At 44.6% G+C, this 57,125-nt stretch carries 59 protein-coding genes, 1 tRNA gene and 4 pseudogenes (2 of these 64 running past the window's edge); 49 read left to right on the top strand and 15 right to left on the bottom strand.

Going from position 1 to position 57,125, the window contains the following annotated elements:
- The 3 genes from NQ550_RS20945 to NQ550_RS20935 all read left to right on the top strand — a co-directional run.
- A protein-coding gene (locus tag NQ550_RS20945; protein WP_008705352.1) for a TerD family protein crosses the window boundary here: on the top strand, positions 1–164 show its end. It extends 445 nt beyond the left edge of the window; the window shows 164 of its 609 coding nt (coding positions 446–609); the start codon falls outside the window, past its left edge; it ends in the stop codon at positions 162–164.
- A gap of 104 nt (positions 165–268) precedes the next feature.
- Positions 269–2,905, top strand: a complete 2,637-nt coding sequence (locus NQ550_RS20940) for a cation-translocating P-type ATPase (RefSeq protein WP_025578296.1) — start codon at positions 269–271, stop codon at positions 2,903–2,905.
- A 77-nt stretch (positions 2,906–2,982) separates the two neighbouring features.
- Positions 2,983–3,768 carry an HAD hydrolase family protein gene (locus NQ550_RS20935; protein ID WP_025578298.1) on the top strand — a complete coding sequence of 262 codons (786 nt, stop codon included), beginning with the start codon at positions 2,983–2,985 and terminating at the stop codon, positions 3,766–3,768.
- Positions 3,769–3,821: 53 nt separating this feature from the next.
- Here the strand turns inward: NQ550_RS20935 and NQ550_RS22690 are convergent.
- Positions 3,822–3,947 (bottom strand): annotated as a pseudogene (locus NQ550_RS22690) (AIM24 family protein); the annotation flags it as partial.
- Positions 3,948–3,956: 9 nt separating this feature from the next.
- Positions 3,957–5,717: a DUF885 domain-containing protein gene (locus NQ550_RS20925; RefSeq protein WP_029676915.1), complete on the bottom strand. Its 1,761-nt coding sequence runs from the start codon at positions 5,715–5,717 to the stop codon at positions 3,957–3,959.
- 280 nt (positions 5,718–5,997) lie between these two features.
- Here NQ550_RS20925 and NQ550_RS20920 point away from each other — a divergent pair, with 280 nt between their 5' ends.
- On the top strand, positions 5,998–6,711 hold the full coding sequence (locus NQ550_RS20920) for a C40 family peptidase (RefSeq protein ID WP_025578300.1): 714 nt from the start codon (positions 5,998–6,000) through the stop codon (positions 6,709–6,711).
- Between the two features lie 688 nt (positions 6,712–7,399).
- On the opposite strand, the gene NQ550_RS20915 is transcribed toward NQ550_RS20920, so the two are convergent.
- The 8 genes from NQ550_RS20915 to NQ550_RS20880 form a co-directional block, all read right to left on the bottom strand.
- On the bottom strand, positions 7,400–8,017 hold the full coding sequence (locus NQ550_RS20915; protein WP_008705345.1) for a V-type ATP synthase subunit D: 618 nt from the start codon (positions 8,015–8,017) through the stop codon (positions 7,400–7,402).
- Positions 8,018–8,035: 18 nt separating this feature from the next.
- The gene (locus NQ550_RS20910) at positions 8,036–9,418 is read right to left on the bottom strand and encodes a V-type ATP synthase subunit B (RefSeq protein WP_008705343.1); all 1,383 of its coding nucleotides are present in this window, start codon (positions 9,416–9,418) and stop codon (positions 8,036–8,038) included.
- A 62-nt stretch (positions 9,419–9,480) separates the two neighbouring features.
- Positions 9,481–11,253 carry a V-type ATP synthase subunit A gene (locus tag NQ550_RS20905; protein ID WP_025578302.1) on the bottom strand — a complete coding sequence of 591 codons (1,773 nt, stop codon included), beginning with the start codon at positions 11,251–11,253 and terminating at the stop codon, positions 9,481–9,483.
- Complete coding sequence (locus NQ550_RS20900; protein WP_025578303.1) at positions 11,246–11,833, bottom strand: V-type ATP synthase subunit E; 588 nt, start codon at positions 11,831–11,833, stop codon at positions 11,246–11,248. The genes NQ550_RS20905 and NQ550_RS20900 overlap by 8 nt, the downstream gene beginning before the upstream one ends.
- Positions 11,834–11,913: 80 nt before the next feature.
- Complete coding sequence (locus NQ550_RS20895; RefSeq protein WP_008705340.1) at positions 11,914–12,222, bottom strand: V-type ATP synthase subunit F; 309 nt, start codon at positions 12,220–12,222, stop codon at positions 11,914–11,916.
- Between the two features lies 1 nt (position 12,223).
- Positions 12,224–12,655 carry an ATP synthase subunit C gene (locus NQ550_RS20890; protein ID WP_008705339.1) on the bottom strand — a complete coding sequence of 144 codons (432 nt, stop codon included), beginning with the start codon at positions 12,653–12,655 and terminating at the stop codon, positions 12,224–12,226.
- 144 nt (positions 12,656–12,799) lie between these two features.
- Positions 12,800–14,740 carry a V-type ATP synthase subunit I gene (locus tag NQ550_RS20885; RefSeq protein ID WP_025578305.1) on the bottom strand — a complete coding sequence of 647 codons (1,941 nt, stop codon included), beginning with the start codon at positions 14,738–14,740 and terminating at the stop codon, positions 12,800–12,802.
- A 67-nt stretch (positions 14,741–14,807) separates the two neighbouring features.
- The gene (locus NQ550_RS20880) at positions 14,808–15,851 is read right to left on the bottom strand and encodes a V0D/AC39 family V-type ATPase subunit (RefSeq protein WP_025578306.1); all 1,044 of its coding nucleotides are present in this window, start codon (positions 15,849–15,851) and stop codon (positions 14,808–14,810) included.
- Between the two features lie 207 nt (positions 15,852–16,058).
- Between NQ550_RS20880 and NQ550_RS22990 the strand changes: the two genes are divergently transcribed.
- Positions 16,059–16,124, top strand: a complete 66-nt coding sequence (locus NQ550_RS22990; protein ID WP_416386867.1) for a DUF6783 domain-containing protein — start codon at positions 16,059–16,061, stop codon at positions 16,122–16,124.
- A gap of 9 nt (positions 16,125–16,133) precedes the next feature.
- Here NQ550_RS22990 and NQ550_RS20875 read toward each other — a convergent pair whose 3' ends face one another.
- Positions 16,134–16,445, bottom strand: a complete 312-nt coding sequence (locus tag NQ550_RS20875) for a hypothetical protein (RefSeq protein WP_025578307.1) — start codon at positions 16,443–16,445, stop codon at positions 16,134–16,136.
- A 306-nt stretch (positions 16,446–16,751) separates the two neighbouring features.
- On the opposite strand from NQ550_RS20875, the gene trmB reads away from it, so the two are divergent.
- The 5 genes from trmB (at position 16,752) to guaA (ending at position 24,801) form a co-directional block, all read left to right on the top strand.
- Positions 16,752–17,417, top strand: a complete 666-nt coding sequence (trmB, locus tag NQ550_RS20870; protein ID WP_025578309.1) for a tRNA (guanosine(46)-N7)-methyltransferase TrmB — start codon at positions 16,752–16,754, stop codon at positions 17,415–17,417.
- Between the two features lie 425 nt (positions 17,418–17,842).
- Positions 17,843–17,915, top strand: a tRNA-Lys gene (locus NQ550_RS20865).
- 530 nt (positions 17,916–18,445) lie between these two features.
- Complete coding sequence (locus tag NQ550_RS20860; protein WP_025578311.1) at positions 18,446–19,846, top strand: phospholipase D-like domain-containing protein; 1,401 nt, start codon at positions 18,446–18,448, stop codon at positions 19,844–19,846.
- Positions 19,847–20,066: 220 nt separating this feature from the next.
- Complete coding sequence (locus tag NQ550_RS20855) at positions 20,067–22,460, top strand: glycoside hydrolase family 31 protein (RefSeq protein WP_025578313.1); 2,394 nt, start codon at positions 20,067–20,069, stop codon at positions 22,458–22,460.
- Between the two features lie 763 nt (positions 22,461–23,223).
- A complete protein-coding gene (guaA, locus tag NQ550_RS20850) occupies positions 23,224–24,801 on the top strand; it encodes a glutamine-hydrolyzing GMP synthase (RefSeq protein WP_025580401.1) in 1,578 nt (525 codons plus the stop codon).
- Positions 24,802–25,026: 225 nt separating this feature from the next.
- On the opposite strand, the gene NQ550_RS20845 is transcribed toward guaA, so the two are convergent.
- A complete protein-coding gene (locus NQ550_RS20845; protein WP_025580399.1) occupies positions 25,027–25,560 on the bottom strand; it encodes a helix-turn-helix domain-containing protein in 534 nt (177 codons plus the stop codon).
- A 181-nt stretch (positions 25,561–25,741) separates the two neighbouring features.
- Here NQ550_RS20845 and NQ550_RS20840 point away from each other — a divergent pair, with 181 nt between their 5' ends.
- From NQ550_RS20840 to NQ550_RS20790, 11 genes are all read left to right on the top strand, one after another.
- Complete coding sequence (locus NQ550_RS20840; protein ID WP_025580398.1) at positions 25,742–25,930, top strand: transcriptional regulator; 189 nt, start codon at positions 25,742–25,744, stop codon at positions 25,928–25,930.
- Positions 25,930–27,021: a site-specific integrase gene (locus NQ550_RS20835; RefSeq protein ID WP_025580396.1), complete on the top strand. Its 1,092-nt coding sequence runs from the start codon at positions 25,930–25,932 to the stop codon at positions 27,019–27,021. The genes NQ550_RS20840 and NQ550_RS20835 overlap by 1 nt, the downstream gene beginning before the upstream one ends.
- Complete coding sequence (locus NQ550_RS20830) at positions 27,011–27,346, top strand: plasmid mobilization protein (RefSeq protein ID WP_025580394.1); 336 nt, start codon at positions 27,011–27,013, stop codon at positions 27,344–27,346. The genes NQ550_RS20835 and NQ550_RS20830 overlap by 11 nt, the downstream gene beginning before the upstream one ends.
- Positions 27,336–28,478: a helicase RepA family protein gene (locus tag NQ550_RS20825; RefSeq protein WP_025580393.1), complete on the top strand. Its 1,143-nt coding sequence runs from the start codon at positions 27,336–27,338 to the stop codon at positions 28,476–28,478. Before NQ550_RS20830 ends, NQ550_RS20825 begins: the two co-directional genes overlap by 11 nt.
- Before the next feature lie 97 nt (positions 28,479–28,575).
- Complete coding sequence (locus NQ550_RS20820) at positions 28,576–28,809, top strand: hypothetical protein (protein WP_025580391.1); 234 nt, start codon at positions 28,576–28,578, stop codon at positions 28,807–28,809.
- Between the two features lie 76 nt (positions 28,810–28,885).
- Positions 28,886–29,125, top strand: coding sequence for a hypothetical protein (locus NQ550_RS20815; RefSeq protein WP_025580389.1), 240 nt, complete (start codon positions 28,886–28,888; stop codon positions 29,123–29,125).
- A 208-nt stretch (positions 29,126–29,333) separates the two neighbouring features.
- On the top strand, positions 29,334–30,764 hold the full coding sequence (locus tag NQ550_RS20810) for a MobA/MobL family protein (protein WP_025580387.1): 1,431 nt from the start codon (positions 29,334–29,336) through the stop codon (positions 30,762–30,764).
- A 17-nt stretch (positions 30,765–30,781) separates the two neighbouring features.
- Positions 30,782–31,156 (top strand): TnpV protein, encoded by a 375-nt coding sequence (locus NQ550_RS20805; RefSeq protein WP_025580386.1) that lies wholly within the window; start codon positions 30,782–30,784, stop codon positions 31,154–31,156.
- Positions 31,157–31,266: 110 nt separating this feature from the next.
- A complete protein-coding gene (locus NQ550_RS20800; RefSeq protein WP_025580385.1) occupies positions 31,267–31,641 on the top strand; it encodes a hypothetical protein in 375 nt (124 codons plus the stop codon).
- A gap of 24 nt (positions 31,642–31,665) precedes the next feature.
- Positions 31,666–31,860: a hypothetical protein gene (locus tag NQ550_RS20795; RefSeq protein WP_025580384.1), complete on the top strand. Its 195-nt coding sequence runs from the start codon at positions 31,666–31,668 to the stop codon at positions 31,858–31,860.
- Between the two features lie 35 nt (positions 31,861–31,895).
- Positions 31,896–32,363, top strand: coding sequence for a GNAT family N-acetyltransferase (locus NQ550_RS20790; protein ID WP_025580383.1), 468 nt, complete (start codon positions 31,896–31,898; stop codon positions 32,361–32,363).
- A gap of 366 nt (positions 32,364–32,729) precedes the next feature.
- Here NQ550_RS20790 and NQ550_RS20785 read toward each other — a convergent pair.
- A pseudogene (locus NQ550_RS20785) lies at positions 32,730–32,969 on the bottom strand (site-specific integrase); the annotation flags it as partial.
- A gap of 256 nt (positions 32,970–33,225) precedes the next feature.
- Between NQ550_RS20785 and NQ550_RS20780 the strand changes: the two are divergent.
- The 18 genes and pseudogenes from NQ550_RS20780 to NQ550_RS20695 all read left to right on the top strand — a co-directional run bounded on the left by NQ550_RS20780 (position 33,226) and on the right by NQ550_RS20695 (position 48,825).
- Positions 33,226–33,747, top strand: coding sequence for a DUF5720 family protein (locus tag NQ550_RS20780; protein WP_025580380.1), 522 nt, complete (start codon positions 33,226–33,228; stop codon positions 33,745–33,747).
- Between the two features lie 29 nt (positions 33,748–33,776).
- Entirely contained in the window at positions 33,777–34,649 is an 873-nt protein-coding gene (locus NQ550_RS20775; protein ID WP_025580379.1) for a DUF6017 domain-containing protein, read from the top strand.
- Between the two features lie 77 nt (positions 34,650–34,726).
- Positions 34,727–35,707, top strand: coding sequence for a DUF3991 domain-containing protein (locus NQ550_RS20770; RefSeq protein ID WP_025580377.1), 981 nt, complete (start codon positions 34,727–34,729; stop codon positions 35,705–35,707).
- Between the two features lie 13 nt (positions 35,708–35,720).
- Complete coding sequence (locus tag NQ550_RS20765) at positions 35,721–35,945, top strand: hypothetical protein (RefSeq protein ID WP_025580375.1); 225 nt, start codon at positions 35,721–35,723, stop codon at positions 35,943–35,945.
- A gap of 32 nt (positions 35,946–35,977) precedes the next feature.
- On the top strand, positions 35,978–36,259 hold the full coding sequence (locus tag NQ550_RS20760) for a helix-turn-helix domain-containing protein (RefSeq protein ID WP_005361060.1): 282 nt from the start codon (positions 35,978–35,980) through the stop codon (positions 36,257–36,259).
- Positions 36,260–36,262: 3 nt separating this feature from the next.
- Positions 36,263–37,033, top strand: a complete 771-nt coding sequence (locus NQ550_RS20755) for a DUF6674 family protein (RefSeq protein WP_025580373.1) — start codon at positions 36,263–36,265, stop codon at positions 37,031–37,033.
- Between the two features lie 31 nt (positions 37,034–37,064).
- The gene (locus NQ550_RS20750; RefSeq protein WP_025580371.1) at positions 37,065–37,967 is read left to right on the top strand and encodes a hypothetical protein; all 903 of its coding nucleotides are present in this window, start codon (positions 37,065–37,067) and stop codon (positions 37,965–37,967) included.
- 126 nt (positions 37,968–38,093) lie between these two features.
- Entirely contained in the window at positions 38,094–40,022 is a 1,929-nt protein-coding gene (locus tag NQ550_RS20745) for an LPD1 domain-containing protein (protein WP_242833653.1), read from the top strand.
- An 18-nt stretch (positions 40,023–40,040) separates the two neighbouring features.
- Complete coding sequence (locus NQ550_RS20740) at positions 40,041–40,871, top strand: hypothetical protein (protein WP_025580367.1); 831 nt, start codon at positions 40,041–40,043, stop codon at positions 40,869–40,871.
- Positions 40,868–41,284, top strand: coding sequence for a DUF3846 domain-containing protein (locus tag NQ550_RS20735; RefSeq protein WP_005361068.1), 417 nt, complete (start codon positions 40,868–40,870; stop codon positions 41,282–41,284). Before NQ550_RS20740 ends, NQ550_RS20735 begins: the two co-directional genes overlap by 4 nt.
- A gap of 23 nt (positions 41,285–41,307) precedes the next feature.
- Positions 41,308–42,117 (top strand): hypothetical protein, encoded by an 810-nt coding sequence (locus NQ550_RS20730; protein WP_227135380.1) that lies wholly within the window; start codon positions 41,308–41,310, stop codon positions 42,115–42,117.
- 51 nt (positions 42,118–42,168) lie between these two features.
- Positions 42,169–42,639, top strand: a complete 471-nt coding sequence (locus NQ550_RS20725) for a PcfB family protein (protein WP_025580365.1) — start codon at positions 42,169–42,171, stop codon at positions 42,637–42,639.
- Positions 42,636–43,121 (top strand): annotated as a pseudogene (locus tag NQ550_RS20720) (VirD4-like conjugal transfer protein, CD1115 family); the annotation flags it as partial. The gene NQ550_RS20725 and the pseudogene NQ550_RS20720, both read left to right, overlap by 4 nt.
- A 580-nt stretch (positions 43,122–43,701) precedes the next feature.
- The gene (locus tag NQ550_RS20715; RefSeq protein ID WP_025581316.1) at positions 43,702–45,519 is read left to right on the top strand and encodes a reverse transcriptase/maturase family protein; all 1,818 of its coding nucleotides are present in this window, start codon (positions 43,702–43,704) and stop codon (positions 45,517–45,519) included.
- Positions 45,520–45,624: 105 nt separating this feature from the next.
- Positions 45,625–46,158 (top strand): annotated as a pseudogene (locus tag NQ550_RS20710) (type IV secretory system conjugative DNA transfer family protein); the annotation flags it as partial.
- Positions 46,159–46,248: 90 nt separating this feature from the next.
- Positions 46,249–48,129 carry a recombinase family protein gene (locus NQ550_RS20705; protein WP_226815791.1) on the top strand — a complete coding sequence of 627 codons (1,881 nt, stop codon included), beginning with the start codon at positions 46,249–46,251 and terminating at the stop codon, positions 48,127–48,129.
- A 26-nt stretch (positions 48,130–48,155) separates the two neighbouring features.
- Positions 48,156–48,509, top strand: a complete 354-nt coding sequence (locus tag NQ550_RS20700) for a TnpV protein (protein ID WP_025577986.1) — start codon at positions 48,156–48,158, stop codon at positions 48,507–48,509.
- Positions 48,510–48,525: 16 nt separating this feature from the next.
- Positions 48,526–48,825 carry a hypothetical protein gene (locus NQ550_RS20695; RefSeq protein WP_002596315.1) on the top strand — a complete coding sequence of 100 codons (300 nt, stop codon included), beginning with the start codon at positions 48,526–48,528 and terminating at the stop codon, positions 48,823–48,825.
- A gap of 27 nt (positions 48,826–48,852) precedes the next feature.
- On the opposite strand, the gene NQ550_RS20690 is transcribed toward NQ550_RS20695, so the two are convergent.
- Positions 48,853–49,221 (bottom strand): helix-turn-helix transcriptional regulator, encoded by a 369-nt coding sequence (locus NQ550_RS20690; protein ID WP_005933665.1) that lies wholly within the window; start codon positions 49,219–49,221, stop codon positions 48,853–48,855.
- Between the two features lie 235 nt (positions 49,222–49,456).
- Between NQ550_RS20690 and NQ550_RS20685 the strand changes: the two genes are divergently transcribed.
- The 10 genes from NQ550_RS20685 to mobQ all read left to right on the top strand — a co-directional run bounded on the left by NQ550_RS20685 (position 49,457) and on the right by mobQ (position 56,831).
- Positions 49,457–50,005, top strand: coding sequence for an RNA polymerase sigma factor (locus NQ550_RS20685; RefSeq protein WP_025577983.1), 549 nt, complete (start codon positions 49,457–49,459; stop codon positions 50,003–50,005).
- Positions 50,002–50,775 (top strand): hypothetical protein, encoded by a 774-nt coding sequence (locus NQ550_RS20680; protein ID WP_016300379.1) that lies wholly within the window; start codon positions 50,002–50,004, stop codon positions 50,773–50,775. Before NQ550_RS20685 ends, NQ550_RS20680 begins: the two co-directional genes overlap by 4 nt.
- A complete protein-coding gene (locus NQ550_RS20675) occupies positions 50,760–51,635 on the top strand; it encodes an ABC transporter ATP-binding protein (RefSeq protein WP_025577980.1) in 876 nt (291 codons plus the stop codon). The genes NQ550_RS20680 and NQ550_RS20675 overlap by 16 nt, the downstream gene beginning before the upstream one ends.
- On the top strand, positions 51,628–52,734 hold the full coding sequence (locus tag NQ550_RS20670; protein WP_025577979.1) for a hypothetical protein: 1,107 nt from the start codon (positions 51,628–51,630) through the stop codon (positions 52,732–52,734). Before NQ550_RS20675 ends, NQ550_RS20670 begins: the two co-directional genes overlap by 8 nt.
- A gap of 5 nt (positions 52,735–52,739) precedes the next feature.
- On the top strand, positions 52,740–52,913 hold the full coding sequence (locus NQ550_RS20665; RefSeq protein WP_081026450.1) for a cysteine-rich KTR domain-containing protein: 174 nt from the start codon (positions 52,740–52,742) through the stop codon (positions 52,911–52,913).
- 524 nt (positions 52,914–53,437) lie between these two features.
- Positions 53,438–53,851, top strand: coding sequence for an RNA polymerase sigma factor (locus NQ550_RS20660; RefSeq protein WP_025577978.1), 414 nt, complete (start codon positions 53,438–53,440; stop codon positions 53,849–53,851).
- A gap of 103 nt (positions 53,852–53,954) precedes the next feature.
- Complete coding sequence (locus NQ550_RS20655; RefSeq protein ID WP_025577976.1) at positions 53,955–54,407, top strand: hypothetical protein; 453 nt, start codon at positions 53,955–53,957, stop codon at positions 54,405–54,407.
- A gap of 10 nt (positions 54,408–54,417) precedes the next feature.
- Positions 54,418–54,879, top strand: a complete 462-nt coding sequence (locus tag NQ550_RS20650) for an RNA polymerase sigma factor (RefSeq protein WP_009296689.1) — start codon at positions 54,418–54,420, stop codon at positions 54,877–54,879.
- Between the two features lie 28 nt (positions 54,880–54,907).
- Positions 54,908–55,198 carry a DUF3847 domain-containing protein gene (locus NQ550_RS20645; protein WP_025577972.1) on the top strand — a complete coding sequence of 97 codons (291 nt, stop codon included), beginning with the start codon at positions 54,908–54,910 and terminating at the stop codon, positions 55,196–55,198.
- Between the two features lie 187 nt (positions 55,199–55,385).
- Positions 55,386–56,831: a MobQ family relaxase gene (mobQ, locus tag NQ550_RS20640; RefSeq protein WP_025577970.1), complete on the top strand. Its 1,446-nt coding sequence runs from the start codon at positions 55,386–55,388 to the stop codon at positions 56,829–56,831.
- A 107-nt stretch (positions 56,832–56,938) separates the two neighbouring features.
- Here the strand turns inward: mobQ and NQ550_RS20635 are convergent, their stop codons facing one another.
- Positions 56,939–57,125, bottom strand: partial view of a type II toxin-antitoxin system YafQ family toxin gene (locus NQ550_RS20635; protein ID WP_002596328.1) — the 3' portion only. It continues 104 nt past the right edge of the window; the window shows 187 of its 291 coding nt (coding positions 105–291); the start codon falls outside the window, past its right edge — the gene reads right to left on this strand; the stop codon is at positions 56,939–56,941.

Below are 57,125 nucleotides of genomic sequence, written 5' to 3'. Positions count from 1 at the left end.
ACAATAAAGAAATGTGTAAATATAATTTAACTGAGAATTATTCAGGTATGACTGCGATGATTTTTGGGGAAATATACAGGTATAACGGTGAATGGAAATTCAACGCCGTAGGAAATGGCACAACAGATCCCGGACTTGGGGAACTCTGCCAGAGATTTGTGTGAAAATAAAAAGAGGAGCTGTTATGGTTCCTCTTTTTATATAAAATCCGGTAACTGTCTGTCCATGATTGAACAGTTGCAAAACCCGAAAGAGGAGGTTGATTATTATGAATGAAATAAACAAAGAGGAGCGAATGCAGGGCCTGTCCGGACAGCAGGTCAGCGAGAGCAAGGCGAAGTACGGCACCAATGAGCTGGCGAAGAAAGAGACTGAATCACTCTGGTCCATGTTCATCGGCGCATTTGATGACATCTGGATCAAGGTATTATGTGCGGCTCTGGCTCTTAAAGTTATCCTGGCTGTGCTGGGAATCTTTGTCCCTGCATTATCCGGCGGAAATGATGTTGTGGAGATCATCAGTATTGTGATCGCAATCGCACTTGCTACCGGTTTCAGTACCCTGTCAGAGTACAGAAATACTTCAAGAAGTGAGGCGCTTCAGGAAGAATACAGCAAGACCTATGCCAAAGTTGTAAGAGACGGAAAGCTGGTCAATATTCTTACCAGTGAAATCGTTAAAGGTGATACGATCCTTATCCAGGCAGGAGATAAGGTTCCGGCAGATGGTCTGTTATTTGAAGGTAAGATCAAAGTATCTCAGGCGGCATTAAACGGTGAATCAAGAGATGAGAACAAAGCAGCAGTAACCAATATGGACGAGGCAGAATCTACGGATTACTCCTCACATGGAAAAGTCTTTATGGGTTCTGTTGTGACTTCAGGCGAAGGTTACATGATCGCAACTGTTATCGGAGACAGTTCTGAATTAGGAAAGATAAACAAAGCTCTGACAGATACCTCCGAGGAAGAAGAGCGAAAAGATACTTCCAGCCTGAAGCTGGAGGGTGTGGCAGCAGGTATCGGTAAACTGGGTGTGTCAGCTGCAGCGATCGCAGGTATCCTTCATGTTGTCCTGACTCTGATCAGGGCAGATCAGGCAATCACTGTTGTTTCCGTTCTCCTTGTAATAGCGGAAGCAGTTATGCTTATGGCTTCTATCGTGATCATGGCAGTTCCGGAGGGACTCCCGATGATGAACAGTCTGGTTCAGTCAATGAATACAGAGTCCATGTATAAAAAGAATATCCTTGTCAGCCACAAGGCGGCATTTTCAGATTCTGCTTATATGAACGTGCTGTTCAGTGATAAAACCGGAACGATCACACAGGGTAACCTGTCACTGGTAGAATTTATCACAGGTAACGGTGAGATTGTGGATTCCATTCAGAGCAGGGAGTTTATAGAAGCTATCACTCTGAATAACCTTGCAAAGATTTCCTCAGAGGGAAAGGCAATCGGAAGTAACAACATGGACAGAGCACTGCTCTCTTATGCCATTGATCATGGTTATAATGATTATGACAATGATCCGGAGAAGGTAGAAGAGATCAGCGGATTTGATTCCGAGAAGAAATGTGCCACTGTAAAACTGAAAAACGGACTTGTTTACTGGAAGGGTGCTACAGAGAATATCATTGATAAAGTAACACATTACATGCTTCCGGACGGGGAAGAAAGAGAGTTTACAAAGGCAGATAAAGATAAAGTAGAAGAACAGATGCATGCACAGGCAAAGAGAACCATGAAGCTTCTCTCTGTAGCGAAAATCAGCGATGGAAAGACTGTTCTTATGGCAGTTCTGTGTCTGCGTGATAATGTCAGAACAGATGCGGTTGAGACTGTTCAGATTCTCAATGATGCAGGAATCCAGGTAGTTATGGTTACCGGTGATGCAGAGGAAACTGCAGTAGCCATTGCAAAAGAGGCAGGTATTCTTGCAGATGAGAAGAAGGATGTGGTTCTTACCCATGAAGAAATGGAGAAATTATCAGATGAAGAGCTGAAGAAAGTTCTCCCGAACCTGAGAGTGGTAAGCCGCGCGAAACCGCTTGATAAGAAAAGACTGGTATCTCTTTCACAGCAGATTGATAATGTCTGTGGTATGACCGGTGACGGTGTGAACGATGCTCCCGCATTAAAACAGGCAGACATTGGTTTTGCAATGGGAGATGGTACAGCAGTTGCACAGGAGGCAGGAGATGTTGTTATCCTTAATAACAGTTTGACTTCCATTAAAGACTGTGTGCTTAACAGCAGGACTATGGCGAAATCTGTTGGAAAATTCCTCATTTTCCAGCTTACTGTAAATATCAGTACTCTGTTAATGAATATCATTGCACCGATCCTGGGATGGACAGAGCCGTTTTCCATTGTCCAGATCCTTTGGATCAACCTGATCATGGATACACTGGCTGCCATGGCGTTTGGTGGAGAACCTATTCTTGACAGATATATGAAAGATCAGCCGGCAAAGAGAACAGATAATATTCTGACTCCGTACATCAAGTCAGCGATCGGAGTAAGTGCAATATTTATTACCCTTGGTTCTATCCTGATACTTGAGAATATCGGCGGCATTACCAGTTGGGTAATCCCTGCGGGCTGTGCAGATCCGGAGCTTTATGAGAAAACATTTATGTTTGCGTTCTTCATTTATGCGATTATCTTTAACAGTCTGAATACCAGATCTGAGAAGTTTAATCTGTTTGAGCATATCGGGGAGAATAAGAACTTCGTACTGGTAATGGGAGCAATCTTTGTTCTTCAGACCATTATCATTGAAATCGGCGGAAAAGTATTTAACACAACTCTGCTTGAGCCAAAGGCATTACTGGTATCCATGGTACTTGCAGTACTTATTATACCGGTAGATCTTATCAGAAAAGCAATCATGAGCAGGTAAACAATACGTATGAAATAATAATTATGGGGCTGTCGCAGGTAATAACAGTGTGGCAGTCCCATTTTTGGAGGAAGCGAATGAATGGCATTTTATGCGCGGACATGGACAATACCATAATATATTCGTATAAGCGCAATATCGGTGAAAATAAATTAAATGTTGAGTTATATAATGGAAGAGAAATCTCGTTTATTTCTGAAAAAACGCATGATCTGTTGAAAAAAGTAAGTGAGAAGATGACTATCATACCAACATCCACAAGGACGGAAGAACAGTATAAACGTATTGATCTGGATATAGGAATCGTACCCTATGCCCTTGTCTGTAATGGAGGAGTACTGCTGGTAAATGGTAAGCGTGACAGAGAGTGGTATCTGGAGTCGCTGCAAATAATCCGGAATAGCAGACCGGAAATGGAAAAAGCGCAGCAGATTCTTGCCGGGGATTCCAGACGAAAGTTTGAGCTGAGATTTCTAGATGAGCTTTTTATTTTTACAAAATGTGAAAAGCCAGAGGAAGTGGTTGAAGATCTGCAGGCAAAACTGGCTACGAAGCTGGTGGACGTATTTCATAATGGAGAGAAGGTATATGTTGTTCCTGTAAATCTGAGTAAGGGAATGGCCGTGAGAAGACTTCGAAAGAGGTTGCAGCCTGCATATATCATAGCAGCCGGAGACAGCGAATTCGATGTTTCCATGGTGGAAGAAAGCGACCTGGGATTAGTTCCGGCCGGATTTAAAAAGATTTACGGTAATGGTAGCGACAGATTCAAAGAGACAGTGATGGAAATGGAGGCAGGAAGACTGTTTTCGGAAACATTACTTGAGAAATGTTTGGTTTTATATTTTAAAGAGCCGGACTGACTGCAATTCTATAAAATATTGCAGTCAGTCCGGCTCTTTGTTATATCAGGCTGTTAATCCATACTGACGCGGATTCCGCTCTGACGTTCAGATGGCTGAATGATAACCGTAACATTATCTCCTCCATGCCACTCAAACTGATAAGACTCTCCGGAAGTCTGGCCGATGAAAGTTTTCCAGTAATTCGTTTATTTCATGTATTTTTCCAGAACCGGAAACTGTACAGGTCCGATGTCCAGAATCCGGCGGTGAAATTCTTTCAGGTCGAAATCATCTCCAAGTCTTTTCTGACAGACTGTTTTCAAGTCAAGGAAATTCAGATATCCCCAATAGTATTTCAGATAGTTACCGGGAGTTTCCACAATATACTGATAGATTTCGGCAGCAGTGGAAGCATTGTTGATGCCAAATGCTTTCAGAAAGACAGCAGTGCGGGCTGCATCCCAGCCCCTGTAATGAATGCCGATATCGATCAGGGAGTAAATGCACAGATTCATACTCCTGTTTAACCAGGCAAGCCGGACGGCATTTTTGGCAGAATCCGGATCATTCATAAGGGAGGCGGCATATTCATAGCCGTATGATTCCACGTAGGTTGCCCAGCCTTCCACGTAGCCGGAGGAGGTGACCAGATATCTGATGTCAGAGGGATTGTTTTCGGCAAAAGAAACTGTCTGATAAAGGTGACCGGGAAATCCTTCATGTGCCAGTGTGCCGAAAAGCTCCAGAGAAGAGGTACGTCCGGAATCGTTGATATAGATTACGTTGGGGGTTCGGGTATCCACAGGCGGTGTGAGGTAAAAAGCAGGACTTAAAAATTTTTTCATGGAAGGATGAACGGTGCGGAGTTCGTAAGTGGCATCTTTCAGTTCTGGGAAATCTTTTTTCATCAATTCCGGAAGCTTCTCCAGCATCTGAGTCGGTGTCAGCGTAAGTTCACCGGAACATTGATTCAGCCTGTCAATCAGGGAGGAATTCTGTTTCAGCAGGGAAGATATCTCCCGATAGTCGGACAAAAGCTGAGCTGACAGCCTTTTTTCAATTTGTCCGACAGGTACATAGGTTCCTGTCTGGCTTTGCAGCAGGTAGAGGTAATATTCACGCCCACCCTCAAAAAATGCCAGGCCCCGGCTACTTTTGCCTGTACCGCGAAGACTTTCCAGACTGTCTGCCAGTTCCTGATAAGCAGGGATCACTTCGGTTAAGATCAGTTTATGATGATATGTACAGAGTTTTTTCTGATCTTCGCTGCTAAATGCAGGGTTGGAGAAAGCTTTCAGTTTCTGCGCGAAAATATCATCCATGTAGTTGGAATCAGGATTCGCGACAAAAGAATGACATTGTTTCAGGATACGGTCCAGAGTTGTGTCACTCATGAAAAGCCCTGACTGGGATTTCTGCTTTTCCAGTTTTATAATACTTTGAAAATATGGCCTGACGGTACTCAGAAGTTTCAGATAATCAGAGATATCTTCTTTTGTCCGGAAAGTATATTCCGCCAGAAGAATGGGAAGTTGTGCCTGCACACCCAGGCCTGGTCCCAGCGGCTCATCCAGGGCGCTGTTTTTTCCAAGGGAGGCTCTGGTGTGAAAATAGAGAAGAAGCATATCACAGGTAAGCCGGTTTTCTTCGGAGAGCCTGGAATAGGCAAAGGATTTCAGCTCTTTCTCATATTCCTGACAGAGACTGGTGGTCTTAGCCGGGTCAGAAAGTGCAGTTCCAAGAGTTGCCTCGGGCTTTCTGATACCTTTTTTTTCAGGGTGTGCAAGAGTGTAGTGAAGGGTGAGGGTATTGCTGCATACTTCGGACCGGAATAATTTTTCCGTAAAGGTCTGAAAACGGGAGTTTTCAGAAACAAAGTGGTCGGAGAGAACACCCATGCTGATGCCAATGGCAAAGACCAGACACAGGCTGAGGATTCTTTTAGGGATATTTTTATAAATACGCATATCCACCTCGGAATCTGCTTTTTACTATCTTATTGAAGGAAGGCATGAAGTATGCTTTCGGTAACATCATTACTGTTCACACACCATTATCCCGCGAGGTGTTTTGGCATAAATATGCCAAAATCCAGAGATATACAAGCCAAAATTCATTCCAAATGCGCGTCACACTTTTTTTATTTGACAAAATTGGGATGTTATGTTAACATACACAAATGTGTAACAAAACGTAATAAAAATGTAATAATTTTACAGCGATGTATAACAGGAGTTGATTAGTAAAATGAATAATAAGATAAAGACAATTTTGATGGCAGCAATTATGAGCTCTGTGGTTCTGACACAGGGGGTATGTGTAAGCGCAGCACAGTTTGATGATGGCGCATCAGCGTTTTCTGATGGAACAGGAAGTGTAAGTGCTCTGGCAAGTACACTGGCGAAGCAGACAGAGGAACAGACACAGGAGTTTGTTGCGAAAGAAGAGGAAGCAGCTCAGATTCGTGAAGAACGAAGAGTAGAGAAAGCGGAAAAGGCTTCTGAGAAGGCAGAGCAGGAAAAAACAGCCGTGCTGGAGAGTATTCAGCAGACAGTTGAGGATACAAAGAAAAAAATTGCCGAAGAAGCAGAAGCGAAACGTCTGGCAAAGAGACAGGAAGTGGTAAACTTTGCGCTGCAGTTTGAAGGAAATCCTTATGTTTATGGCGGAACAAGTCTTACAAACGGTGCAGACTGCTCAGGATTTGTAATGTCTGTATTTGCCAATTTCGGTTACAGTCTTCCACGTGTGGCTGCAGCGCAGTGTGAGGCCTCCACAAAGAAAGATATCAGCCAGCTTGAGCCGGGAGATCTGGTATTCTACGGAAGCGGATATATTGATCATGTGGCACTTTATATCGGAGATGGAAAGATTATCCATGCCAGCAATGCTGCTACAGGAATCAAGATTTCCGATTACGATTATGAGCAGCCGGCAGCTGTAGGTACGTTCATGGAATAGCTGTAACGCCTGAAATTATATGATTCGACAAATTGCACAAAGAATGTCGAGAGGTGGGAAAAGTGGATAAAGTCATACACACTCTATCCACATACCCGGTTATTGAAAAATCCCGTAAATTAAAGTTATACACAAAGTTATCCACATTATCCACATTTTATGTGTGTGGAATACTCGATTTACATAAGGAAAAAAGAAACAGATGTTTTGTGTAAAATGATAAATCGACATTTTTGGACGAAAAAATCCACAAATCTATTGACTTTTTTATATTCTAAAAAACATATAATATTGTACAAAAAAGACAAAATATAACAATATATATATAAATAATCAGAATATTCAAAAAGATATTCTACTAAAAAATACAACAACAATGAAAAAAAGAATACATTTGACAGAAACGGGAAATTTCCACATAGGAGAGACAGATGTGGATGAGAAATGCACAAAATGAATTCGGGTGGGGATAACTTTTCACAGATATTATCCACATAGCATGAAGTCCTGTGTCAGATATCTTTGCCGTGCGTCAGCACGCCTGCAGATATCTTCCTTGTCTTTCGCACTCTGCTGAACTGTCTTAAATGTATTATTTACGAGGATTGCTATAGATATCTTTATCATACGTCAGATAAAATCAGCCGGATGAATAGTAAATATTCATCCGGCTGATTTCTGATATATACTATTTTTGTTTCATCCGTTTGATGACTTTCAGACGAGTAAATTCCTCACGTTCTTTCTCCTCCAGTGCATTCTGGATATCTTTGGTCAGTGCCTCGTACTTCGGAATAGTGATATTCTTCAGAGCATTGGCACGTTTCTGAGTTTTCTTGATATTGGCTGCAAGGCGGATGGCTGCATTTTCCACCATGGACAGGCGGATGGACAGCTCTTTTACCTTTTCAAAGGCAGCCTTGGCTTCGTCCAGAGACATCTTTGTGCTGTAGTAGGCATAGGTGGGAGTGTTAGTGGTTTTGTCATATTCCACCAGAGGAATTTCCGTACCCATAACACTTCGGGTTTTAATGCGTATAGAGTTCTCGACAGGAACCGTACACGCGATCTGCTGGACAAAGGCGATACCAATCTCCATATTTGCTTTCTGCAATGCTGTATAGGCAGTGCGGAAAGTCACATCAATCTGTGTCTGGATATCCTTTGCCTGATCGATCAGCTCCATCATTTCACGAATCAGGATGTTACGCTTTTTGTCCATCAGTTCATAGCCCTGACGGGAAAGCTTCAGTGAGTTCTTTGCAAGTATCAGGTTTCCCTTGGTGGGAAAGGTATTCGGATCCATGTAATCACCTCGCTTCTTTTAGCGTACTGTTTCGTGATAGTACTTGTCGAGGATCTTCGTATCAATTCGGTCGAGCTCTTCTTTCGGAAGAAGTCCCAGAAGCTCCCAGCCCTTATCCAGGGTTTCGGTGATGCTTCGGTTCTCGGTTTCGGACTGGCCGACAAATTCACTCTCAAAGGCTTTACCAAATACCAGATAGCGTTTATCCAGCGGGGAAAGCTCATCCTCACCGATAACGGAAGCAAGGGCTCTGGCATCTCCAACCTTTGCATAGCAGGAGAAAAGCTGATTTGCCACATCCTGATGGTCTGCTCTTGTATAGCCTTCACCGATACCGTCCTTCATCAGACGGGAAAGAGATGGCAGTACGTTAATAGGCGGATAGATTGCCTGTCCATGAAGCTGTCTGTCCAGAACGATCTGACCTTCGGTGATATAACCGGTAAGGTCAGGGATCGGGTGAGTGATATCATCGTTTGGCATGGTCAGGATCGGGATCTGGGTTACGGAACCCGGTTTGCCTTTTACGATACCTGCACGTTCGTACAGGGTTGCAAGCTCGCTGTACAGATAACCCGGATAACCTTTACGGGACGGAATTTCACCTTTGGAGGAGGAAACCTCTCGCATGGCCTCGCAGAAGGATGTGATGTCTGTCAGGATGACCAGGATGTGCATTCCTTTTTCAAAAGCAAGATACTCTGCGGCAGTGAGGGCGATCTTCGGTGTAAGAAGACGTTCAACAACCGGATCATTTGCAAGATTCAGGAACATAACTACATGGTCTGCAGCACCGCTTTCCTCGAAGGTACGGCGGAAAAATTCCGCTACGTCATATTTGACACCCATTGCCGCGAAAACAATGGCAAAATCTTCATCAGAGTCCTCTCCCAGAGAAGCCTGCTGTACGATCTGTGCAGCCAGCTTGTCGTGTGGAAGACCATTTCCGGAAAAGATCGGAAGCTTCTGTCCTCGAATCAGGGTGGTCAGTCCGTCGATTGCGGAAATACCGGTGTTGATATAGTTTCGGGGATATTCACGTGCTACCGGGTTCAGCGGCAGACCATTGATGTTTAATTTTACATCCGGGGTGATGTCCCCCAGACCGTCGATGGGCTGTCCGATACCGTTAAAGGTTCGTCCGAGGATTTCCGGGGAAAGCCCGATTTCCATGGGACGTCCGGTCAGCCGGGTATGGGTGTTGCCTAAGGACATACCGTCTGTTCCTTCAAAAACTTGGATAACAGCCTTGTCCTCATAAATCTCAATAATACGGCCGATCTTGCGAGTCCCGTCATCCATGTGAAATTCTACGATTTCCTCATAGGAGGCATTCTTGACGCCTTCCAGGACCACCAGAGGTCCGTTTATTTCGCTTAAGCCTAAATATTCAATTGCCATAAACTTCTCCTCTCTGTTACGACTCATAACCGGTTATGGCTATGAATGTAACTGTTCCGGCATCAGCCGTTTTTTTCCATTATATTATCATAGAAAGTATCAATGTCCTGCTTGTATTGGTCGAATTTATCAAGCTGATTATTTGCCACATCATATTTAATGGAAATAATTTTTTCAAAAATGTTGTTCCCCTCTTTCAGTACGGAAACCGGCATTCCACGGTTGATGAGTGCACGGCATTTTTCATAAAGATAGAGGATCGTTTCCATCATTTTAAACTGTTTTTCCATTGGTACGCAGGTGTCTTCTGCGTGAAAAGCGTTCTGCTGGAGGAAGCCCAGACGGATGACTCTGGCAATTTCCAGCGTCAGTTTCTGGTCATCCGGAAGAACGTCGCTTCCGATCAGCTTGACAATCTCCATCAGGGAGCTCTCCTGATTCAGGATTGCCATGAGCTGATTTCTGTCTGCTACAAATTTCGGGGAAACATGCTCTCTGTACCATGGAGTCAGGTCTTCCAGATATTCACTGTAGCTGGTGAGCCAGTGGATTGCCGGGAAGTGACGGGCATAGGCAAGGGATTTGTCCAGTCCCCAGAAACAGCGGACGAAGCGCTTGGTATTCTGTGTGACAGGCTCTGAGAAATCACCACCTTGTGGAGAAACTGCTCCGATAATGGAGACAGAGCCTTCGGTTCCGTTTAAGTTCTGCATCATTCCTGCACGTTCATAGAATGCGGACAGCTTGGATGCCAGATATGCAGGGAAACCTTCCTCTGCAGGCATTTCCTCCAGACGGCCGGACAGTTCTCGAAGAGCTTCTGCCCAACGGGAAGTGGAGTCTGCCATGATAGCTACGTCGTAACCCATGTCCCGGTAATATTCCGCAAGAGTTACACCTGTATAAATAGAAGCTTCACGCGCCGCAACCGGCATGTTAGAAGTATTGGCAATCAATGTGGTTCTGTCCATCATCAGGTTTCCGGATTTCGGGTCGATCAGTTTACTGAAATCTTCCAGAACCTGAGTCATCTCGTTTCCACGTTCTCCGCATCCAATGTAGATGATAATGTCTGCGTCAGACCATTTTGCAATCTGATGCTGAGTCATGGTCTTACCTGTACCGAAACCTCCCGGAACAGCGGCTGTACCGCCCTTTGCGATAGGGAAAAGAGTGTCCAGGATACGCTGGCCTGTGACAAGCGGGACGCTTGCAGGGAAACGTTTGTGGGTTGGTCTCGGGATACGGATCGGCCATTTCTGTGCAAGTGCCAAATCTTTGGTGGTTCCGTCTGCGAACTGAATGGTTACGATCGGTTCCAGAATGGTGTATGCTCCGTCAGATGCCGCGTGAATAACTGTGGCTTCTGTAAGATTCGGAGGAACCATGGATTTATGGAGAATGGAGTCTGTTTCCTGAGTTTCTGCGATAACAGAGCCGGGACCTACAACATCTCCTTCTTTTACTGTGATGTGAGTGTTCCATCTCTTTTCTGTGTCAAGGGAATCAACGCTGACACCTCGTGAAATATATTTGCCTGAGGCTTTGGCAATCTCTTCCAGAGGACGCTGGATACCATCAAAAATATTGTGGATGATTCCAGGTCCCAAAAGTACAGAAATGGCATCTCCGGTTCCTGTAACTGTATCGCCTGGTTTCAGTCCTGTAGTCTCCTCGAAAACCTGTACGGTGGTCATGCCTTTCTTCAGGCCGATGATCTCACCTACCAGATGTTCCGGACCTACATAAACCATCTCGGAAATCTTAAATCCGCTGTCGCCCTTCAGATAAATGACGGGGCCGTTGACACCGTAGATAATACCTGTATTACTCATGTTCTGGTCCTCCGTCAAACTTGAATTCTTTGTATGCTGCCTCAAAATTTCCTGCAAAAGAGTGATCGATCAGGATGTTTTTCTGAGGAATCGTAGCGCGGATACCGCCAAGAAAAGAGTCCTTTGCAAGCTGGATAGCAGTACCTGTTGTATGCTGAAGTTTCTCTGCAAGAGATCTGTCCTCCGGAGAGAGATAGATGGTAATCTCATCATTTCCCGCGAAATCCAGAGCTTCTTTGATCTTAGCAGTTAAATAGTTCTCATACTCCGGAGTTTTGGTAAAGGATTCCAGAAGTCCTTTTACTTCGGAGAAAATTTTCTCTTTTAATTCGTTTTGTTTTCTGGTCCAGTCACGCTTGATCGTGAGCTGTTCTGCGGAGAGAGCCTTGTTTATTTCACGTCGGGCGCTGGCAGTTTCCGCTTTGATCTGTGTCTGGGCGTTTTCTTCACTGAGAGTTTTGTGTTCTTCTGCCATTTTCTCCAGAGCCGCTTTATGCTCATCGAGAATGGCGGCAGCTTTTTCGTGGGCTTCCTCTACAGTGATATCATAAAAATGGCTGAGTTTTTCATCAATTGTCATGTTAACACCTGCCTGTAATATTTAGATTGTAACTGTTCACTCCGTTCACAGTAACATTAGATTTACTATTGGTAACTGTTTTACAGTTTTAAACCAATAGCTTCATTCACATATGAAGTGATAAAATCCGGTTTGCGGCCAGTACCGTGCCTGTCGGGAATTTCAATGATCAGAGGGGTCTTGTGATGAAGCTTTACATCATCTATAATTTCGGGAAACTCCCGGCCGAATTTCTCGGTCAGGAGTATGATTCCGATTTCTTTATTGGAGATAGCTTTCTGCAAAGCATCTTTTAATTCATCATGTGTGTGTACGACCACGCCCTCCACACCTGCCAGTCTCATCCCTGTGTAGGTATCGATATTGTCGCTGATCAAAAACATCTGCATCTTATAACTGTCCCAGGATCATGAAGGAGATGATCAGTCCATAAAGGGCAACACCTTCTGCAAGACCTACGAAAATAAGGGATTTACCAAGGATACTCTGATCCTCGCTGATAGCACCTAATGCTGCGCTTGCCGCACTGGCAACGGCAATACCACCACCGATACAGGAAAGTCCGGTTACAAGAGCTGCTGCGATATAACCCATACCTGTTGCAAGTGTGCCTTCAGAGCCTGCAGCGGCCTGTACGGAAGAAGCACCTGTGAACATAACTGCAATGGCGATAAGCATGGTTCCAAAGAAGAAGAATGCGTTTACACCGAGAGCTGTTTTGTAACGTCCGCGGTTTTTTTCACCGATGAGATAGTAGCCAAATGGAAGAATGATGCTGAGTACCAGTGCGATTGCTAAAATGATCTGTGCGATTGTTGTCATAATTAAATCTCCTCTTAGTTCTTGATTTTGCTGTTCATATATATCATATTTATTCGGCTTCGAATATCTGGCTGACCGACAGATATGGGTTTCCCGAGGATGATATATAAATGAAAATAGTATAATTTCTGATGATCTTTCTGTCTATTTTACAGAGCGGAACGGCTCAAATTTACGTCCTGTACCTTTGTAGAAGCGGCTGAACATTTCATAATATTCCAGACGAAGCACCTGGATACCGACGATCAGGCCCTCCATACCACATACAAAAAGGTTTCCCAGAACTACTACTATCCAGTTCAGGTTTCCGCTTTCTGCGCCTGCAAGCATGAGAACGACTTCCATCATCGCTGCATGGCTGACTGCGAAAGCTCCGATACGGACGAAAGAAAGGGTATTGGAGAAGTAGCTTAACAGGACTTCAAACATTTCAAAAAGTCCCTGTACAACGAACATTCCCTTCTCTTTTGGCATAACTTCTGATTTCTTCTCAATGAGGGCTGTAAGTGGCTCTTTCAGGAAGATTAGGATCAATGGTACGCCGAACATGATAAACAGTACGATTCCGCCGGGAAGTGTTTTGCCATTCAGTATAAGTGCAATGGAGACAACTGCAGAGCCGTAGAATACCAGACCAGCCACTGAGTTTGTATCAAACCAGATGTGTTCTACATCTCCGGCTTTCCAGGCATTCAGGATGTTAAATACCATACATAAAAGGATCAGGCACATACCAAAACCAATGGCAACAATAAATACTGTATTCAGCTTTCCGATAAACGGAACTGACATCATATTGTTCATCGGGCGAAGCCACAGGGCAGGTATCACATCTTCGAATCCGAAGATACTTCCGAACATAAATCCGAAGATTGTGGAGAACACACCTGCACAACTGATAATGCCTGCCAGTGTGATATGTTTGAATTTATAAAGCAGGAAACCACCGATAAAGAGCAGCAATCCCTGCCCCACATCACCGAACATTGCACCGAAAATAAAGGAATAAGTCAGTGCCACAAACCATGTTGGATCCATCTCGTTATAGGCCGGAAGACCATACATTTTGATGTACATTTCAAATGGTTTAAACAGTTTCGGGTTCTTCAGTTTGGTAGGTGGCTGCTGGTGGATGCCTGGCTTCAGATGTTCGTCCTCTTCACCGTCAATAATGCAGAAAATGCGGCTGTCGTCTTTGATATCATTCTGGAAAGAATGGGCATCTTTCTCTGTCATCCATCCACATAAGATATAGAAAACGTCCTTATCCCCATGTGTACATGCTGCAAGTCTGCGCACATCAAAGTTACCGGAAAGCTGTGCGATAGCATTGCGTGATGCAACGATATCTTTCTGATTTCTAAGAAGAAAATCTGCTTTTTTCTGATCGGCAGATGCCAGATCAGCAGCAGCTCTGTTGCGTGTTTCAGTCAGTTGTTCGAAAGCTTCTTTTGCTGTTCCCTCATACGTATCTGGCATATAAATACGCTCGAAGTGCATGGAAGAATAGACGGCTTTTACTTTCTGGGCTTCGTGCTCCGGGACAAAATACAGACCCCAGACATACTGGTCATCTTCATCACATTTAATGAAAATTGTGTCCAGATTTTCGTAAATATACTTTTCAAATTTCTGGTAATATTCCTTCTCAATCCTTCCGAAACGGAAGTGGATGAACTGGAATTTCAGGATTGAGGAAATATTGTAATTAATATTTCTGAACGGGCGGATCACTCGCAGAGATTCATCCAGAGCTGCAAGCTGACTCTCCAGATCAGCACGTTTATTGCTTAGTTCCTGATAATCAGACTGAATCCGGCGGATTGTATTTAAAGCCTGTTCAGTATCCATGGGTTTGGCAGAAATCTTCTCCGGATCTGCCAGTTCATCATAGAAACTGTTGGCAGTAGAGAGTGCTTCCTTATATGGATTGATTTCCATAAACGGAGAAAGACTCTCTACTGCGGTCAGCTCGGAAAGGGCATTTTCCAGATGAATTTCGTACTTGGAAAGATAGGTGTTTACCACTCTGTCAATATCGGCCTTAGGACCAGTAATGCTCAGGAACTTCATTTTCTCAATCATAAATTCACCTCCTGGTTAATGTTCTTTAAACTGCGAAGCAGTTATTCAGTTATGCGCCATATAGAAATCAACTGTTGCAAATATAACGCATGGCTTCATCTTGCTGCACACCGTAACGTACGCATTCAATGGCGATAGTCAGGCGGTTTACTTCGTGTTCCTTGTTATACAGATAAGAATAGATCACTGCTACAGAATATGGATTTCTGTGGGATTCCTTCTCAAGGATCGAGCGGTGGATGTGGTTGTAGAATTCTTCCAGATTGGCTACGGTAAGCTGTTCATATTTGTTGCCGTACCATGTTTTCTGGAAAATTCTTCGACCTTCTTCGTATGAAGGTGCTTCCACCAAAGCTGTGATCTCTTCTTTCTTTAACTTATAATTTACAGGGATCAGCAGGGCATAAATACTTGCCGGATCCATGTTGTAATACCTTTTGGAACGCTGGATAAACTGCAGGTTCAGCATATCAAATTTCTCGCCGTAAGTGCAGGTAATCTCTTCCAGATCTTTACCTTTAAACAGCTTCTTACGGATGTTCCAGATCTGGGTAAAATAGTACAGATCCAGTGCCATACCATAGTCGAAGAGAAGTGCTGTTTCATGCTCCTGGATCTTCGAAAGCGGGATATAAAATTCGTTTCCTTTGAGACAGGAGATCAGTTCCTCCATGGTGGAACAGGTAGTGATCCGGTCTACATCAATATTGGAATGCAGACGGAAAAATTCACGGTACGGAGAAACATCTACAGGATCCGTGTCGCGGTGATCGAAAATATTTGTCATGACTTCCTTCAGTACACGGATTTCATATCGCTTGGAATACAGATCCAGAAATTTACGCTGCTCCGGGTTGGCAAAGTGATAAATTCTGGAGAAATTCTGGAATATGGATTTCTTCAGAAGCTTCTCAATCTGGCCACGGTGCAGGGTATTTTCATCCAGTGCATCCCACCTGGAAGAGTATTCCGGCATTCGCTTCAGATAGGCGGCTACCTGCGTGACATCGGAGAGTTGGAGGATTTCCTCGAACTGATCCATGGTAGTAAGCCTGCTCTGCATTGCGCGGATTTTCGTGGAAAGTCCGCTGTAGGAGAGTACGCCTCCCATTGTTTTTCACTTCCTTTCCTGATGTCATCTAGTACATCGTTTTCGAAATAACTATACCACTCACTTGTCTGCAAATCCGAGTGCACAGGTCTAAAAGCCTCAGCGTAGCCCGCTACGCCTGCGTTTTTAGACCTGCACACTCGAATCCGCATCCTACGCGATTGGTATAGTTATTTACGAAACGATGTACTAGAGTGTGTCTGAAAAATCATTCCCACAAATTGTGACGCACATCTTGCAGAAAGCCTTTTTCAGACACGCTCTAGCATTTGAGACAGATCTTTACATAGCCAGTATTTTCTCAAACAATTCTCTGGAAAGTTGTGAGTGCTGCTGTTCGTAATGAGCATCCAGTGAAGAAAAGGTAGCGTTTGTATCTGCACGTAACTGTGCCAGGCGGGAATCTTTTTCTTCTTCCAGTTGCTGACGGATCCGTTGAATCTGTTCTGTTGTCCGGGATTCCAGCTGTCTGTCATAATTTTTACATTTCTGTTCTGCCTCTTCAGAAAGCTGTTGCTTTTGCCGGTCGCAGTCTTCCATGATGCGTTGGGCTGTAAGTTCGATTTCAGATAATTTGTTAAGTATCTGCTCCATCTTCAACCTCCTTGATTGTCGAAATTTTACAAAAAATTCAGATTTACTATGCGAAAAATAGTAATATCTGTTAGATATCATACACCCTTTTATTAAAAAAAACCATCTAAATTTTTTTCTGAAAGGAAAAAATTGTTATTTTTTAGACAAGTTAAAGAAATCTCCTGCGAATATCTGTCCGGGATGTAATTGACGTTAGGAGTATGGTATGGTAGTTTATTGGTGGCAGGAAATTGCACGCACATCTTGCGTAAAGCATTTTTCAAACACGCTCTGGAGATATAAGAAAAGGAACAGGAGATTTTTATGAGATTAAGAAATATTCCGGGAGCTCAGGATGCAATTCTGGAGAGCCCTTATGTGGTGCAGGAACCACAGACAAAGAAAGGACACTGGGGGGAGGTTTTTGTGAAAAAGCAGCCTCTTCATATTGAAGTAGGGATGGGAAAAGGAAGATTTCTTATGGATCTGGCCCGGCTGCATCCGGATATCAATTATATAGGAATCGAGATGTATGACAGCGTTCTTCTTCGCGCATTGCAGAAGAGAGAAGAACTGGAGGAGAATGGAGAGGTTTATTCTAATTTATTTTTTATGAGAGTGGATGCCAGACTTCTGCCGGAAATCTTTGAGAAAGGTGAAGTAGATAAGATTTACTTGAATTTTTCTGATCCATGGCCAAAAGCCCGCCATGCAAAACGTCGCCTGACATCCAGAGAATTTCTGGCACGTTACGACCAGATTCTGGTTCAGGATGGAAAAGTGGAATTCAAGACAGATAATAAGAAACTGTTTGAATTTTCCCTGGAAGAAGTGGAGGAAGCCGGATGGAATCTGGAAGCTTCTACCTTTGATCTGCATCATAATGAAGAGATGGTACAGGGAAATGTTATGACAGAATATGAAGAGAAATTTTCTTCTATGGGAAATCCAATCTGTAAGATGGTGATTTCCAGAGAGTGTCACAGATAAAAAAGCAGAGCAATCATCTGGTTTATGGCAATTCCGTAGTGAAGAGGATTGCGATTATTCATTTGATTATCTATTGTAGCTGGCAGTGCATATTATAGTATAAGAAAATTTCGGGGCGCTTCGCGCCCCGAAGGAGTCAGCCAGTGAAACGAAAAAGTTCTTTCCATAATAAGATGCTACAATTCCGCTATGAACACAAAAACTTTGATAATACCTTCAGCCGCCTGCGGAAATCCGCAGAAGAGGTCAATAAAACACTTAACAAAATGTCCCAAAACGACGAAAAAAAGGAAAAATAAATGAAATAGAAAAAAAATCTGATTTTTTTTGAAAAAACCTATTGACATTTAAACGACTATTATATATAATATCACTTGCGTTGAGGGTGATGCAAAACTTCAACACAAAGAAAAACAAAAGAATATGCGCTTTTAGCTCAGTTGGTAGAGCACCTGACTCTTAATCAGGGTGTCCAGGGTTCGAACCCCTGAAGGCGCACTAAGAACACTGTTTTTGCGGACAATGCGATTGCCGCGGGGACGGTGTTTTTTATGTTTTACGGGAAAGTGAAAAATAAAGGTGTCTGGGAAATAGAGAGAAATGAAGTATTTACGCCCCTGCGGAGAAAGTTCCACAAGGGCGTAAAAGTATTTTATGCTGCTGATAGCACTTGAAGAACACAGGGTCAAGCTGGTAAATATCTTCATGCAGAAGGGAAGACTGCTGCGCAAGATGCAGATAAACTCTCTTTATAATCAGTCATCACACTTTATACAAACCATCCTGATAACATTGAAATCCCTTCCTGTTGGAAAGAGTTGATGATATTGAATTTTTATAAGTCGGAAACATATAAGACATTGCAAAAAAAAGAAAAGGGTTTGTGAAAAGATTTTAACGCTTTTCGTATCAAAAGATGCACTATAGCTTCTGATTATGTTATACTCTATACTCAGTGTATTGTCGAAAGAAGAGGAATAAGTCAAATATCTGGGTTCCGGTCTGGTTAAAGGAGGTTGTGGTATCGAATGAAAAAAATACTAAAAAGAACAGGCAAAGTATTTTGCCTTTTCCTGCTGATCGTGGTGCTGGTAAATATACTTTCACCTCTTTTTTGCAGGAAACCGGACGAAACATATGTGGAAAGTCTGAGAAAGACAGAATTTACATCAGAGACAGCAGGCGTAGAAAGGATTTGCTGCATTGACGATAATGAAGAGGCACTTTTGTGGAGGCTTCGTATGATTGGCACTGCGAAGGAGAGCATTGTACTGTCTACCTTTGACTTACGCGCGGATGATAATGGCACTAAAATTCTTGCCGCATTGAATTGCGCTGCGGCAAGAGGTGTGAAGATTCAGTTATTGATCGATGGAATTTATCAGCAACTGTTTCTGGCTGGAAGCAGCGATTTCCAGGCTCTGGCATCATATGAGAATGTGGAAGTGGGAGTTTACAATCCGGTGACACCGGTCAATCTGTTTAAGGTGAATTATCGCATGCATGATAAATATCTGATCGTGGATGAGAAAATGTATCTGCTGGGCGGACGCAACAGCAATGATATCTTTCTGGGGAATCAGACAAAAGGCATTAATGAAGACAGAGATATCCTGGTGTATGATACATCAGAAGGACAGGGAGAGTCTCTGAACCAGCTTGAGGATTATTTCCATAAAATATGGAAGGAAAGCTGTGTGAGCATTAAAAAAGGCAAACAATCTTCCAGATATACGGATGCATACCGGCACATGGAAGAAATTTACATATCTCTGCTGAAAAGGTACAATGATATAGAAACCTACAGTGCATGGGAAAAGGATACGATAGAAGCAAACAAGATCACTCTGATCAATAATGGAATTGAGGCGGGACGAAAAACACCGCAGGTTCTCCAGACAATTCAGTATCTTACTGAAAATGCAGATCATGTAATAATACAGACTCCTTATGTGATCTGTAATGGTTACATGTATGATGTATTGCAGGGGATTTCAGATCATGCAAAGCTTCAGATCGTGCTGAATGCAGTGGAAAAAGGCTCTAATCCATGGGGCTGTACAGATTATCTTAATCAGAAAAAGAAAATTCTGGAAACAGGGGCAGATGTGTATGAACTGATGAATGATTATCCGGTTCATACAAAAGCTGTGCTGATAAATGACCGTCTGTCAGTAGTAGGTTCCTATAATCTGGATATGCGAAGTACTTATCTGGATACGGAACTGATGCTGGTAATTGACAGCGAAAAACTGAGTCAGCAGATTCACGAAACAGAATCAGATTATATGGAAAAAAGCAAAGAGGTACTTGCAAACGGTCAGGAAACCGAAGGCGCAAAGTACCAGGGGAAAGTGTTGAATCGGAAAAAGAAGTTATACTACGGTGTGCTCAGGATTATCATTCGTCCTCTTCGGCAGCTGCTTTAGAGTGTGTTTGGAAAATCATTCCCAAAATCTCCTGCAAATTGTGACGCACATCTTGCGTAAAGCATTTTTCAGACACGTTCTAGAAAATAATATCACAAGTATATGTCATATAAATGTTCAGTAGCTGAAAAAAAGCGTTGTCAATCAGACTACAGAAGATTAAAATAGACATAAAAGCAGCTGTTACAACTGTTGTTGATGTAAAGGAGGAAAAACTTTTATGGACTTAAAGAAATTTGTGCTGGAAGGTAATCCTGTATGCAGAAAGGAAGCTGTGATCGTGGGCGATCATTTCAGGATTACAATGTTGACAACTGCCTTGATTCGTTTTGAGTACAGCGAAGACGGAGGATTTGAGGACAGAGCAACACAGATGGTATGCAATCGTGATTTCCCGGTGCCGGAATTCAGGGTGAGCGATGGCGGTGAGGAATTACATATTTACACCAAAGACCTGGAAATCCACTATGACAGACAGAAATTTTCTCCAAGCGGTCTGATGATACGTGTAGCGGGTGGAAAAGCCAGCGAGCGCGTGTGGCATTATGGTGATGAACCAAAAGATCTGCTGGGAACAGCCAGAACCCTGGATGAAGCAGACGGTGAGATTCCGCTGAGTCATGGAATTATGTCCAGAAACGGTTTTTCAGTGCTGGATGATTCCCATACAATGGCTATGGGCGAAGATGGAATGGTAGAGCCACGTCAGGGAAACAGAGCAGACTTTTATTTCTTTGGATATGGTCACAGATATGTGGAATGTCTGCAGGATTTTTACAGATTATGTGGAAAAACACCTCTGCTTCCAAGATATACGTTCGGAAACTGGTGGAGCAGATATCACAAATACACAGAGACAGAGTACAAAGAACTGGTAGAGCGTTTTGAGAAAGAAGAAGTGCCGTTTTCTGTTGCAGTTGTAGATATGGACTGGCATCTGGTAGAGGATGTACCTCCTGTATATGGAAGCGGATGGACAGGATATACCTGGAATAAGAAGTTTTTCCCCAATCCGCCTGAATTTATGGACTGGCTGCACAAACATGGATATAAGATCACACTGAACGTACATCCGGCAGATGGAGTGCGTGCTTATGAAGAAGCCTATCCGAGAGTTGCAGAGAAGATGGGAATTGATCCTGCAAGTAAGGAACCGGTACTTTTTGATATGACAGATCCGAAATTCATTGAGACATATTTTGAGGAACTGCATCATCCGATGGAAGAAGAGGGAGTAGACTTCTGGTGGCTTGACTGGCAGCAGGGAACTGTAACCAAGGTTCCGGGACTGGATCCGCTCTGGATGCTGAACCACTATCACTATCTGGACAGCAAGTGGAAAGGAAAACGTGCGCTGACTTTCTCAAGATATGCAGGTCCAGGAAGCCACAGATACCCGGTTGGTTTTTCCGGTGATACGTTCATTACCTGGGAGAGTCTGAAATTCCAGCCATATTTCACAGCAAATGCCAGCAACATCGGTTTTGGATGGTGGAGTCATGATATCGGTGGACATATGTTTGGATACAGAGACGACGAGCTCACTGCAAGGTGGGTACAGCTTGGAGTCTTTTCACCAATGAATCGTCTGCACAGCACAGATAACCCGTTTAATGGAAAAGAACCGTGGAAATACAACCAGATTGTAGAAACAGTAATGAAGAATTTCCTGAAACTGCGTCATAAGCTAGTTCCGTATCTTTACACCATGAACCGTCGTGCAAGCAGAGCGGGACTGCCGCTGGTACAGCCGATGTATTATCTGGAGCCGGAGCGTGAGGAAACCTATGAAGTACCGAACAACTATTATTTCGGCACAGAGATGATGGTATCTCCAATCACAGATAAGCTGGATCCGGTAACAGGACTTGCAGGCGCAAAGACATGGATTCCGCAGGGAATCTGGTATGATTTCTTTAACGGAAGAGCATATAAGGGCGGCAGAAAAGTGGATCTCTGGAGAGATATTTATGAGATGCCGGTACTTGTGCGTGAAGGCAGCATCATTCCACTGAAGGACATGGAAGGATATGATAATTCCATTGAGAATCCTGAGAAACTGGAAGTACTTGTATATCCTGGAGAATCAGGAGAATTTGTACTCTGGGAAGACGGTGGGGACACACCGGAAGACCTGGATGAGAATTGGGTATCCACCAGAATGACGAAGACTGCAGATGAGAATGGAACAGTATTTATTGTAGAAGCTGCACAGGGAAATACAGCAGTGATCCCGCAGAAACGTTCCTGGAAGATCCGCTTCTGCAACATTCAGGACAAACCGCAGGAGGTTACTGTAAACGGACAGGTATATAAGGATGCAGAGTTCGCAGAGGATAAGAAGCTTCATGGAACAATAGTGATCCTCAAGGATGTGCCGGCAGATGCACAGGTGAAGGTTACTTTTGCGGCAGATGCAGCTGTTTATCAGAGAGACTATGCAGAAGAGGTCTATGAGATTCTGGAAAAAGCACAGATTACCTATGCACAGAAGACAGACGTTTATAAAGTAGTGAAAGAGCTGGGTACAGAGGCAGTGCCAGTTCTGGTATCCATGAATTTGAATCCGTCATTGCTTGGGGTACTGATGGAAATTCTTACAATGGGAATTTAACCGAATCAAGCTAGTGTGCCAACAAGTTGATCTCTCGAACAATCTTGTGTCTAAATTTCTTATTTCCGCGTTGTCGTCGGTCGCCGTAGCCACCGCTACGCCTCCTTCCTCCGCCTTGAAATAAGAAAATTTATCCTGCAAGATTGTTTCAAGAATCAACTTGTCGGCACACTAGTTCTCTGCGGTAACACAAAAATCCCGCTCACAGTTGTGTCTTACTGTGAGCGGGATTTCACATTTTAAAAGAAGGAGTGCCGGATCTTGCGATCCGGCAAGTATGAAAAAGAAAAAGTTTTATTATAAATAAAGCGTTTGCTTTATTTGCTTATTAATATACAGGGAAAATGTGTGCAAAATGTGATGGACTGTTGAAGAAATTGTGATTAAATTCTAAAAAACTTATAAAAAAAGAAAAAGACCTGAAAAGGTCTGTAAAAAGAAGGAGGGCCGGACCTTACGGCCCGGCATAAGTATGAAAAAGAAAAAAGTTAAAAATCTATGTGAAAAAGCATTTGCAACCTGTTTGTAAAGCATTTGCTTTATTTGCTTATTAATATACAGGGAATTTGTGAGCAAAATGTGATGGACTGTTGAAAAAAACGTGATTAAATTCTAAAAAACTTATAAACTGGCAGGAAGAAAACACAAGGTGGAAAACTGAAAATAAGCATTGTAAAAATCCGAACTGTAATTTATAATAAAATTCAATGGTAACGGTTCAATATCTTTACAGTTACAAATAATGAGAAACAAGGAGGAAAACATGAAAAGAGAAACAGTCGTCGTACTGGATTTCGGTGGTCAGTACAATCAGCTGGTTGCCAGACGTGTAAGAGAATGTAACGTATACTGCGAAATCTATTCATACAAGACCGATCTTGAGAAAATCAAGGCAATGAATCCTAAGGGAATCATCCTTACCGGTGGTCCGAACAGCTGCTATGAGGCAGATTCACCTACATGCAATAAAGAATTATTTGAGCTTGGTATTCCTGTTCTGGGACTTTGCTATGGCGCACAGCTTATGATGCATGTTCTGGGCGGAAAAGTTGAGAAAGCAGATGTGAGCGAATATGGAAAGACAGAGGTTCTGGTAGATAAGACAGATTCCAAAATCTTCAAAGACGTATCTGATAAAACAATCTGCTGGATGAGCCACACAGATTACATTTCCCAGGTTGCACCAGGATTTGAGATTTCTGCTCATACAGCAGACTGTCCGGTAGCAACTGCACAGAATGAGGAGAAGAAGCTGTATGCGATCCAGTTCCATCCGGAAGTGCTTCATACAGTAGAAGGAAAGAAGATGCTTTCCAACTTCGTACTTGGTGTATGCGGATGTGCCGGAGACTGGAAAATGGATGCCTTTGTTGAGCACACTATCAGAGAAATCCGCGAGAAGGTCGGAGATGGAAAAGTTCTCCTTGCCCTGTCAGGTGGTGTTGACTCTTCCGTTGCAGCAGGACTTCTTTCCAGAGCAATCGGAAAGCAGCTTACCTGTGTATTTGTAGACCATGGTCTTCTTCGTAAAGATGAGGGAGATGAGGTTGAGGGTGTATTCGGACCAAACGGTCAGTTTGACCTGAACTTTATCCGCGTTAATGCACAGCAGAGATACTATGACAAGCTGGCAGGTGTTACAGAGCCTGAAGCAAAACGTAAGATCATCGGTGAAGAATTTATTCGTATTTTTGAAGAAGAGGCCAAGAAGATTGGTGCGGTAGATTTCCTGGCACAGGGAACTATTTATCCGGACGTTGTAGAGAGTGGTCTGGGCGGAGAGTCCGCAGTGATCAAATCTCACCACAATGTAGGCGGACTTCCGGATTTCGTTGATTTCAAGGAAATCATTGAACCGCTCCGCGACCTTTTCAAGGATGAGGTTCGTAAAGCAGGTCTGGAGCTTGGAATTCCGGAGAGACTGGTATTCCGTCAGCCATTCCCGGGACCTGGACTTGGAATCCGTATTATCGGTGAAGTTACAGCAGAGAAGGTTCGTATTGTACAGGATGCAGATTTCATTTATCGTGAAGAGGTAGACAATGCTGCAGCTGAGTATAAGAAAGAACATGGTGAAGATCCTTCATGGATGCCGAACCAGTACTTTGCAGCACTGACTAATATGCGAAGTGTAGGCGTTATGGGTGACTTCAGAACTTATGATTACGCTGTAGCGCTCCGCGCAGTGAAGACCATCGACTTCATGACAGCCGAATCTGCTGAGATTCCGTATGCAGTACTGAATAAGGTTATGAACCGCATTATTAACGAAGTTAAGGGCGTTAACCGCGTATTCTATGACCTGACCAGCAAGCCACCGGGTACGATTGAGTTTGAATAAGTTGGAGTATCGTAAAAAGCCAGTGTTTATGCGGGTTTGCGGCACTTTCAAAAGTCTTTTGATAACAAATTGATAACAGTTGCATAAGAGCCATTATTCTTGTAATCTAGTGGTTTTAGGGTTAGAGAATGATTAACAGGCGGTTGTGCAACAAATAAATCCATATTATAAACTAAGCCCTTAGCTGTGGGTATGAAACTCATGGCTAAGGGCTTTTTGTCGTCTTTATTTATCTGGTTTGAGTTGCTCTTGGAACATTTCAACTAAAGCGTCACTAAGTTCCTGTGATGGCACTTTCGCCCATCTCTGTGTGGTATCGAACTTTGGATAGTGGTAACGCCAGTTATCGTATTCTTCCTTACTGATTTCTTCGGAAGATAACTTGTCCGCCTGTTCTTTCCAAGCATAGAGCATTTTCAGTAGTTCGTGGGCGTCTTTCCCTTTGTCCTTGTTGACTTTCAGACAGACCTCTCCGTCTGCTCCGCTGACAGTCAGCCCATATAAATCTTCAAGGGTAAACAAAGTGTGCATTAGTCCGATATAGCTGTCAATGTCGGGTACATCGAGGGCATGAGGGGAAACATCAAGTGCCTGTGCCAATGCAGCAGTAAGTTCCGCTTTCGGTTTTCTTGTTCCCGTTTCATATTGTGCTAAACGCACATCGGCACTTCGTTCAGGAAAGCCGACAATCGTACCAAGATATTTTTGTGTCATTCCACGCAGAATGCGGAAAAAATGTATTCTCTCTCCAATCGCCATAATCATCGCTCCTTGTATATGTAGTGTAATTAGTATAGCAGATATGTTTAGGCGAAGTCAAGATAATACAAAACAAAAAAGTTTAATATTTTTCTCAAAACCACTTGACACAAACAAATATGCTTAGTATAATAAGTTCAAAATTAAACAAATAAGTTTAGATAAAAAGGGAGGACAATATATGGATAACAAATTTATTCGTGCCGAAGAAGTGGCACAGGAACTAAGCGTATCAAAGCCTTATGCCTATAAGTTAATCCGACAGTTGAATGAGGAACTGAAAGCCAAAGGTTTTATTACGATTACAGGGCGTGTGAACCGCCAGTATTTTTATGAAAGGCTCTACGGAGCAGGAAAGGAGGAAAAGTAATGCCGGTATTTAAGAATGAGGACAATGGAACATGGTATGTGATGGCAAGGTATGTGAACTGGAAAGGCGAGCGTAAGCAGAAATGCAAACGTGGTTTTGCCACCAAGAAAGAAGCTCAGGAATGGGAGAGAATGTTTCAGTTACAGAATGCGTCTGACCTTGATATGAGCTTTGAAGCCTTTACCGAACTGTATATCCGGGATGTGAAAACCCGTCTGAAGGAGAACACATGGCTGACAAAGGAGCATATCATCCGCACGAAGATACTTCCGTATTTTGGAAAGTTAAGAATCAGCGAGATTTCCACAAAGGAGATTATCACATGGCAGAATGAACTGCTTACCTATCGGGATGAGAAGAAAAAGCCATACTCACAGACGTATCTAAAAACGCTGCATAATCAACTGTCAGCCATATTTAATCATGCGGTACGTTATTATGAGTTGCGTTCCAATCCTGCCGCAAAGGTGGGAAATATGGGAAGTGAGGAACACAAGGAAATGCTGTTCTGGACAAAAGAAGAATACAAGAAGTTCTCTTTTGAGATGATGGACAAGCCAGTTTCCTTTTATGCCTTTGAAATGCTTTACTGGTGCGGTATCCGAGAAGGGGAACTGCTTGCACTGACCGCAGCGGATTTCGATTTTGAGAAAGAAACGGTCAGAATCAATAAATCCTATCAGCGGCTACACGGAGAAGATGTGATTACCACACCGAAAACAAAGAAAAGCAATCGTATTATCAAAATGCCGAAGTTTCTTTGTGAGGAAATGCAGGAATATCTGGGTATGATTTACGGATTGAAGAAGAAAGACCGTATTTTTACAGTCACAAAGAGTTATCTCCATCACGAGATGGACAGAGGGGCAGAAGCCGCAGGTGTAAAGCGTATCCGCATTCACGATCTCAGGCACAGCCACATCAGTCTGCTCATTGATATGGGATTTTCGGCGGTGGCGATTGCAGACCGTGTGGGGCATGAAAGCATTGACATCACCTACCAGTACGCTCATCTGTTCCCGTCAAAACAGACGGAAATGGCAGATAGATTAGATGATTTAGGGAAAGGAGAGATTGCAAATGCCAGCTAAGAACAGGGATAACAAAAACCGTTGGAGAAACATCACAGTAGGATTTCGGGTATCTCCCGAAGAAAATGAACGCATCAACAAGGCGGTTGCCTTATCGGGGCTGCCCAAACAGGAATACTGTTACCGCCGCTGTCTGAATCAGGATGTGGTGGTACAGGGCAATCCGAGAGTGTATAAGGCACTCAAACTGGAACTTGCCGCTGTCCTTACAGAGTTAAAAAGGATTGAAGCGGGGAACAGCGTGGATGAGGAACTGATGAATGTAATTGAATTGATTGCCATTATTCTTGGCGGTCTGAAAGGAGAGGATGAGAATGAAGAATAACAAAGAAAAGACTGCCTTTAATCCATCTATTGGCGCAGATGAAAGGCAGCCAATTCAAAAAATCGCTGAAAATAGTATATCCGAGTATGAGGAAAATATCAAGAGTTTTGAGGAAATGCAGAGAGAAATGCAGTTGAGTTTAGACCCCTTCTATCTCAAAGCAGTTTCCATGAATGAACTGTTTGACACCCAGTACCAGAGCAAGCCGCCGTTGATTGACGGTCTGCTCTACCCCGGCACTTATATTTTTGCAGGTTCACCCAAACTGGGAAAGAGTTTCCTGATGGCACAGCTTGCCTATCACGTCAGCACAGGCACGCCGCTTTGGAATTATACTACCCGAAAAGGAACGGTACTGTATCTCGCCCTTGAAGATGATTACCGCCGCTTACAGGAACGTCTGTATCGGATGTTTGGAACGGAGAGTGCTGACAATCTTTTCTTTTCTGTTTCTGCCAGCCAGCTGGGGAAAGGACTGGATGAACAGCTTGCAAGGTTTGTAGCGGAACACGCAGACACAAGGTTGATTATCATTGATACGCTCCAAAAGGTGCGGGAAGTTGGCGGAGATAATTACAGCTATGCAAATGATTATCAGATTATGGCAAGACTGAAAAGTTTTGCAGATGCCCACGGTCTTTGTATCCTGCTCGTACACCACACAAGGAAACAGACGGCGGATGATAAGTTTGATATGATTTCGGGAACAAGCGGACTGCTCGGTGCGGCGGATGGGGCGTTTCTCCTTCAGAAAGAAAAACGGACAGGCAATGCCGCAACTTTAGAAGTATCGGGCAGGGATCAGCAAGACCAAAAGCTATACCTTATCCGCAACACAGAAACCTTATTGTGGGAACTACAAAGGGCAGAAACCGAATTGTGGAAAGAACCGCCGGAGCCTTTACTGGATGAGATTGCCGAACTTGTTATGAAGGATAAATCCTTTTGGGAAGGCTCGGCAACGGAACTGGTTTCGCTGATAAAGGTAGAAATTCAGCCCCATGTCATCACACGAAAACTGAATGTTCTTTCAGGGAGGTTGTATGCGGAGCATGGCATTTATTATAAGAGCAACCGCACCCATGATGGAAGAAAAATACGGTTTTGGAAAGATGATACGGAAACAGCGTGACAGTTGGTGACGGTTGTGACGGTATTTTTGACAGCGGGGGCGGTATTAAAATAACCGTCACAACTGTCACATACCGTCACGGAGAGGATGGGATACGATGAGAAATGTGCAAATATCACAGGAATTATTTATGCAGCTACTCCGTTTTCACTTGATGGAAGATGAGAGTTGCGAGAAAGAAATTAAGAAGGAGTTGGAGAAAAAGTTGGACAGGATGGTCATGCGTGACCTTTTTGGAAAATCAAAAACTGCACCGACAGAGGAAGAACGGGAACGGGCAAGAAAAGAATATCTGGACAGACGAGGAGTGTTGGAGAGTTTCTGTTGGTAATTCTTCCTTGATGATAAGGACAGGGGTGTGGCACACCCCTGTAAATAACAGACAAGGCAGGAAAGGAGTATTGCGGATGTTAAAGCAGCCGGAAAGAGAAAGCAGAAATGTGAATGATTTATTTTATGAGATGGAGGGCAGACAGATACAAAAAATGAACAAGGTACTGGCAAGAGTGGAACTGACAAAAGCAGAGGAAAAAACTCTGATTTGGCTTGCCGGATGGGAAGAAAGTACCGTAGATCATCTGCTGTCAGTCATAGAAAAAGCAGCCCGGATACGGGCAGAGAAAAAGGGCGGATACGCCCATATATGAAATCGCAAGTCTGAGTAGTAATCAGATTATGTAATACAAAAATAGCCCTCGGCGTTTGAGAGCGAAATACACCCATCGCACAAAATTAAAGTTTTATGCTCTGTATATTTCGCCCTGCCGGGAGCAAACCGCCGACAGGCGGATAGGTTCGTAAACAGGTGCCTATGCACCTACTCACAATAAAGTCGGCGAGAGCCGGGGAAGGAGGATGCTTATAGGCAGACATTCATTTATCAGACAAAGCAAGCTGTCCGATGTGGCAGGAAGGATTGATTATATCTCCAATCCGAAACGGCAGGAATATCTCTATGCGACCTATCAGACAGAAGGGGCAACACCGGAGTTTTGGAAAAATCTTGCAAGAGAAAATCAGGTGGATTTTAAGGCGAGTGGTTCAGCAGGGAAATGTATTGAAGGGCGTGAGTTTATCATTGCACTTCCTGAAAGTTTTGTTCAGTACAGGGCAGATGATGTGGTAAGGCTTTTTACGGAGAGTTTTCATAAAAGATATGGGGTGGAGTGCAGTGCTGCCCTTCATCACAACAAGGCAAAGACGAATTATCATATTCATCTGGTATTCAGTGAACGGAAAATGTTGGAACAGACCGAAGTAAAGATAGCTACCCGAAATATGTTTTATGATGAGCAGGGGAAGCATAGACGCACAAAGAAGGAGGTTTTAGACGAGCTGGGCAATCTTCGGGCGGGATGCAGTATTATCTCCAAAGGGGAAGTTTATGAAAGCCATATCTTCACGAAAAAGGATGAATGGTTTAAGAACAAAGCCTTTACCAAAGAAGTCAAGGAACTGTTTACCGATACGATCAACCGATATGTAAAAGAGGAATCAGAAAAACTATCCGTATTCCAACAAGGCGGCGTATATCTGGCAACCAAGAAAATAGGAAAGAACAATCCGAAAGCAGAGGAGATAAAGGCAGACAATGCGGCAAGGCAGGAATGGAATCGGACAGTTGATGTGGCATTAGTCGAAGGTGTTCCAGAAGAAAATATTTTGAAGATCAAGCAGGAAAAAATCACAGATGAAACGTTACAATCTATCAGGACACACGGTTGGCTGCCGGATATGTTCCGTCAGATTATCCGAGGTGCGAAAGATTTTTTACAGGAAGTAATTTTCAAATTTAAACTGCCACCAAGACCTGTGCCAAAGATTGATTTGCAAGAGTGGAAAGATATGCAGAAGGTCATGTATGAATTGCAGAGACAGTCAATAGAGATAAAACGCACACAGCAGGATATTTCTTCTTTGAAAAAACAACTGTCAGAGCTGCGAGGATTATTTAAAGGCAAAGAGCGAAAATCTCTGGAAGGGCGAATTGAACTGTTAGAGGATTTGGAAAAGCGTTTGCACAAGAGTTTGGAACAGATAGTAAAACGGGAAGGTTATCCGAATGTGCAAGCCTTTCAGAAGGTTTATAACAAGGCAGAAGAATTGATTATAGAATACAACGAAGAACTAAGGGTATGGAAAAATCAGACGGAACAGAAGAAAGAGAAACCGTTAGAACAGCCGAAAAAAGCGAGCGTACTGGAAAAGCTACACCGCTATCAGCAGGAAGGCAGACAGCAACCAAAACGGTCAGTTAAGAAAAAAACTATGGATAGAGAACGATAAGAAAGGTGGAACAGATAATGAAGAAAACAATATTTGAAGAAATGGGCGGCACTTATATCAGACATGGGGATTATCTTATCCCCTGTCTTACCTTGCCGGAAGAAGAACAGAGATTTATCGGCGTATGGGGACAAAGACATTTACGTTATCTGAAAGAATATCGCAGGGGTGTATATCTGAATATGCTTACAAGTGGAAGGTTGAATGATTATTTGGCTGATATAGAAGAACAGGCACAGAAACGCTTTGAAAGGATTGTAGAGCAGATGAAACAGGCACAGGGGATTACAGAACAGTTAAAAGCAGAAAATCAGATGGAATGGGTAGCGAGAATGAACAATATACAAGTGTGTGCAAGGGAGATTGTGAATAAAGAAATGATTTATCAATAAGTGGGATGGTGGAATGCAAGTTTGAAAAGGGCTTGCTTTTTGCTTTACAATGTGGGTGGCTGATGTATAATTATGATAAAGAGATAAACTAGAAGTTACGGAGGTGTCTTATGAAACGAGAATTAGGAATTGCCAGATGTGGTCTTGCGTGTTGCTTATGCACAGAAAATGCTGATTGTAATGGATGTGGCTCAAACGGTTGTCCAGATAATGATGTTTGTGAGAATAAAAAATGTTCGATTGCAAAAGGACTGACACATTGTTATAAGTGTGAAGAAAATTGCAAGAAAGGGTTATTAGGCAAAATCAAACCCTACGCATTTACTTTATTTGCTAAAAAATATGGAGAAGAAAAGCTTTTGGACTGTTTAGAGAGAAATGAGAGAAATGGAGTTGTGTATCATCGAAATGGCATAAACGGAGATTATGATGATTTTGATGATGTAGAGCAGTTAATGAATTTTATCTTGACGGGAGTGAGATAACTTACAGTTTTGGAGGTAAGAAAAATGAAAAATTATAGAGTGATATCTAAAGTAATATTGACTATTTGTTTATGTGGAATTGTTTTAGCGGTTATAAATGGTTTTACAGGCATTATCAATAATTCTATCCAAATAAGCGGAACGATAATTTGCATTTCTGCATTTGTTGTTGCAAGTGTTACAATTATTTTATTAGAAAATGGAAGAATAAAAAAGTAATAGATAAAAGCTGAATTCGTAGGAGAGAATACGATATGAATTTAACATACAAGAGAGCAACGCTTGAAGATATAGATATATTGACAGAAACAAGAATAGAGGTATTAAGAGCAGCTAATAAACTTTCTGCTGATACTGACATGAGTGAAGTTGAAAGACAATCTTATAATTATTATCAAAAAGCTCTTTGTGACAGCTCTCATATTGCATATTTGGTTTTTGATGAAAATCGTTTTGTAGGGGCTGGTGGTGTTAGTTTTTTTCAAGTAATGCCGACTTACCACAATCCAAGTGGAAACAAGGCTTATATCATGAATATGTATACTAATCCTGAATATAGAAGACTGGGAATTGCTTATAAAACATTAGATATGCTGATTAGAGATACTAAAAGCAAGGGTATTACAGCTATTTCATTAGAAGCAACTGATATGGGGCGACCATTGTATGAAAAGTATGGATTTGTAAAAATGAATGATGAAATGGAATTACCAGAGAGATAAATCCCAGTTTTATAGAGGAGAAGAGGCATAATGAAAGATAAAAGTATTTTAATTAGTGAGAGGATTTACTGTTGATTTTCTAAGCAAAACCGCTTATAATTTGAGGCGGAATATATTGCTATTATCCACAGTTGCAGAGCAAGTGTTATCAATACCGATAACAAAATGATAACATTAGTTCATATAGGCAGGATAATATGGATAAATCAAATAATCAAAAGAAACAGGAACACGACAACAAATAATCTCTAAACAAAATTGATTAGTAATTGTCGAGTGGGAATAGTTGGAGCAGAGCTTCAAAGCCTTTATTTTCAAGGGTTTTGAGGCTCTTTTCTTTTAGAATTGCATTTTGATTGCATTTTTTTATTCAACTGCTCTGTGATAGATTGCTGTATGCTGATTGCTGGTGTAATCGGCAACACTGGTTGTTGCCGGAGTATAGGTGAGAACACCAGTTAATTTTTTGGCAACTTCTACGTTGGTGTTGGGATATAAATGTCCGTAGGTTCCCAACGTGGTCTGTATCTTTTCATGTCCCAGACGTTCTTTAATCAATAAAGGATTTTCTCCCATACTGATGAGCAGGGAAGCATGGGAATGCCGTTACGGTATAATAACGACAAACAGAAAAAGCCTTTATTTTCAAGGGGTTTGAGCATTTGTCGTCTTTTATTCAATTCCTTTTCCAAGTTGAAAATTGACGAAAACTATAAAGAAAAAAGGAGGCTGTTTTATTAACGACAAAATTTAATAGTGCCAGCGGTCCGGCTTTATGTCTGACCGCTGATTGCCGTGGGCGTTTCACTTTTAAGGTGGGCGCCCTTTTTTCATACCTATTTTCAAGAGAAAGGAGATCCCCATGGAATTAAACGAAATGGAAAAAAAGCTGCTCTTTCAGGTGGAGGGCAATTATCAGACAAAGATCCTGAATGAACTTTATATGACCGTGCGGTATTCAAATAATTCCGAGCAGCGGGAGGCGGCAGAAGGTCTTATGGCAAAACTTCGTGTTCTGTCAAATGCAGAGTGCATGGACTTGGTAAAAGATATTCAGAAGAATTACCGTCTGCCCTATCCAGCCCGGACGATTGGAGAAAAGATCGCCGAGGCCAGACAGCAATCAGGTGCAGAAAAATTGAAGGGGCATGACATCATGGCGCTTGAACGCTTTGACCCGGAGGTAAGGCACATGATCGTTTTTGATGTATTGTCTTACGATTCCCCTGTTGGCGACAAAGGCGATAAGATGCGCTTGTTCCTTACAGATGCCGGCTATCAGAAATTTTTAGAGAGCCAGGAAAGGGGCGAAGTGAAACTGAAAAACCATGCGAAGGTCTCTGGCGGTCATCTCCATTATGACCACAGGGATCATGCCTTGTAACGGAATAGTCGAAGAAAGGAGGCGATACAATGGCAGTATTCCGTGTAGAGAAAACAAAGGACTTTACGATAATGAGCAATCACCATCTGCGCAATACGGAGTTGTCCTTAAAGGCAAAGGGGCTTTTATCACTTATGTTGTCGCTGCCGGAAGATTGGGATTATACCACGAAGGGACTCGCCCATATCTGCAAGGACGGTGTGGATTCTATCACTACTGCCCTGAAGGAACTGGAGCGGCATGGTTATCTCACCAGACAGCGCCTCCGCTATGATAACGGGCAGTTGGGAGACATTGAATATACAATCCATGAGCAGCCTGTAAGTACCGAAAACACAGGGTTTTCACCTAAACGGGAAAATCCAAGACAGGTAAAACCTGAACAGGCAAAACCTAAACAGGCGGAACCTGAACAGGAAAATCCGGCACAATTAAATACTAATCCATTAAAAACAAAAAAATCAAAAAAAGATAAATCAATAACTTATCCATCAATCTATCCGGCAGAGCCGGAAGCGGCAAGCCGCACGGATGGGATGGATCGGATAGAGCTGATAGAAGCCTATCGTGAAATCATCAAAGAAAATATCGAATATGACTTACTGGTCTTACGGTATGGCAGGGAACGTCTGGACGAAGCCCTTGAACTTATGCTTGAAGTGATTTTGTCGAAACGCCCTTACATTCGCATTGCCGGAGATGATTTTCCGCGGGAGATCGTCAAGAGCCGGTTCCTGAAGATCAATTCCGGCCACTTAGAGTATGTCTTTGACTGTATCAACAAGAACACTACGAAGGTCGGAAATATCAAAGCATATCTGCTGGCGGCGCTGTATAATGCCCCGGCTACAATGGACAGCTATTACCGTGCCGAGGTCAATCACGACCTGTACGGCTGTTAGGCACCTTTGGGTGTCTTTTTTCATTCCATCACAGGAAGGAGGCAAAGCACGATGAAAAGAATCACTGTGCCGGTACAATGCCCGGCGTAACCAAAGAACAGATTCAGGCAGCGCGGGAAGCTGATCTGTTTACTTACCTGCAGTTCCATGAACCCGGCGTGCTGAAACGGGATGGACCTAATTTCCGGCATAAGGAGCATGACAGTCTGGTATATGTGACCGGGAAAAGGTACTGGTACTGGAACAGCCGTGGACGGAGTATCAATGCGCTGGACTACCTGATCCAGATTCGGGGATATGGTCTTGTGGATGCGGTTCATGCTCTGGTAGGTGGCGAAATCCGACATACACCGGCTTACCGAAGTACGGCAGAAATACAGGTATCAAAAGAACCAGAAAAGAAAGCATTCTCTCTCCCCTGGGCCAGACGTTGCGCGACCGCTGCGGTCTCCTATTTGCAGAAACGGGGGATCAGCTCAGAAGTCATTCGCCAGTGTTTACAAGCCGGGATTTTTTACGAAGCCCGGTATCATGGAGAACCGGTTTGTGTGTTTGTAGGGAAAGATGATTCCGGGAAAGCGAAGTTCGCCTGTATGCGCAGTACCAGTGGCAATCTCAAAAAGGATGTCTATGGCAGCGACAAAGGATATAACTTTTGTTATCCCCCGCAAAGTCCGGGCAGCCGGCATGTGGCAGTCTTTGAAGCTCCTATTGATGCGCTTTCTCATGCAACGCTTCAAGAGATGGAGGGATGGAAATGGAATGGTTATCGCTTGTCTTTGGGAGGTACTTCCCATGTGGCGCTGACTTCTTTCCTGGAACGCCACCCGGAGATACGGCGTGTTACCCTTTATATGGATCACGACCTTGCCGGATTTGTCAATGCCCGGAAAATCAAGACCATGCTCCACGAGGATAAACGTTTCCGTCATATCCGGGTAAGTGTCAACCCTCCCCGGATGGGAAAAGATTACAATGAAAAATTGCTGCAGGTTCGGGAACAACTGCAAACCAGCCAGCACCAACGCCGCCCAAAAGAGGCGGCTGTTTCAATTTAGGGAGGATTTCAACATGAATGGATCTCAACAGATCTGCTTTACAGACAGCGCCGGAAAAACGCTGTTTCCCATTCCTGACAATGGTTTACTCTGCCTGTTCTATGGAAACGGGGACAGGCACTTTGCTGTTTGCCATCGTCTGGATGACACCCATGCAGAAATTGACGGGGTAAATTATTCGCTGCCGGACTTTGCCAAAAGGATGAAACACAACCAGATCAGCTTCTCCCCGGCATAAGGCTGGAAAACAAATAACAGGAGGATTTGAAAATGAAAAAAATTGAAAATACCGCTTTGCAGATGATTGCCGAGGCTTCCCGGTGTCCAGACTACGGCCCCGATATGGTTAAATCGCTGATGAAAAAGCTGGACATGAACGAAAAGGGCTTTGCGCTTTTGATGAATGTTGCCCCATCCACAGTGCGTCTTTGGACCAGCGGAGCTGCACAGCCCTGCGGCACAGCAAAACGCCTCATGCAGATTTATGAAACCGGTCCGGAGATTGTTGGCAAGATTGCCGGAGGGCAGCTACCGGCAGATGGGAGGGATTGATGAATGACGGAGACAGATAGCCAGCCGATTGCGGAAAATGAGCAGGTCAAAGAACTGCTTGCTCTCCTAAAAGACAACAACACACCGGGATATGAAGAATTTTCCAAGCTGATCGGGCATGTGACCGGGATGGAGCAGCGTCTTTTGGAGGCAACCGAGGAATTAAAGGCAGTGCGTCAGGAAATGAAGGGATTACAGAACCATTCCCTGAAAGATACTCTCCAAAAGAGCTGTAAAGCTATGGAGATGAATATTTCCGTTATGCGTCACCGTCTTTCCGAACTCAAAGGCCAGATCATAAACGGGTGCAGGAATATCCTTGCCGATTTCAGGGAACGAGGTACTGTTGCTTTGAATGGGATCACACAGTTTTTACATGTCAGACCAGCGTTGGAATCCATTCAAAATGCAGCAGAAAAAAGTATGCAGGCCAGCAACAGGGCTGTTGCCAGAATTGACGCTTTCAGTACGGAATACCACGAAATGGGGCGGCATCTCAAAAATATGGGCCGTACCCTTCAAGGAAAACCTGCGGAGACAGACGCAAAAGAAAATGGGAAGATTGCCAAAGTGTTCAAAGGTGCTTTCAAAGTGGAGGGCGCCCTTATATCCTCCATTAACCGTAATACGGAGTGGGCACTTAATACCCTTGCCCGATTGGAACAGACTGCGGAAAGGCGCCCTTCTGTTTTGGAAGCAATGCGGGAACAGGCAGCAAAAACGGAACCGGCAAAAAAGCAGCCAGCACCTTCCCATGATAAGGAAAGCCGGTAATTGTCAGGTTCACATGAAAGGAGGAATTTGATTGAATCAGGAACCACTACCGCAGATTTATTTGATCCGCGATACAGACTTATCCGTCTTTGCGTATGAGATCCATATTTTTGCCGGAGATTTTCTTAGGGAATGCGAATTTAATATGCGTTCTCTGGCGACAAATACCGGGGCTGATTCCATTACTATCATGGGGAAAAATCACATGTGGCTTTCCGACGCCTTGTTTGCTTATTGTTCTACGGCAGACCTTCATCAAATGATCTTAACAACGGAGTTCATCGGAGCGAGGGCTTTCCTGTTTCATACGGATCGGAGCGAGGGCGGTCACTTGTACGGGGATGTTCTGATGATGGATTTAGACACGCTGCGGCAGGATATAAAAAGAAATATCCTCTATCCTTGCGGCGTCAATATCGAACGCAAAGATGGTTCAGCGGCCACGGTCAGCCTGAAAGAATGGACTGAAATGGAGCTTTACGAAAAAGATGCTCTGAAAAGCTGGGGATTTTCTTATGCCCCGAATCAAGTTACGGAATGGCAGTACCACTATTCCACGATGTTCAGACAGTGGATGGATCAGGCATTTCGTTATATGCCCCAGGATTTAGAAGAACGCCTGAATATGGAATATATGGAGGCAGCCCAGAACCCGGATATGGATAAGTACCGCATACCACAGGGAACGGCAAAGCAGATACTTCTTTATGACGAAGCCCCTGTGTATCGCCTTCTTCCATCCGGTTCGGAGAAAATCGTGCCCATCGCGGCAATCTCTACGGGCTTGTGGTATGAAAATTACCGGGAGTTTGCCATTGCACCGGAGGATTTAGGCGCTCTGGACAAACTGATCCGCAGGGAAACTGACCGGCTCACAGGAAACCTCCCACAACTTCACAAAAACGAGGAACGCCGCCCTGCCCCGGAGCGATAAGAATTCTACACTGACTGGAGGTGATGAAGATTGGCAGGAGTGCATGAAGATTTCGGTGAAAAGATCGGCGGTGCAAAAAAAGATCTGTGGAAAGACCGCGGACTGTATGCAGATGATCTGGAAGCCATGAATGAGCGCGAAGCCGAAAAATTTGTGAAAAAAGATAATGTCTGGAAAAAGCCGGACTATGCAGCCATGCTGGAGGAAGGGATTCCTCTTGGCGTGGTCTATTTTATCAAAAAAGCGAGGGACGGCTTAAGTGCTTCCCCTCAGTATTACCGCACGGATGACACCCCGGAAAAACGGACCGCGAGACAAAAGGAATATATAAAAACAGTCCGGGAATTGCAGACAGTGCTTTCAGATGTCCGTACTGTGGAGGATGCTGTGAGAGCCTATGACCGCTTTTTCGTTGACAATGGATATTTAGAAAAGGTACAGGGCTGGGGAAGCGGAATCCATTACCGGGCAACGAAAAAGGGACAGGACAATCCCGTGATCACAAACAAATTGTCCAATACTATGCTGATCCGCTCGGCTGAATATTTTGAGCGCAACTTTACTCAGAAAGCAAAAAAGGAACAGTTTTGTGTTTCCAAAGAGCAGAAAATACCGAAAGGTTATGCGATCCACTTCAACGACGGGAAACATACCTATTCTAAAAATGAGGACTGGAAACCCGGTACCTACTATGTGACAAAAGGCTATTCGATCCTGCGGACCAATTTTGAGACCAAAGAAGCTGCCCTGAAATGGGTGCAGGAACTTGCCAAAGGCAGGAACAAAAATGGGAAGATCCGGTTTGTCCCTCCCCAGCTCGCCCATGTCAAACGTACCGGCCCGGATTATCGGAATGGCGTGGAGATCACCGGACAGCATTATCTTGATACATTTGGATTCCGCGGCGGCGAGTTTGGAAACTGGATGAACCAGAACGACCGTCAGACCTCCCTTAACATGGGATTTGAAGCACTAAAGGATCTGGCGTCAGCCCTTAAGATCAGCGATAAAGATATTGCTTATCAGGGAACGCTTGCTATCGCTTTTGGTGCAAGAGGCAGCGGCAATGCTGCGGCTCATTATGAACCTTTGCGTACAGTCATCAATCTTACGAAAATGCACGGGGCAGGTTCGCTGGCACATGAATGGTGGCATGGACTTGACGATTATCTTGGTACAAAGATGGGCGCAAAAGGGATGCTGTCAGAACAGCCCCGCCTCTATGCGCCGTTCCAAAAACTCATTGACACCATGAAGTATAAACCGGAAACACCGGAACAGGCAGCAAAGCGCACGGAAGCACAAACAGAACGCACCCGGAAAAATGCGGCAAACTGGCTGGATTCCTCGGTTCTTGCCTCTCTGAAACGGTATGGCAATGAGGAACAGATGGAAACCTACGCAGTCTTGCGGGAAGCATTTTTGTCCGGCGAACCCGGCTCTGTGGGACAGATCAGCGCATTTAAGAAGAATGTTACCGGCCGGGTAATTCCCAAAAGTGAACGGGAACGGCTGGAAAATTTTGAGCGTATGCTTTCCAGGATGCAGGCGCAGGAAGCTCCGCAGATTGGACGGACGGAAACTGATTTTTACCGTAATTCGGTACGCATGGGAAAAGAATGTGAAAAAGACGGCGGTTATTGGGACAGCAATGTGGAAATGACAGCCAGAGCCTTTGCCTGTTATATCAAGGACAAACTGCCCTACACATCGGATTATCTGGCAGGCCATGCCGACTGTGCCCTTACCCTGGTTTCCGGTAAAGACGGAGAAATGGAGGTATTGAAAGCCTTTCCTGTGGGGGAAGAACGCCGTGCGATCAACGCTGTTTTTGACGAGATCATTCAGGATTTGAAACGGGAACAGCTATTGACCCATGCCGATGTAACGCTTCCTCTCTCTGTTTCTGAACTTCGTGAGGCAGCGGACGGTCAGCTATCCATGTTCGGCGTCGGCCGTCCTTCCGTGATGGATCAGCTTGCGGCAAACAGACCGGCAGATAAAAAATCACCGGCACAGACGATTTTCAGAAAAAACCATGAGCCGGAAATATAGCAGGAGGTGAACAGCATTTTGGAAGAAAACAGGGATTACCATGCCTACCGGTATGGCGACCACTTGACGCCGGGATCAGAGCTTAAAATTGAACACAGCGTAGTTTGTGAAAATGTGGATATTTCTACTCTGATCACAATGGGAACCGATAGCCTGGAAGCCATGCGCCAGGGAAGTATTGACGGGGAGCAGAAAGCCTATGAAATCGTGGTGGCTGCTGCAAAACAGTGGGAACAGCAGGCAGCGGCAACACAGACGATCAACCGGGCTTTGGAATATCTTCGTACACCGGAGATCGAACATACCGGCAACCAGTGGAAAGACACCGATAACTGGAGGGCGGATCAGAAAATCAGCAACCGGGTCTATCAGATGACCTGCAGTATTTGGGAAGATACGAAATATGACAGAGAAACCAAACAGAGTGTTCCGATTGCCTGGTATGTGACATGGGAAGTCCGTATTCATTCCCCGAAGCAGGGATATGGAGCAAAGATTGCCGGACAAAACCAGAAACGATATACAGATAAGAACGCAGCCATAAAATACCTGGACGGGCGAAAGAAAGCCTATTCCCATTTATTCACGGAAATTTCCCCGCCGATCCCGAAAGAATATGAGCACCATTTTATGGTTCACGGTACTCTTTTACCTGGCTATACGGTTGAAGGACTGGAACAGGCCAAAACGGAACATGCCGCCGCCGAGGTTTCGGAGGGCGGTATTTTTACACCCGAAAACCAGGAGAAGCCTTCCGTCCTGGGGAAGCTCTCTGTGGCAAAAACTCAGGAAAAAACGCCAACCACTCCCGGTACGGCAATGAAAAAGAAGGAGGATATACAATTATGAAAGTGTTAATGGTAGAGCCGGGCAAGTCCCCTTATGCTGCGGAGATCGAAAGTGGTCTGAAATCCTTGCAGGCGGCAGTGGGCGGAGATATTCAGGCGGTCTATCCGTATGAGGACCCGGTGGCTCTGATCTGCAATGAAGAAGGCAAGCTGATGGGGCTGCCTTTGAACCGAGCTCTCTTTGACGATGACGGCCACATCTATGATATTGTGTCCGGGAATTTTCTGATCGTTGGTCTTGGCGAGGAAAATTTTACAGACCTTTCCCCGGATCTGATGGAGAAATATGGGGAGCAATTCAAGTACCCTGAAAAATTTGCAAGGCTTGCCGGCGAGATCATTGCAGTCAAGCAGCCTGCAACCAATGAGCACCGGGAAAAACCGATGATGCACCATTCCGGCCCGGATTTGTAGAAAGAAAGGAGCCAATTATGTTAATGGCAGTAAATGAACCTTATGCCCTTATGGTGCAGCCGGACGATATTCTGATCTCTCCCCGTGAGGTAGATGAACATTTTGGGACGATGGTATGCTTTCATCCCCGCTATGCGCTGGGCGACCATCACAACCATATGGACAAAGATGACTTCCTGCGGGAAATGTATTTAGATACCGTAGGACATGATGAAGCCGGCATGAAACGCTATGAACGGATGGTAAACATTGTAAGCAGCCGTTTCCGGCATGGACCAAAGACAGAGGAACGGGCGATCGATGAAGCAATGCAGAAAGTAATTTCGGAAAAGTATCTGATGCTCCCCCTCTATCTCTACGACCACTCAGGTCTTGCCATGAGTACAGAAAGTTTCTCAGGCAGGGCTCCTCATGCAGAATGGGACAGCGGACAGGTCGGCTGGATCTATGTTTCCAAAGAAGATGCCCTAAAGGAATTTGACGCTGACAAGATGACCGGCGCCATCCGGCAGAAAGCGGACGCACTGATGCGCAGCGAAGTCGCCGCTTATGATTCCTATCTGCGTGGCGAATGTTATGGGTTTGAGCTTTATAAAAACGGGGAGCTGTCGGATAGCTGCTGGGGCTTTATGGGTAACTTTTCCGATGTGTTGAAAGATATGGCGGCATACCTCCCGGATGAGTGCAAAGGGATGGTCGATCATCTGGAGGAACAGGAACGCCCGGCTACGATCATCAAGACGCTTTTGAAACATGCTAAAATTCAGGTCGATCAGGCAGCAAAAGCCTTTGAACACGCTTCCCGACAGCAGGTTCTTGGGGAAAGCCGGTAAAAAGTTATTTCCATATTATAAATACCGATTTTATCAGAAAGGAGGATGCTCTTGCAGGAAGAACTCGAACAACGAACGGTTTCTGTTTCTATACAGGCAGCAAAACTGTCAGGGCGGGTACTGCGTGCGGCTATTGCTGCGGTACTCCAAAAGATGGAACAGGAACGCACAATGCCAAAAGTCGGGCGCAACAGCATGAAGCGGCTGACTTATAAAGACCCCGGAGCCAATACCATTGAAGTTTCAGGGCGAATCCGCTCTTTTGAACGGTATGCCAGAAAACATCAGGTACGCTACCATATAGAAAAGGAACTTGGGACCGATCCCCCAAAATGGACGGTATATTTCAAGGCAAACCAGGCGGATGCACTGACGGCAGCTTTTAAGGAATATACAAAGAAAGACCTTACACGCAGCACCAGACCGTCGCTGCTTACACAGCTTCATAAGTTCAAAGAACTGGCACAGTCGCTTGGCCGTGACCGTGTAAAGAACAAAGAACACGGAGGACCGGAACGATGAAGATTGATGCAGAAACATTGAAAAAACAGGTCATTCTCCATCTGCCTTATGTTCTGTTCCTTCTGGTATTTGCCAAGCTGGGCGAAGCGGTGCGGCTGGCTCCCGGAGCGGACGCTTCCCAAAAGCTGTTAGGACTGTCCGAAGGCTTTGCCCTTGCGTTTCAGAGTATGTGGCCGGGGGCGGCAATGGACTGGCTGATCGGTTTATGCGGTGCAGCCATTATGCGGCTGGCAGTCTATCTTAGAGGGAAAGACGCTAAGAAATACCGCAAAAATGTGGAATACGGTTCAGCTCGTTGGGGAAATAAAGCCGATATTGCCCCGTTTATGGACCCAAAGCCGGAAAACAATATCATTCTTACCCAAAGTGAAGGACTGATGTTAAACGGAAGGCCCAAAAATCCGGCCAATGCAAGAAATAAAAATGTACTGGTAGTCGGAGGATCAGGTTCGGGAAAAACGCGCTTTTTCATCAAGCCCAGTGCGCCCGTAAGGGCGGTATAAATCCTACCTTGAGCAAGTAGTAGGTAAAAGTATCAAGCGGCACTATGCCGCAACCTATCATTCCCCGTCTTACCCCAAAAGGGAAACCGGAGGGCGACCATAGCATGACGGAGGACACGGGGTGCCGAAACCTCAGAAGCGCCGGCGTGACGGAATGAAAATCCACGTATGAGGATGGAAGCTAAACTGCTTGAATGACAGCCTGAAATCGGGACCAAGAGCGTACCCCTGACGTAGAGAGGTTGTACTCGTCAGTACTCCTGACAGTCGCATTGTTCGGCTATGCGGCTGCTGATACTCGGAGCAGGTTCAGCCACGGGAAAGTGGAAAAAGGCGAACGTCACATACCGACAACGTGGAGAGCTTATTTATACCGTACTAAACGGGGATTGCCTAAAGTGAAATGCCAAAAGGCTATGAAAACGCTGAAATGCGGGATTCTGAATATTCACCACGGCAACAGAGTTCCCATAGTAGTCTGCGGACGGGAAAGCCGTCTACATGGCAAAGGGGAACAGTGAATCATTTTCAAAACAGAAAGGACGGTGTGTGAGACACTATGAGAAATCCGATTCATGTCTTGAAAAGCCTTGAAGAAAAGGCAAGTGTAAGTAACTACAAATATGAAAGATTGTATCGCAACCTATACAATCCAGAGTTCTATCTCCTTGCTTATGCGAACATTGCGAAATCGCAGGGAAGCATGACGCAGGGGGTGGACGGGCAGACACTGGACAACATGAGCCTGCCGAGAATCAACCGGATTATTGAAGCCATACGCAACAGGACGTATCAGCCAAAGCCTGCAAAAAGAAAGTACATTCCCAAAAAGAACGGGAAACTCCGTCCGCTGGGAATCACTTCTACTGATGATAAGTTGGTGCAGGAAGTGGTCAGAATGATTCTTGAAGCAATCTATGAGCCGACATTCAGCAATAATTCTCACGGTTTTAGACCGAAAAGAAGCTGTCACACGGCACTCACGCAAGTAAAGAAAAACTTCACAGGAGTTACGTGGATTGTAGAGGGAGACATTAAGGCGTGCTTTGATAACTTCGACCATCATGTGTTGGTTGACTTACTGCGAAAAAGGATTTCAGACGAGGCCTTTATAGGTCTCATCTGGAAATTTCTGAAAGCCGGATATATGGAGCAATGGCAGTATAACTGCACCTACTCCGGCGTTCCACAGGGCAGCGGTATCAGTCCGATATGTGCGAACATCTACCTCAGCGAACTGGACAACTATATGCAGGAATACAAAGAAAAGTATGACTGTGAGCCAGCACGCAGAAAGACGACCAAAGAATACGAACGGGCGTCCCGGAGGTACAAAAAGGCACGTAAAGCGTTAATGGGTGCAGAGAAATCCAATCCTGAACTGGTAAGAGAATTTAAGGATTCCAGAAGGGAGAAGATGAATCAGCATTACTACAATCCGTTCGAGGAAGGCTTCAAGAAAATCCAGTACAACCGCTATGCCGATGATTTTGTAATAGGCGTTATCGGTTCCAAAAAGGACGCAGAAAAAATCAAGGAAGATATAAAAATCTTTCTCCAAGAGAAACTGCATTTGGAAATGTCCGAGGAAAAGACGAAAGTCACCCATTCCAGTAAGCCGGTACGCTATCTGGGGTACGATTTCAAAGTAATCCATTCCAAGAACATGAAGCGTTGTAAAAACGGCGACATGAAACGGGTGTGGTATGGAAAAGTATTCCTGTATATGCCGAAAGAAAAATGGATTAAAAAAGCGATGGAACGGGGAGCGATACAGGTGAAACGCAACAATGACACAGGCAAAGAAATGTGGCGGCCTATGCCAAGGAAAGACCTGATGAACCGCAGCGACGCAGAGATTGTGTCTACTTTCAATTCCGAAATTCGAGGGTTATATAACTTCTATCGGATAGCAGAAAACGTAGGCGCATTGCACAAGTATTACTACATGGTGCGGTACAGCATGTTAAAAACTCTGGCAGGAAAGCACAGAACGAATGTCAGTGTTATTAAGAAGCGGCACATGGTAAACGGAGTACTGAGAATCCCATACGATACAACTAAGGGACGTAAATACTGCGAATTTTACCATGATGGATTCAGAAAGCACAGCGACGGCTATGACAATGTGGCAGACGTTATGCCGAGTTATAGGAAATATGACAGCAGGCACACGATAGTAAACCGCATAAAAGCCGGAGTATGCGAGATTTGCGGGGAACATGCAGACTATTTATGTATGCACCACGTAAGAACGCTGAAATCGCTGAAAGGCAGGGATATATTTGAGCAGAAAATGCTGAAAATGAGAAGAAAATCTCTGGCTCTCTGCCCTGACTGCTTTGAACTCTTACACGAAACCAAAGAATCAAGGTGATTCATGGAAAGCCGGATACGCTGAGAGGTGTACGTCCGGTTTGGGAGGCGGTTCCCTGAAACCTACTGATGAAAGTCAGCAAGGCGCAGGGTGCCTACCTCATATCTGATGCAAATGCACAGTTCCTACGTCGTCACCGATCCGAAAGGTACAGTCCTTGTGGAATGCGGAAAGATGTTACAGCGAGGCACGCCAAAGCTGGACAAGGACGGAAAGCCTGTGCGGAATGAAAAAGGAAAGATCATCTATGAGCCCTATAAAATACGGGTATTCAATACGATCAATTTTCAGAAAAGTATGCACTTTAACCCATTCGCCTACATTCATTCCGAGAAAGATATTTTGAAAATCGTCACGACTCTGATCTCCAATACCAAAGGCGAAGGAAAAGCCGGAGACGATTTCTGGGTCAAGGCAGAAACCCTGCTCTATACGGCACTGATCGGATATATCTACTATGAAGCCCCGGCAAACGAACAGAATTTTGCCACACTGGTAGAAATGCTGAACGCAATGGAGGTCCGTGAGGATGATGAATCGTTCAAAAATGCCGTTGACCTTCTCTTTGACGCGCTGGAACAGAAAGACCCGGATCATTTTGCCCTGCGTCAATATAAGAAATATAAGCTCGCTGCCGGTGATATATGCTCTAAGTGACTTCTTAATCATGATTTTGTCATGGTTAGTGAAGCAATCACTTAGAGCATTTTTGTTTCAGGAGGTACAGCTATGAGAAACGAAAAAATCACCCCACTGTACGAGCGCCTGAGCCGGGACGATGAGTTACAGGGCGAGAGCAATTCCATATCCAACCAAAAACAGATGTTGGAGGATTTTGCTCGCCGGAACGGGCTGCCAAATCCTACGCATTTTACAGATGACGGTATCTCAGGCACCCGGTTTGACCGCCCCGGATTTTTGGCGATGATGGAGGAAGTGGAGGCAGGGCGTGTAGAGGCAATCGTCATCAAGGACATGAGCCGGTTAGGACGCGACTATCTGAAGGTCGGTCAAGTTATGGAGGTTTTGCGGCAGCGAGGTGTTCGTCTGATTGCCATCAACGACGGTGTAGACAGTCTGAAAGGTGATGACGATTTTACCCCGTTCCGCAACATCATGAATGAATTTTACGCCCGTGATACCAGCCGGAAAATCCGCTCTGTGTTTAAGTCAAAAGGCATGAGTGGTAAGCACCTGACAGGCACCGTGATTTACGGCTACTTATGGGACGAAAAGCGGGAGCATTGGCTGGTAGATGAAGAAGCCGCCGAAGTGGTACGCCGTATCTTTTCCCTCACGCTGGAGGGATATGGGCCTTATCAGATTGCTTGCAAACTATCCGCAGACCGGATTGAAATTCCTGTCGTACACCTTGCCCGCTTCAACGAGGGTGTGAACCGTTCAAAGCCGGTCAAAGACCCCTATGGATGGGGATCATCTACCATCGTGAACATTTTGAAAAAGCGAGAGTATTTAGGGCACACCATCAATTTCAAGACCCGCAAGCACTTTAAGGACAAGAAAAGCCACTATGTTTCTGAGGACGAATGGACGATCTTTGAGAATACCCATGAAGCCATTATCGACCAGCAGACCTTTGATTTGGTGCAGAAAATCCGCAGCAATGTACGGCGTTATCCAAACGGCTGGGGCGAAGCGGCTCCCCTCACAGGCTTGCTCTATTGTGCAGATTGTGGCGGCAAGATGTATGTCCACCGCACCAACAATGGCAGGCGGATTTCTCAATATACCTGTTCCAATTATACCAAAATTCCGTGTGGGACACTATGCCCCACTCAACACCGTATCAATGAGAGCGCTGTTCTGACATTGGTTTCCGACACGCTCCGGGCTATCGCTGAATATTCCAGAAATGACCGGACGGAATTTATTCACACTGTTCAGGAGACGCAGGTTGCTCAACAGAGTGCCGATATATCGAAAAAGCGCAGGCGTTTGGCTGCTGCCCAAAAGAGAGCCGGAGAACTGGAAAAACTGATTTGCAAAATCTATGAGGACAACGCCCTCGGCAAGCTGCCGGATGCACGATATAAGGCGCTTGATGCACAGTATGCCAAAGAGCAGGATGCACTTGAGATTGAAATTGCAGAGCTGGAAAAGGCTGTTACCGGCTATGAGCAGAGCCAGAAATCAGCAGAGAAATTTATAGCCCTGATTGATAAGTATGAGAATTTTGACACGCTGACAAACACCATGCTCAACGAGTTTGTAGAGAAAATCCTTGTCCACGAACGCGCCCGAAAAGGCAGCCAGGACACCACGCAGGAAATTGAAATCTACTTCAATTTTTTAGGGCGCTATATCCCACCATCCTTACAGCCGGTTCCTTTAACCCCGGAGGAACAGGAAGAACTGCGGAAAAAAGAAGAACGCAAGGACAGGCTTCATCAGAATTATTTGAAGCGGAAAGCCAGCGGCGCACAGAAACGGTATGAGGACAAAATCAAGGCGAAGAAAAAAGCGGAAATGGACGCTAAGAAAGCCATGATCCGGGCTGAGGATATGAAAAAAGGTGTTTTTTCTACTATCGGGCAGCTACCAAAAGAAGAACCGCGCAAAGGCAGCATAGCAGCCAGCGCAGCAGTCTAATCATCACGGAGCAAAGGAGCATGAATATGAGTAAGTTGACTTACATTCGTTGTGGAGATTATGATATACCCAACCTAAAACTTTCTGAACAGCCGGAAACTTCTATCGGCAAGTACGGCAGAATGCGAAAATCCTACCTAAAGGAACATCGCCCCATTCTCTACAACCAACTGCTGATGAGCGAGAAGCTGTATCCGCACCTGATAGAGATTGACCGGACAGCGCAGGAGCGTGTGGACACCATGTTGCCTCACATGATGGAGACTGCGGGTGTCACGGAAGAACTGAAAGCCTGTGATCCTATGCGTTGGGTGGGGCTGATGAACACATTAACGGCACAGATTGAGGAAATTTTAATCAGGAAACTGATTTGCAGCTGAATGGGAGGTGCGGGAAATGCTGACCTTTGAAAAGGTTTTGAAAGTGTTTCAGGCATATCTGGAGGATGACCCTCTGTATGAGGTGGTTCAGACCAGTCATGGTTATACATTGATGGCATGGGAACCCCACCGGAATGACTGGTACAGCGCTGAAATACAGAAAACCCCGGAGGATTTACGGAACGCTTTGTTGGGTACATACGCCAACTTTCTGGAAGATAAGATTACTGGAAATGACCGTGACCTGACTGTGACAGAAACCGGAGAAATCCAGCAGAGGTGTCGGGAACTTTTGGAAAAGTGCCGGGAACCTTGATATAGAAATGCCAGAAGGAGGCCGCGATTATGCGTCCTCCTTCTGCTTCGCAGTCTGTTCCATTTTGAGCGCCCCGTCTATGGCACCTTCGATAATCGGCAGGTATTCTTCAGGGCAGAGTTTCAGCTTGTGGCTGACCCGCTGCCGCTGTTCGCTTTCTTCTCGCATAATCTCCGGGTTAAAATACCGTTCCACGGGAAGTCCGCAGACCTTAATCAACTGGATCATCACAGGCAGGCTCGGAATCGCACCTTGATTCTCAATGTTGGCAAGATACCGCCATTCAATCCCAACCATTTCTGCCAATGTTTTTCGTGCCAGACGCTTTGCCTCTCGTGCAGCTTTGACATCTGCGCCGAAGGTTTCAAAACCGGGACAATCTTCAACTTTCGCCATATAACATCACCCAGTTACATTGTATAATTCATACTTTGCCCGTGGAATGTCGCTATATGCAGGTTGGTTGAAGTTTATAATTCATATATTACATCTTATATTTTTCAAGAACAGGAATTACAATAGAAGGGAAATGAAAAAAGTAAAAGAAAAATTTCTAAAGTTAAATCCTTTTGGGTTACTCAGTTGTATATTAAGTGTAAGGCGTTTTACACATGGAAGGCGGTGACACGGTATCGAAGATTTCATACTAATTAAAAAAATCCAGTCGGGTGACACAGATGCATTTGAGATAATTGTCCGAAAATATTATCAGTCAATTTATCTATTTTGTTGTCGGCGATTGAACGGCAATCCAGATACCGCCGCAGATATTACACAAGATGTTTTCTTGAAATTGTTGGAGAATATTCAATCAGTACGAAAGATCGGGAAATTTCAAAACTACCTGCTAACGATTGCTGTTAATACCTGTAACAATTATACTAAGAAAGCAAAACCCCTGTATATGGATTTAGAAACTCTTGAAGATATAGAAGATACTGATAATGCCTTTGAAAAAATTGAGCTTAACGAACTTAAAGCGCAAATTCAATATGCAATCAACACATTACCGGACTATCAAAAAGAGGTCATCATTTTACGATTTTATTATGATTTGAAAATCCGAGAGATTGCAACCATTACAAAAGCTAGTGTTTCTACTGTAAAATCTAGGCTCCAACAGGGGATTAAAAAACTGGAACGATATTTGGCTGATTTTAGAGGAGGCGATAATGTATGACCCAAAAACAAAATGGTGTATTAGAATGGTTGCAGAGTTGTGAAACGCCTGCTCCATCTGAACCTAAAATTAAAGCAGTAATCGTAGCTGGAAAAAGTTACATGAATAGTTCTGAATTCAATAAAAATTCAATGCGAGATATTATATTGAACCAACTTCAATTTCTGCCGCTTTCTTTCTGGATTGTTCAAATAATACTCACTATATGTGCAGTATTATTAGCATGTATCCTGGGCCAATGGAGGGTTCCATTTTATTATCCATTGACAATCCTTGCAGTTATGGTTCCATTCCTTGCGTTATTAGGTGCAATAGAAATATCTAAAAGCAACATCTATGGTATGTGGGAAATTGAACAGTCTAGTAGAACAACGCTGGTAAAAATTGTAGCAGGTCGTATGCTGATTATTGGAGTAATCAACCTTTTCCTAATAACAGTCATTTTAATTTCAATGGCATATATTTACCAGAAATCAATGATTGAAATGGTGTTGTATGGTTTGATTCCATTTAATATTTCTTGTACTTGTTATCTTTTTATATGCGCGAAAAGCAGGACAAACGATAGCTTGTATCATTTAATCGCTTGTATGATTTTTCTTTCTGGAACATTTTCTCTTGTACTCCATCAGCGATTTATATTTGAAGCGTCTATGTTCTGGGGATGGATTGGATTTTATGTGTTATCTATTATCCTATTAGGGAAAACACTTCAACTGTACTTGAAAAAAGAAAAAATGATTGGAGAATTGATATGGAACTTACAATAAATGATCTTTCAAAAGAATATGGAAGAAAAAAAGCTGTAAATCATTTCAGCGCAAAATTAACAAATGGTGTTTATGGTCTACTCGGGGCAAATGGTGCGGGCAAGACAACTTTGATGCGAATGATTTGCGATGTCCAAACTGAAACGAAAGGAGCCATTTTTTTTAACGGGAAAAACATTCATGATTTGGGCGAGAAATATCGTAATATCTTAGGCTACCTGCCACAAAATTTTGGCTATTATCCTAACTTTACAGCGTATAAATTTTTGATGTATATCTCTGCAATAAAGGGGCTGCCGCCTAAAAAAGCCCATAATCGCACAATGGAGCTGTTGCAGGTTGTTGATCTGCTCACACAGAAAAACGAAAAAATCAAAACTTTTTCCGGCGGTATGAAACAACGCTTGGGAATTGCTCAAGCATTACTAAACGATCCCCGTATTTTGATTTTGGATGAACCTACAGCTGGACTTGACCCGAAAGAGCGGGTGCGGTTTAGGAATCTGATTAGTTCTTTGGCAGAAAATAGAATTGTAATTTTGTCCACTCACATTGTTTCTGATGTTGAATATATCGCAAATGAGATTCTGATTATGAAAAATGGCGAGTTAATTCAACATGGTTCTCCAGAAGAAATTTTGAAGCCGATTGAAAAATGTGTTTGGGAATGTGATGTATCTCGAAAAGAGGCCGAAGAATTAGAATTGAACTATGTAACAGCAAATCTGAAACATAATAATGGTGCAGAACGGCTGAGGATTATTTCTCAAGAAGCACCATGCAGAACCGCTTGGAATGTTGATCCAACATTGGAAGATTTGTATTTATACTATTTTGCGGAGGTATCCGAGCATGAATGAAATGATAAAAGCAGAACGAAATAAAATATGTTCGAGAAAGCAAACACGAATGTTGTTTTTAGCTGGTATGGTTCTTATCGTTGCCTATTTTTTCTTTTTTCAATTTAATTATCAAAATGTTTTCTATGATTATGACCTTGAAAAAATGGCATTAGCAAGCGGTTTTACAGCCATTGAACAACGGAAGGAAGTAGCAGAAATATTTGAAGGAAAACTCTCTCAAAATACATTACTTACTATGCAAGAAAAAATCGACCAAGCAAAACAAGCAACTGTTGGACAAGATGAAAATTCTGCTTTTTCTGCTGTTCATGTTTATCGTGACCAAGCGGCGATTCTGGAATATTTGACAAATTCTGATGGTAGTTTTAAGTCACTCGAAACAGCATATCCAAATAGTCCAACTGTGACTTTAGGATATTGCGATGGCTGGGATAAGCTATTATCTGGAATGGGGAGCATCTTGTCCATAATGATATGTTTAATTGTTGTAATCACTCTATCTCCTGTTTTCTCAGAAGAGTATGCACTTCATACAGATAGCATTATTTATTCGGCTCGGTATGGCCGAACCAAACTCACAACTTCAAAAATTATAGCGGCCTTGGAAGTTGTAATTGGCACATACCTCTTGTATTTACTGCTAAATTTAGTTCTGTATGGCTGTACCTATGGGTTACAGGGGTGGAATGTAAGCATTCAATCTTCATTACATTATGCTTCTTCAATATATAATTTGACCTTTTTGCAAATGTTCTTTATCTCTGTAATATTGAATATTTTTGGGATTGTAGCCTTGACAACTATTACATTGTTTTTAAGTGCTCAAATGAGTTCTCCTGTTACAGCGCTTATTACTTCTTGCGTCATCTGCTTCTTGCCAGTTGTGTTTGATTTTAATGATAGCCTTCCTGTTTTACAAAAAATGCAGGAAATTTGCCCGATTTTTATGCTTCATACAAACGGTATATTTTCTGATATGAAAACATATTTCGGTATGAGCCAGCCGGTCTTTATGATCATCCTTAATGTTGGATTGATATTCGTATTTTATAGACTAACAAAAAATATATCAAAGAAACATCAAGTTACAGGGTAATTTTGATGAAAGAGACAAGTTGGGTTAGTTGTCCTATATGCCATAATAAAACCCGAATAAAAATACGAATTGACACGGAATTAAGGAATTTCCCCTTGTTCTGTCCAAAATGTAAACAGGAAACGCTCATTCATGTAAAGCAACTGAATATATCCGTTATTAGAGAGCCAGACGCATAGACGCAGAGCCGATAACACGCAGGCTAACATGACTGCTGTTATCGGCTTTTCATATTCTTTTAAACCTGCCCCGCCTAATGGGGAAAGAAAAAAACCGTAGCTGGGCAGGTTGATTTTGTGCGCTTACTCTAGATACCCTGGCGGCGGTTTTGAGAAATCAGAGCCGCCGTTTCTTTTCGTCTACCCTAAACCAACGACGACCCAACACCGTGTAAATCCACGGCGGCATATAGGAGGATGCCGCCGTGTCTATGTTTGCGTCTTTTCACAGTATCCATGATCTGCACCAGTTAAAAAAAGCCTGTTCCCAGCAGCGGAGCAATGCGGTCAGAAGTATGCACTATACCATGTAACTAAACAGCAAAATATACTCTATTACGCTCGTATGGCTTTATGCCGTCCGGGCGCTTTTTTGTCCCTATGGAGCCGGAACATCGGGTCAGCATGGCCCGAACTTTATCCCCAGTGCCGCTCCCCGCCGCCTCATTCAGATTTACCAAAAAATCTGAATGGAGGAAAGGCAGATGGAAGTTACCATCAATTATAACGGACAAGCTGTGACCGTGGAGGTCACGCTGGAAGTCTATGAATTTCTTGACCGTGCCGATCACAAGACGGAAAACCTTGCCCATGAACAGCGGCGGCATTGGGACGGGCGGGAGTTTGACGAGTACATAGCTTTTACCGAGGGCGTGGGCGTTTACAGCGAAACGCCGGAGGAATACCTTTGCCGCATGGAAACGCTGCATGATCTGATGGCTGTTCTGGACACCTGTACCGAGGCCCAGCGCCGCCGGTTCCTGCTCTATGCGCTTGACGGGCTGAGCCTTGCGGAGATCGGTGTGCTGTGCGGCTGCTCCAAAGTAGCTGTTTATCAAAGTGTGGAGGCGGTCAGAAAAAAATTTATAAATTTCTTTGAGAACAGGCTTAACGAATGACCTGTTTTCTGGCTACCAAGTGAAAGGGATCATTTCCCTTATCTCAGCGAGGGGCGGACAGCGGACGAGCTGTCCGCCTCTCCGATTTTCAGGAGGTAAGCCTATGAAAACAATCAATCTGCGGTGGATGTATCCCCACTACCGGCATGACGAGTTTGTGGATGTTACGGACGAGGTATGGGCAGCGATGTATCAGGCCCAGCGGGAGATGGAGAACTATGAGCGTCGGAAAGTCTACCACCGCGCCTACTACTCTCTGGACGCATACAGCTGGCTGGAAAATTACGCACTGGAACACAGCAGATCGCCGGAAGATATTTTGCTGGAACGAGAAGAAATGACCACCCGCCTGCACCTGATTGCAGCTCTGCCTGCGGCTCTGGCTCATGCCACTCCGACACAGGCCCGCCGTGTTCACGCCTACTACATTGCCGGTATCAAGCAGCCGGAAATCGCCCGGAGAGAGGGTATCCATAGCAGTAAGGTCAGCGTTGCCATCCACCGGGGGCTGCGGAATATGCGCCGCTGCTATGATGACCTTTTTCAAACAGAGTGAGGGCGTGCCTATGCAGACCATCAATCTCAAACAATATTATCCATTTTGCAAAGAGGACATTTTTGTGGAGGTGTCCGATGAGATCGTCGAAGCGTTTCTTCTGGACAAGAGAGCCGAGGCCGCCAGAGATCGCAAGATGTTCCGGTATAAGGCGTTTTATTCCCTCGATTGTAACGATGGAATCGAAAATGCCGCCATCGGCTGGGCGCAGCCATCTCCGGAGGACTACCTGATAGAAAAAGAAGAATTAGCCGAATATGAAGAACTGATACGGCGATTGTACGAAGCCATTTCTTCCCTGCCGCCTATGCAGGCTCGCCGTGTCCACGCCCGCTATATGCTGGGTATGAAAGTGAAAGATATTGCCGCAATGGAGGGTATCACGCCATCACAGGCGGGAAAATCCATCCACGCTGCACTGCGAAGGCTGCGCCGGTACTTTGCGCGTCAGAAATGGACGGTCAATCTATGAGTATTTCCAAAGAAAAGAGGTGCATGACATGAACGAAAAAAATACAGCCCACCCCCAAAAAGAAGAACGGGAGAAAGTACTGAAGGAGATCCGGCAGCTTGAAAACCGAAAGAAGATTTTGGAGAACAAGCAGCGAAATGAAGAACGCAGGGTTCGCACCCGCCGCCTGATTGAGCGTGGAGCCGTTTTGGAGGGGATTTTCCCGTTGGCTCCCGACCTTTCCGGCGCAGAGGTCAAAGCATTTCTGATTACCCTGTCCCATCTTCCGGGGGCTGCGGAATTGACTGCAAACCTGCCAAAATCCGGGGACACGCCATAAGTCCCTTGTTTACAAGGGCGCACTTATACACCGTTGCCGGTGTCGTGCGCCCTGCCGGGGGCTGTTGCGTACTTCGTCCGCGATGGGGCGCTACACTCCCCAAACCCCTTGTACGCCCCGCGCAGCCAAACACACGCTTCGCGTTTGTTCGGCTCCACGGAGCCTGAAATATCCCCGCCGAAAGAAGGTGCCACCCATAGATTTTTGTCATATCCCCGTCAGTATTATCAAGCGCAGCGCAGGCCGTTCTGCTGTTGCCGCAGCTGCTTACCGCAGCGGAACCAAGCTGACAAATGAATGGGATGGAATGACCCACGACTACACCCGGAAAGGCGGCATTGTCCATGCGGAGATCATGCTGCCTGCCCACGCGCCGCCGGAATTTGCAGACCGATCTATCCTCTGGAACAGCGTGGAGCAAATCGAGAAAGCAAGGGACAGCCAGCTTGCCCGCGAGATTGAAGCAGCCCTGCCCCGTGAACTGTCCGGCGAACAGCAGCTTGCCCTTGTGCGTGCCTATGTGAAGGACAACTTTGTAGGCAAAGGAATGTGCGCCGACTTTGCTATCCATGACAAGGGAACCGGCAACCCCCATGTTCATATCATGCTGACCGTCCGGCCCCTGAAAGAAAATGGCGCATGGGGCGCAAAGTGCCGCAAGGCATACGACCTGGACGAGAATGGACAGCGTATCCCGGACGGGAAAGGCGGCTGGAAGAACCACCGGGAGGACACCACCGACTGGAACGACAAAGGGAATGTGGAGATTTGGCGGGCGGCATGGGCGGCCTGCACCAACAGGGCATTGGAGGCCGCCGGTCATCCCGCCCTGGTAGACCACCGCAGCTACAAGCGACAGGGCATTGATAAAATCCCCTCTGTCCATCTGGGGCCAGCCGCCAGCCAAATGGAAAAGCGCGGTATCCGCACCGACAAGGGAGAAGTAAACCGGCAGATCGCCGCCGACAACAAGCTGCTGAAAGAAATCAAAGCCCGCATTACCCGTCTTTATCGCTGGTCGAAAGCCGAAACGGAAAAACCACAAACACAGCAAAGCAGCTTGACCGCCTTGTGGGAGGCCCAGCAGCAGCTCAAGCGGCCTGACACCCGCACCGGCAAAATCCGGGCTTTGCAAGAAAGCGCTGCACTATTCAGCTTTTTGCAGGCAAACGGCATCCAGTCTATGCAGCAGCTTCATGAAAAAATCGCTGATATGAACAGCCGTTACTATGACCTGCGCGGAAAGATCGTCAAGGCCGAGCGCCGGATCACTACCCTTACCGAGCGCGGGGAGATGTGGGAACAGTACAACCAGTACAAGTCCATCCACAAGCAGCTTGCCAAAGTAAAGCCGGAAAAACGGGAACAGTTTGAACAGCGCCACAGCCGGGAACTGATCCTCTATGACGCAGCGGCCCGGTATCTGAAAGAACTGAAAGACAACGGCGAGGCAATCACCCCGAAGGCATGGCAGCGGGAAATCGACCAGCTGACCGCCGGAAAGCAGACGGATACGCTTGCCATGAAATCAATGCGGGAGGATTTGAAAGCAGTGGAACGGCTCCGCAAAACCGCCGAGCAGTTGTCCCGACAGGAACGGGACAAACCTCACGACCGGGAACCGGAGCGGTAAGGGCTACCGTGTTTTGGCGTACTCCTTTTAGGCGCGTCGCGTTTCACGACACCCTTTTGCACACAGAAAAACCGCCGTACAGGTTTCCCCATACGGCGGCAGTCGGTTTATTTGCCGAACAAGTCGCTGTGTGTGCCGGTGCGGGCCAGCGTCAGCACCAGAACATCATCTTCTATGCGGTAGACAAGCAGCCAGTCCGGGAGAATATGACATTCCCGATGGCCTGCCCAATCGCCGGACAGGTCATGGTCACGGTTCTTATCTGGCAGCGGTTCGCCCATTGCCAGCAATGCT

Origin of the sequence: Blautia wexlerae DSM 19850 (assembly GCF_025148125.1) — a bacterium.
Taxonomy (GTDB): Bacteria; Bacillota; Clostridia; order Lachnospirales; family Lachnospiraceae; genus Blautia_A; species Blautia_A wexlerae.
Note: the sequence above shows the minus strand (reverse complement) of the source record. Positions and strands in the feature narration are given on the sequence as shown.

Excerpts from the sequence above, each read along its gene's own strand:
- NQ550_RS20905 (WP_025578302.1), bottom strand. The coding sequence starts at position 11,253 with ATGAGTAATACAGGTATTATCTACGGTGTCAACGGCCCCGTCATTTAT.
- NQ550_RS20830 (WP_025580394.1), top strand. The coding sequence starts at position 27,011 with ATGCCAGCTAAGAACAGGGATAACAAAAACCGTTGGAGAAACATCACA.
- NQ550_RS20875 (WP_025578307.1), bottom strand. The coding sequence starts at position 16,445 with ATGGAGCAGATACTTAACAAATTATCTGAAATCGAACTTACAGCCCAA.
- NQ550_RS20775 (WP_025580379.1), top strand. The coding sequence starts at position 33,777 with ATGGCAGTATTCCGTGTAGAGAAAACAAAGGACTTTACGATAATGAGC.
- NQ550_RS20880 (WP_025578306.1), bottom strand. The coding sequence starts at position 15,851 with ATGGGAGGCGTACTCTCCTACAGCGGACTTTCCACGAAAATCCGCGCA.
- NQ550_RS20915 (WP_008705345.1), bottom strand. The coding sequence starts at position 8,017 with ATGGATCCGAATACCTTTCCCACCAAGGGAAACCTGATACTTGCAAAG.
- NQ550_RS20715 (WP_025581316.1), top strand. The coding sequence starts at position 43,702 with ATGAGAAATCCGATTCATGTCTTGAAAAGCCTTGAAGAAAAGGCAAGT.
- NQ550_RS20730 (WP_227135380.1), top strand. The coding sequence starts at position 41,308 with ATGGCAGTAAATGAACCTTATGCCCTTATGGTGCAGCCGGACGATATT.
- NQ550_RS20900 (WP_025578303.1), bottom strand. The coding sequence starts at position 11,833 with ATGACAATTGATGAAAAACTCAGCCATTTTTATGATATCACTGTAGAG.
- NQ550_RS20860 (WP_025578311.1), top strand. The coding sequence starts at position 18,446 with ATGAAAAAAATACTAAAAAGAACAGGCAAAGTATTTTGCCTTTTCCTG.
- NQ550_RS20690 (WP_005933665.1), bottom strand. The coding sequence starts at position 49,221 with ATGGCGAAAGTTGAAGATTGTCCCGGTTTTGAAACCTTCGGCGCAGAT.
- NQ550_RS20920 (WP_025578300.1), top strand. The coding sequence starts at position 5,998 with ATGAATAATAAGATAAAGACAATTTTGATGGCAGCAATTATGAGCTCT.
- NQ550_RS20765 (WP_025580375.1), top strand. The coding sequence starts at position 35,721 with ATGAATGGATCTCAACAGATCTGCTTTACAGACAGCGCCGGAAAAACG.
- NQ550_RS20700 (WP_025577986.1), top strand. The coding sequence starts at position 48,156 with ATGAGTAAGTTGACTTACATTCGTTGTGGAGATTATGATATACCCAAC.
- NQ550_RS20845 (WP_025580399.1), bottom strand. The coding sequence starts at position 25,560 with ATGGCGATTGGAGAGAGAATACATTTTTTCCGCATTCTGCGTGGAATG.
- NQ550_RS20890 (WP_008705339.1), bottom strand. The coding sequence starts at position 12,655 with ATGACAACAATCGCACAGATCATTTTAGCAATCGCACTGGTACTCAGC.
- NQ550_RS20925 (WP_029676915.1), bottom strand. The coding sequence starts at position 5,717 with ATGCGTATTTATAAAAATATCCCTAAAAGAATCCTCAGCCTGTGTCTG.
- NQ550_RS20940 (WP_025578296.1), top strand. The coding sequence starts at position 269 with ATGAATGAAATAAACAAAGAGGAGCGAATGCAGGGCCTGTCCGGACAG.
- NQ550_RS20655 (WP_025577976.1), top strand. The coding sequence starts at position 53,955 with ATGAAAACAATCAATCTGCGGTGGATGTATCCCCACTACCGGCATGAC.
- NQ550_RS20815 (WP_025580389.1), top strand. The coding sequence starts at position 28,886 with ATGTTAAAGCAGCCGGAAAGAGAAAGCAGAAATGTGAATGATTTATTT.
- NQ550_RS20790 (WP_025580383.1), top strand. The coding sequence starts at position 31,896 with ATGAATTTAACATACAAGAGAGCAACGCTTGAAGATATAGATATATTG.
- NQ550_RS20770 (WP_025580377.1), top strand. The coding sequence starts at position 34,727 with ATGCCCGGCGTAACCAAAGAACAGATTCAGGCAGCGCGGGAAGCTGAT.
- NQ550_RS20660 (WP_025577978.1), top strand. The coding sequence starts at position 53,438 with ATGGAAGTTACCATCAATTATAACGGACAAGCTGTGACCGTGGAGGTC.
- trmB (WP_025578309.1), top strand. The coding sequence starts at position 16,752 with ATGAGATTAAGAAATATTCCGGGAGCTCAGGATGCAATTCTGGAGAGC.
- NQ550_RS20910 (WP_008705343.1), bottom strand. The coding sequence starts at position 9,418 with ATGGCAATTGAATATTTAGGCTTAAGCGAAATAAACGGACCTCTGGTG.
- NQ550_RS20650 (WP_009296689.1), top strand. The coding sequence starts at position 54,418 with ATGCAGACCATCAATCTCAAACAATATTATCCATTTTGCAAAGAGGAC.
- NQ550_RS20705 (WP_226815791.1), top strand. The coding sequence starts at position 46,249 with ATGAGAAACGAAAAAATCACCCCACTGTACGAGCGCCTGAGCCGGGAC.
- NQ550_RS20665 (WP_081026450.1), top strand. The coding sequence starts at position 52,740 with ATGAAAGAGACAAGTTGGGTTAGTTGTCCTATATGCCATAATAAAACC.
- NQ550_RS20680 (WP_016300379.1), top strand. The coding sequence starts at position 50,002 with ATGACCCAAAAACAAAATGGTGTATTAGAATGGTTGCAGAGTTGTGAA.
- NQ550_RS20855 (WP_025578313.1), top strand. The coding sequence starts at position 20,067 with ATGGACTTAAAGAAATTTGTGCTGGAAGGTAATCCTGTATGCAGAAAG.
- NQ550_RS20885 (WP_025578305.1), bottom strand. The coding sequence starts at position 14,740 with ATGATTGAGAAAATGAAGTTCCTGAGCATTACTGGTCCTAAGGCCGAT.
- guaA (WP_025580401.1), top strand. The coding sequence starts at position 23,224 with ATGAAAAGAGAAACAGTCGTCGTACTGGATTTCGGTGGTCAGTACAAT.
- NQ550_RS20745 (WP_242833653.1), top strand. The coding sequence starts at position 38,094 with ATGAATGAGCGCGAAGCCGAAAAATTTGTGAAAAAAGATAATGTCTGG.
- NQ550_RS20645 (WP_025577972.1), top strand. The coding sequence starts at position 54,908 with ATGAACGAAAAAAATACAGCCCACCCCCAAAAAGAAGAACGGGAGAAA.
- NQ550_RS20835 (WP_025580396.1), top strand. The coding sequence starts at position 25,930 with ATGCCGGTATTTAAGAATGAGGACAATGGAACATGGTATGTGATGGCA.
- NQ550_RS20735 (WP_005361068.1), top strand. The coding sequence starts at position 40,868 with ATGAAAGTGTTAATGGTAGAGCCGGGCAAGTCCCCTTATGCTGCGGAG.
- NQ550_RS20795 (WP_025580384.1), top strand. The coding sequence starts at position 31,666 with ATGAAAAATTATAGAGTGATATCTAAAGTAATATTGACTATTTGTTTA.
- NQ550_RS20895 (WP_008705340.1), bottom strand. The coding sequence starts at position 12,222 with ATGCAGATGTTTTTGATCAGCGACAATATCGATACCTACACAGGGATG.
- NQ550_RS20760 (WP_005361060.1), top strand. The coding sequence starts at position 35,978 with ATGAAAAAAATTGAAAATACCGCTTTGCAGATGATTGCCGAGGCTTCC.
- NQ550_RS20935 (WP_025578298.1), top strand. The coding sequence starts at position 2,983 with ATGAATGGCATTTTATGCGCGGACATGGACAATACCATAATATATTCG.
- NQ550_RS20695 (WP_002596315.1), top strand. The coding sequence starts at position 48,526 with ATGCTGACCTTTGAAAAGGTTTTGAAAGTGTTTCAGGCATATCTGGAG.
- NQ550_RS20810 (WP_025580387.1), top strand. The coding sequence starts at position 29,334 with ATGCTTATAGGCAGACATTCATTTATCAGACAAAGCAAGCTGTCCGAT.
- NQ550_RS20820 (WP_025580391.1), top strand. The coding sequence starts at position 28,576 with ATGAGAAATGTGCAAATATCACAGGAATTATTTATGCAGCTACTCCGT.
- NQ550_RS20755 (WP_025580373.1), top strand. The coding sequence starts at position 36,263 with ATGACGGAGACAGATAGCCAGCCGATTGCGGAAAATGAGCAGGTCAAA.
- NQ550_RS20825 (WP_025580393.1), top strand. The coding sequence starts at position 27,336 with ATGAAGAATAACAAAGAAAAGACTGCCTTTAATCCATCTATTGGCGCA.
- NQ550_RS20800 (WP_025580385.1), top strand. The coding sequence starts at position 31,267 with ATGAAACGAGAATTAGGAATTGCCAGATGTGGTCTTGCGTGTTGCTTA.
- NQ550_RS20780 (WP_025580380.1), top strand. The coding sequence starts at position 33,226 with ATGGAATTAAACGAAATGGAAAAAAAGCTGCTCTTTCAGGTGGAGGGC.
- NQ550_RS20670 (WP_025577979.1), top strand. The coding sequence starts at position 51,628 with ATGAATGAAATGATAAAAGCAGAACGAAATAAAATATGTTCGAGAAAG.
- NQ550_RS20840 (WP_025580398.1), top strand. The coding sequence starts at position 25,742 with ATGGATAACAAATTTATTCGTGCCGAAGAAGTGGCACAGGAACTAAGC.
- NQ550_RS20675 (WP_025577980.1), top strand. The coding sequence starts at position 50,760 with ATGGAACTTACAATAAATGATCTTTCAAAAGAATATGGAAGAAAAAAA.
- NQ550_RS20805 (WP_025580386.1), top strand. The coding sequence starts at position 30,782 with ATGAAGAAAACAATATTTGAAGAAATGGGCGGCACTTATATCAGACAT.